At 50.7% G+C, this 57,671-nt stretch carries 48 protein-coding genes and 3 pseudogenes (1 of these 51 cut by a window edge); 5 read left to right on the top strand and 46 right to left on the bottom strand.

Features of this window, described 5'->3' with window-relative positions:
• Nucleotides 1-147: 147 nt before the first annotated feature.
• The 32 genes and pseudogenes from IPL71_RS11805 to IPL71_RS11670 form a co-directional block, all read right to left on the bottom strand.
• A complete protein-coding gene (locus IPL71_RS11805) occupies nucleotides 148-441 on the bottom strand; it encodes a hypothetical protein (RefSeq protein WP_345321793.1) in 294 nt (97 codons plus the stop codon).
• Nucleotides 442-447: 6 nt separating this feature from the next.
• Nucleotides 448-555 (bottom strand): annotated as a pseudogene (locus IPL71_RS25925) (hypothetical protein); the annotation flags it as partial.
• A gap of 211 nt (nucleotides 556-766) precedes the next feature.
• Nucleotides 767-1,183, bottom strand: a complete 417-nt coding sequence (locus tag IPL71_RS11800) for an FG-GAP repeat protein (protein ID WP_345321791.1) — start codon at nucleotides 1,181-1,183, stop codon at nucleotides 767-769.
• Between the two features lie 67 nt (nucleotides 1,184-1,250).
• Nucleotides 1,251-1,388: a hypothetical protein gene (locus IPL71_RS11795; RefSeq protein WP_345321790.1), complete on the bottom strand. Its 138-nt coding sequence runs from the start codon at nucleotides 1,386-1,388 to the stop codon at nucleotides 1,251-1,253.
• 248 nt (nucleotides 1,389-1,636) lie between these two features.
• The gene (locus tag IPL71_RS11790; protein WP_345321789.1) at nucleotides 1,637-1,726 is read right to left on the bottom strand and encodes a hypothetical protein; all 90 of its coding nucleotides are present in this window, start codon (nucleotides 1,724-1,726) and stop codon (nucleotides 1,637-1,639) included.
• A 93-nt stretch (nucleotides 1,727-1,819) separates the two neighbouring features.
• Nucleotides 1,820-1,903 (bottom strand): hypothetical protein, encoded by an 84-nt coding sequence (locus IPL71_RS25920; protein ID WP_514130775.1) that lies wholly within the window; start codon nucleotides 1,901-1,903, stop codon nucleotides 1,820-1,822.
• An 18-nt stretch (nucleotides 1,904-1,921) separates the two neighbouring features.
• The gene (locus IPL71_RS11785) at nucleotides 1,922-2,071 is read right to left on the bottom strand and encodes a hypothetical protein (RefSeq protein WP_345321787.1); all 150 of its coding nucleotides are present in this window, start codon (nucleotides 2,069-2,071) and stop codon (nucleotides 1,922-1,924) included.
• Nucleotides 2,061-2,144, bottom strand: a complete 84-nt coding sequence (locus tag IPL71_RS25915; RefSeq protein WP_514130774.1) for a hypothetical protein — start codon at nucleotides 2,142-2,144, stop codon at nucleotides 2,061-2,063. The genes IPL71_RS11785 and IPL71_RS25915 overlap by 11 nt, the downstream gene beginning before the upstream one ends.
• A gap of 570 nt (nucleotides 2,145-2,714) precedes the next feature.
• Nucleotides 2,715-4,499, bottom strand: a complete 1,785-nt coding sequence (locus IPL71_RS11780) for an S-layer homology domain-containing protein (RefSeq protein ID WP_345321785.1) — start codon at nucleotides 4,497-4,499, stop codon at nucleotides 2,715-2,717.
• 68 nt (nucleotides 4,500-4,567) lie between these two features.
• Entirely contained in the window at nucleotides 4,568-4,693 is a 126-nt protein-coding gene (locus tag IPL71_RS11775; RefSeq protein ID WP_345321784.1) for a hypothetical protein, read from the bottom strand.
• Nucleotides 4,694-4,804: 111 nt separating this feature from the next.
• Nucleotides 4,805-5,359: a CSLREA domain-containing protein gene (locus IPL71_RS11770; protein ID WP_345321782.1), complete on the bottom strand. Its 555-nt coding sequence runs from the start codon at nucleotides 5,357-5,359 to the stop codon at nucleotides 4,805-4,807.
• Complete coding sequence (locus IPL71_RS11765) at nucleotides 5,353-6,105, bottom strand: hypothetical protein (protein WP_345321780.1); 753 nt, start codon at nucleotides 6,103-6,105, stop codon at nucleotides 5,353-5,355. The genes IPL71_RS11770 and IPL71_RS11765 overlap by 7 nt, the downstream gene beginning before the upstream one ends.
• A gap of 538 nt (nucleotides 6,106-6,643) precedes the next feature.
• Complete coding sequence (locus tag IPL71_RS11760) at nucleotides 6,644-8,377, bottom strand: S-layer homology domain-containing protein (RefSeq protein WP_345321778.1); 1,734 nt, start codon at nucleotides 8,375-8,377, stop codon at nucleotides 6,644-6,646.
• A gap of 334 nt (nucleotides 8,378-8,711) precedes the next feature.
• Nucleotides 8,712-9,227: a hypothetical protein gene (locus IPL71_RS11755; RefSeq protein WP_345321776.1), complete on the bottom strand. Its 516-nt coding sequence runs from the start codon at nucleotides 9,225-9,227 to the stop codon at nucleotides 8,712-8,714.
• Between the two features lie 52 nt (nucleotides 9,228-9,279).
• Entirely contained in the window at nucleotides 9,280-9,690 is a 411-nt protein-coding gene (locus tag IPL71_RS11750; protein ID WP_345321774.1) for a response regulator, read from the bottom strand.
• Between the two features lie 151 nt (nucleotides 9,691-9,841).
• The gene (locus tag IPL71_RS25910; RefSeq protein WP_514130772.1) at nucleotides 9,842-10,066 is read right to left on the bottom strand and encodes a response regulator transcription factor; all 225 of its coding nucleotides are present in this window, start codon (nucleotides 10,064-10,066) and stop codon (nucleotides 9,842-9,844) included.
• The gene (locus IPL71_RS11745; protein WP_345321772.1) at nucleotides 9,960-10,490 is read right to left on the bottom strand and encodes a response regulator; all 531 of its coding nucleotides are present in this window, start codon (nucleotides 10,488-10,490) and stop codon (nucleotides 9,960-9,962) included. Before IPL71_RS11745 ends, IPL71_RS25910 begins: the two co-directional genes overlap by 107 nt.
• Nucleotides 10,487-10,825 carry a sensor histidine kinase gene (locus IPL71_RS11740; RefSeq protein ID WP_345321771.1) on the bottom strand — a complete coding sequence of 113 codons (339 nt, stop codon included), beginning with the start codon at nucleotides 10,823-10,825 and terminating at the stop codon, nucleotides 10,487-10,489. The genes IPL71_RS11745 and IPL71_RS11740 overlap by 4 nt, the downstream gene beginning before the upstream one ends.
• Nucleotides 10,826-10,834: 9 nt before the next feature.
• Complete coding sequence (locus IPL71_RS11735) at nucleotides 10,835-12,169, bottom strand: histidine kinase N-terminal 7TM domain-containing protein (RefSeq protein ID WP_345321769.1); 1,335 nt, start codon at nucleotides 12,167-12,169, stop codon at nucleotides 10,835-10,837.
• Between the two features lie 231 nt (nucleotides 12,170-12,400).
• A complete protein-coding gene (locus IPL71_RS11730; protein ID WP_345321767.1) occupies nucleotides 12,401-14,413 on the bottom strand; it encodes an S-layer homology domain-containing protein in 2,013 nt (670 codons plus the stop codon).
• A 1-nt stretch (nucleotide 14,414) separates the two neighbouring features.
• Nucleotides 14,415-15,056 (bottom strand): CSLREA domain-containing protein, encoded by a 642-nt coding sequence (locus tag IPL71_RS11725; RefSeq protein ID WP_345321765.1) that lies wholly within the window; start codon nucleotides 15,054-15,056, stop codon nucleotides 14,415-14,417.
• Nucleotides 15,057-15,499: 443 nt separating this feature from the next.
• On the bottom strand, nucleotides 15,500-17,077 hold the full coding sequence (locus tag IPL71_RS11720) for an S-layer homology domain-containing protein (protein WP_345321763.1): 1,578 nt from the start codon (nucleotides 17,075-17,077) through the stop codon (nucleotides 15,500-15,502).
• Between the two features lie 40 nt (nucleotides 17,078-17,117).
• A complete protein-coding gene (locus IPL71_RS11715; protein ID WP_345321761.1) occupies nucleotides 17,118-17,978 on the bottom strand; it encodes a CSLREA domain-containing protein in 861 nt (286 codons plus the stop codon).
• A 291-nt stretch (nucleotides 17,979-18,269) separates the two neighbouring features.
• The gene (locus IPL71_RS11710; protein WP_345321759.1) at nucleotides 18,270-20,528 is read right to left on the bottom strand and encodes an S-layer homology domain-containing protein; all 2,259 of its coding nucleotides are present in this window, start codon (nucleotides 20,526-20,528) and stop codon (nucleotides 18,270-18,272) included.
• 227 nt (nucleotides 20,529-20,755) lie between these two features.
• Nucleotides 20,756-22,282 (bottom strand): S-layer homology domain-containing protein, encoded by a 1,527-nt coding sequence (locus IPL71_RS11705; protein WP_345321757.1) that lies wholly within the window; start codon nucleotides 22,280-22,282, stop codon nucleotides 20,756-20,758.
• Entirely contained in the window at nucleotides 22,228-22,653 is a 426-nt protein-coding gene (locus IPL71_RS11700) for a hypothetical protein (RefSeq protein ID WP_345321755.1), read from the bottom strand. The genes IPL71_RS11705 and IPL71_RS11700 overlap by 55 nt, the downstream gene beginning before the upstream one ends.
• Before the next feature lie 277 nt (nucleotides 22,654-22,930).
• Nucleotides 22,931-25,057 carry an S-layer homology domain-containing protein gene (locus tag IPL71_RS11695; protein WP_345321753.1) on the bottom strand — a complete coding sequence of 709 codons (2,127 nt, stop codon included), beginning with the start codon at nucleotides 25,055-25,057 and terminating at the stop codon, nucleotides 22,931-22,933.
• A 268-nt stretch (nucleotides 25,058-25,325) separates the two neighbouring features.
• Nucleotides 25,326-26,237 carry an S-layer homology domain-containing protein gene (locus IPL71_RS11690; RefSeq protein WP_345321751.1) on the bottom strand — a complete coding sequence of 304 codons (912 nt, stop codon included), beginning with the start codon at nucleotides 26,235-26,237 and terminating at the stop codon, nucleotides 25,326-25,328.
• Nucleotides 26,194-28,113, bottom strand: a complete 1,920-nt coding sequence (locus IPL71_RS11685) for a beta strand repeat-containing protein (protein WP_345321749.1) — start codon at nucleotides 28,111-28,113, stop codon at nucleotides 26,194-26,196. Before IPL71_RS11685 ends, IPL71_RS11690 begins: the two co-directional genes overlap by 44 nt.
• Before the next feature lie 523 nt (nucleotides 28,114-28,636).
• Nucleotides 28,637-30,781, bottom strand: a complete 2,145-nt coding sequence (locus IPL71_RS11680) for an S-layer homology domain-containing protein (RefSeq protein ID WP_345321747.1) — start codon at nucleotides 30,779-30,781, stop codon at nucleotides 28,637-28,639.
• 201 nt (nucleotides 30,782-30,982) lie between these two features.
• The gene (locus IPL71_RS11675) at nucleotides 30,983-32,821 is read right to left on the bottom strand and encodes an S-layer homology domain-containing protein (protein ID WP_345321810.1); all 1,839 of its coding nucleotides are present in this window, start codon (nucleotides 32,819-32,821) and stop codon (nucleotides 30,983-30,985) included.
• The gene (locus IPL71_RS11670) at nucleotides 32,769-34,625 is read right to left on the bottom strand and encodes a kelch repeat domain-containing protein (protein WP_345321745.1); all 1,857 of its coding nucleotides are present in this window, start codon (nucleotides 34,623-34,625) and stop codon (nucleotides 32,769-32,771) included. Before IPL71_RS11670 ends, IPL71_RS11675 begins: the two co-directional genes overlap by 53 nt.
• A gap of 260 nt (nucleotides 34,626-34,885) precedes the next feature.
• Between IPL71_RS11670 and IPL71_RS11665 the strand changes: the two genes are divergently transcribed.
• Complete coding sequence (locus IPL71_RS11665; protein WP_345321743.1) at nucleotides 34,886-36,295, top strand: ATP-binding protein; 1,410 nt, start codon at nucleotides 34,886-34,888, stop codon at nucleotides 36,293-36,295.
• Nucleotides 36,292-37,233: a tetratricopeptide repeat protein gene (locus IPL71_RS11660; protein ID WP_345321741.1), complete on the top strand. Its 942-nt coding sequence runs from the start codon at nucleotides 36,292-36,294 to the stop codon at nucleotides 37,231-37,233. The genes IPL71_RS11665 and IPL71_RS11660 overlap by 4 nt, the downstream gene beginning before the upstream one ends.
• Before the next feature lie 68 nt (nucleotides 37,234-37,301).
• Here the strand turns inward: IPL71_RS11660 and IPL71_RS11655 are convergent, their stop codons facing one another.
• From IPL71_RS11655 to IPL71_RS11635, 5 genes are all read right to left on the bottom strand, one after another.
• A complete protein-coding gene (locus IPL71_RS11655; RefSeq protein WP_345321739.1) occupies nucleotides 37,302-38,582 on the bottom strand; it encodes an S-layer homology domain-containing protein in 1,281 nt (426 codons plus the stop codon).
• A gap of 17 nt (nucleotides 38,583-38,599) precedes the next feature.
• Complete coding sequence (locus tag IPL71_RS11650) at nucleotides 38,600-39,175, bottom strand: hypothetical protein (RefSeq protein WP_345321737.1); 576 nt, start codon at nucleotides 39,173-39,175, stop codon at nucleotides 38,600-38,602.
• Nucleotides 39,163-39,825: a hypothetical protein gene (locus tag IPL71_RS11645; RefSeq protein WP_345321736.1), complete on the bottom strand. Its 663-nt coding sequence runs from the start codon at nucleotides 39,823-39,825 to the stop codon at nucleotides 39,163-39,165. Before IPL71_RS11645 ends, IPL71_RS11650 begins: the two co-directional genes overlap by 13 nt.
• Nucleotides 39,735-40,175 (bottom strand): hypothetical protein, encoded by a 441-nt coding sequence (locus IPL71_RS11640; protein WP_345321734.1) that lies wholly within the window; start codon nucleotides 40,173-40,175, stop codon nucleotides 39,735-39,737. The genes IPL71_RS11645 and IPL71_RS11640 overlap by 91 nt, the downstream gene beginning before the upstream one ends.
• Before the next feature lie 173 nt (nucleotides 40,176-40,348).
• A complete protein-coding gene (locus IPL71_RS11635) occupies nucleotides 40,349-40,621 on the bottom strand; it encodes a hypothetical protein (RefSeq protein WP_345321732.1) in 273 nt (90 codons plus the stop codon).
• Between the two features lie 138 nt (nucleotides 40,622-40,759).
• Here IPL71_RS11635 and IPL71_RS11630 point away from each other — a divergent pair, with 138 nt between their 5' ends.
• The gene (locus tag IPL71_RS11630; protein WP_345321731.1) at nucleotides 40,760-41,263 is read left to right on the top strand and encodes a helix-turn-helix domain-containing protein; all 504 of its coding nucleotides are present in this window, start codon (nucleotides 40,760-40,762) and stop codon (nucleotides 41,261-41,263) included.
• Nucleotides 41,264-41,294: 31 nt separating this feature from the next.
• Here the strand turns inward: IPL71_RS11630 and IPL71_RS11625 are convergent, their stop codons facing one another.
• The 9 genes and pseudogenes from IPL71_RS11625 to IPL71_RS11590 form a co-directional block, all read right to left on the bottom strand.
• Complete coding sequence (locus IPL71_RS11625) at nucleotides 41,295-44,165, bottom strand: S-layer homology domain-containing protein (RefSeq protein ID WP_345321729.1); 2,871 nt, start codon at nucleotides 44,163-44,165, stop codon at nucleotides 41,295-41,297.
• A 265-nt stretch (nucleotides 44,166-44,430) separates the two neighbouring features.
• Nucleotides 44,431-46,668: an SBBP repeat-containing protein gene (locus tag IPL71_RS11620; protein ID WP_345321727.1), complete on the bottom strand. Its 2,238-nt coding sequence runs from the start codon at nucleotides 46,666-46,668 to the stop codon at nucleotides 44,431-44,433.
• A gap of 387 nt (nucleotides 46,669-47,055) precedes the next feature.
• Entirely contained in the window at nucleotides 47,056-47,166 is a 111-nt protein-coding gene (locus IPL71_RS25905) for a hypothetical protein (RefSeq protein WP_514130771.1), read from the bottom strand.
• A 128-nt stretch (nucleotides 47,167-47,294) separates the two neighbouring features.
• A pseudogene (locus IPL71_RS11615) lies at nucleotides 47,295-48,830 on the bottom strand (S-layer homology domain-containing protein); the annotation flags it as partial.
• A gap of 885 nt (nucleotides 48,831-49,715) precedes the next feature.
• Nucleotides 49,716-52,073: a histidine kinase N-terminal 7TM domain-containing protein gene (locus IPL71_RS11610; RefSeq protein ID WP_345321723.1), complete on the bottom strand. Its 2,358-nt coding sequence runs from the start codon at nucleotides 52,071-52,073 to the stop codon at nucleotides 49,716-49,718.
• A gap of 445 nt (nucleotides 52,074-52,518) precedes the next feature.
• Complete coding sequence (locus IPL71_RS11605; RefSeq protein ID WP_345321722.1) at nucleotides 52,519-53,433, bottom strand: S-layer homology domain-containing protein; 915 nt, start codon at nucleotides 53,431-53,433, stop codon at nucleotides 52,519-52,521.
• A gap of 33 nt (nucleotides 53,434-53,466) precedes the next feature.
• Nucleotides 53,467-53,562: pseudogene (locus IPL71_RS11600) on the bottom strand (hypothetical protein); the annotation flags it as partial.
• Between the two features lie 196 nt (nucleotides 53,563-53,758).
• Nucleotides 53,759-54,871, bottom strand: a complete 1,113-nt coding sequence (locus tag IPL71_RS11595; RefSeq protein WP_345321721.1) for a CSLREA domain-containing protein — start codon at nucleotides 54,869-54,871, stop codon at nucleotides 53,759-53,761.
• A gap of 229 nt (nucleotides 54,872-55,100) precedes the next feature.
• Nucleotides 55,101-55,343, bottom strand: a complete 243-nt coding sequence (locus IPL71_RS11590) for a hypothetical protein (protein WP_345321719.1) — start codon at nucleotides 55,341-55,343, stop codon at nucleotides 55,101-55,103.
• A gap of 239 nt (nucleotides 55,344-55,582) precedes the next feature.
• On the opposite strand from IPL71_RS11590, the gene IPL71_RS11585 reads away from it, so the two are divergent.
• Both IPL71_RS11585 and IPL71_RS11580 read left to right on the top strand, forming a co-directional pair.
• The gene (locus tag IPL71_RS11585; protein ID WP_345321717.1) at nucleotides 55,583-56,521 is read left to right on the top strand and encodes a bacterial transcriptional activator domain-containing protein; all 939 of its coding nucleotides are present in this window, start codon (nucleotides 55,583-55,585) and stop codon (nucleotides 56,519-56,521) included.
• Nucleotides 56,522-56,721: 200 nt separating this feature from the next.
• Nucleotides 56,722-57,671, top strand: partial view of an ATP-binding protein gene (locus IPL71_RS11580; RefSeq protein ID WP_345321808.1) — the 5' portion only. Its footprint extends 787 nt past the window's final position; the window shows 950 of its 1,737 coding nt (coding positions 1-950); the start codon lies at nucleotides 56,722-56,724; its stop codon lies beyond the right edge, outside the window.

Raw genomic sequence — 57,671 nt, 5'->3', positions numbered from 1 at the left:
GAATACTCCTATTTAATTCCAACGTGACTTCAGCAAGGGCTTGATAAGAAATTAGTTATCCAAGGAGGTCACTAAAGTTAGTTTCTCAGAGACCTGCATGCCAAAAATGATGGACATAATGATTTCAAAGCATGCGCGTCATATAAACTACGAAACAAAAGCCAAATAACCGGGATTATCTGGCTTTTGTTTTACATATTTTACTGAGTTAAGGCAGATTAAATGCCTTGACGAGGAAGACCGCCATCTGAGCGCGGGTGACGGAGTCGCCGGGACAGTAGTTGCCGCCGCCAGATCCGGCAGTGATGCCATCGGCCACGAGCCGTTAATGAAAGCCGCGCCAAAGGCATCAGTGGCGACATCCGCGAAGCCGGTGCTGACTCCCACCGCGGGCGGAGTATAGCCCGAGCCGTTCCTGGCCTTCAAAAGGAAGATCGCCATTTGGGCGCGGGTGACGACACTGTCAGGGCAGTAATTTCCATTACCACATCCGCTAGTGACGCCTTCGGCAGCGAGTTGTTTGATCCAGGCTGCGGCCCAGTAATCGGTGTCGATATCGCCAAAGCTGGTGCTGACCCCACCGCAGGCGGGTGTAAGCTTGAACCGTGGATAACCTTCAATAGAAAGACGGCCATCTGCGCACGGGTAACGGTGCTATCGGGGCAGTAATGCCCGTGCCGCAGCCGCCGGTTACGCCGGCTTTAGCGAGGCGCTCTACAAAGTTATTGGCCCAGTAATCAAATGGCACGTCGTCAAAACAGGGCAACTAAAGACATACGCAGCGCGAACTACTTCGTGCAGAATTATCGGCCTGATCCCTGGGTTCCGGCCGGTGGCATGCTATCTCTCCATATGGTGCGCCAACTGCCACGGTGTTGCCTGAGTGCGAGTGGGAATAGCCAAAGTAGTCACTTGCTTCAGTGTTGGAGGCTTTCAAGTAGGAGTGTTGATACCAGTTCGTGCCCGTGCGGGTGAAGATATAAGCAGCGCCAGAGTAGAGTGCTGAATTATTCGCCTGATCTCCATTGACACCGGTTGCATTGCTGCTTTCATCTGGCGCCCCAACCGCAAGGATATCGCCTGAGAGTGACACGTCCGTACCAAAGTAATCATACTCTTCGGTGTTAGAGGCTTTGATATACGCCTGCTGACTCCAGGTGCTGCCCGTGCGGGTGAAGAGCATACACTGCGCCGGATTCGACGGCCGAAGTATCCGCCTGATTCCTGTTTACACCGGTGGCGTGCTGTCTTCATACGAAGCCCCAACCGCCAGAGTATCGCCTGGAGAGTGACATACTGGGATGCACCAAAGTAACTTCTGTTTCGGTATTGGAAGCCTTGATATATGCCTGCTGACCCGGGTAGCCGCCCAAAAGCGTAAAATACATACACCGCGCCAGAGTAAGGTGCAGAATTATCAGCTTGATTGCCATTCACACTGGTAGCGCTGCTGGATCCATACGAAGCTCCAACCGCAAGAGTACCGCCTGAGAGCCATGGCAAGAATCAGCAAAGTAATCATGCTTCGGAATTGGAGGCTTTGACATACGCCTGCCGGACTCCAGGTGAACTGCTGCTGCGCGTGAAGACATACACCGCGCCAGATCTTCGGCAGAATTATCAGCCTGATTTCCGTTTATTCTGTGGCATTGCTGTCTTCATAATAAGCCGCAACTGAGATGGTGTCGCCGGAAATATTCACGAGCCTGCCAAAGTAGTCATCCATTTCGGTATTAGATGCTTTGAGATATGCCTGCTGGCTCCAGGTAGTTCCAGTACGTGTGAAGACATACGTTGTACCGTAGATCCGCTGGCGGAATTATCGTTGATTTCCGCTTACACCTATGGCATTACTATCTTCATTAGGCGCACCAAACACGATGGTGTCACTTGAAATATCCACAGACAAACCAAAGGTCACCTATATTCGCTGGGTTGCTTTGGAGATATGCCTGCTGACTCCACACCCTCCGCTGCGGATGAAAACATAGACCGCGCCAGAACCACCGGCTGAATTATCCGCCTGATTCCCATTCACGCCCACGGCGTTGCTGTCTTCATTAGGCTCCAATTACGAGCGTATCCCCAGAAAGCGCCATGGGATAACCAAAGGAATCAATCGCCCCGGTGTTGGAGGCTTCCAAATAAGCTTGCTGGTGTCGGGGAGAATGGATGCTTCCAGTGATGGAGCGAGTGTATAGATCTGCGCCCAATCTTCCGCGCTCAGGTTAATCGTTTCAGAAGTGGCGGCCACTGCTTTATGCGGGCAAGGGCGCCGGTCAATAGGAACGTTACGATCAAAAAGATGGAACCGATCTTGGCAATTGTTTTTCCACTAAACATATTGTCTCCTTTTGGGTGGGTTGATCTGGACAAAGTTTACCTGGTATTATTTTTTTATTGTAGCACTATTGTTTTTAAATGATCACCGTCAGAATTCATCCTAATACTTGTCCAATTATCACATAATTAATCCAAGTTGCGACCTTGAAGAATTTGCACAAGACTTAACGCAAAGACGCAGAGTCGCAAAGAAAAAAACATTAAATCTTGGCGACTTTGCATTAAGAAATTCAGATCAAAAGCGGTTCAAAAGACAAAGGTAGCAATTTGCGTTAATTAAGTGATGGATGAATCAAATAGAGCCATGAGAAAAATCTCATGGCTCTATTTGATCTACTTTATAACTTGATAATCAATTTCTTCGACATACCCTACGGCAGATTAAATGCCCTGACCAGGAAGACCGCCATTTGGGCGCGAGTGACCGAGTCGTTGGGACAGTAGTTGCTGTTGCCACAACCGGCAGTGATGCCATCGGCCACCAGTTGTTTGATGAAGGCTGCGCCAAAGGCATCAGTGGCGACATCATTGAAGCCGGTGCTGACTCCCACGGCAGGCGGAGTATAGCCCGAGCCGTTCCTGGCTTTCAAAAGGAAGATCGCCATTTGGGCGCGGGTGACTACATTATCGGGACAGTAGTTACCGCCGCCACAGCCGCCAGTGATGCCTTCGGCTGCCAGTTGTTTGATCCAGGCTGCAGCCCAGTAATCGGTGGCAACATCGCCGAAGCCGGTGCTGACTCCTACGGCAGGCGGCGCATAGCTTGAGCCATGAATTCCTTTCAACAGGAAGATCGCCATTTGCGCGCGGGTGACCGAGTTATCGGGACAGTAGATGTCCGTGCCACAGCCGCCGGTGATGCCAGCGTTGAACAGGCGTTCGATGTAGCTGCTGGCCCAAGAAGTCAATGGGACATCGCAGAAGGTGGCAACTGCGGCTGCCTTGCTAACGGTATAGGTTTCACCACTGGTGAAACCTGCGAACAATGGATTACTAACTGCATCAATAATGCTGTTGTCATCAAGGACATTGAGGCGGATGGTACCGTTGCCGCTGCCGGTGTTGACTGTGACAGTGTAGACACTGCCTGAGCCGCTGAGTCCGCTGAGGGCGGGGGAGGATACGCCGGTTGTCGTCAGGGAGAAATCGCTTAAGTCTACTCCGATGACGGGTTCAGAGAATGTGACGGTGAAGTCTACGCTGGCGAGGTTGGTGGGGTTGGCGTTGGCGCGAACGCTTGATGAAACGATTGGAGCGTCTTTTTCAATGGTGTAGGTCTGCCCGGTGAGCAGGCCTGCGCCTAAGGGGTTGAGGGAATCATCTTTGATGGTGTCGTCATCTAACACATTCAAGCGGAGGGTGCCGCTGCCGCTGCCGGTGTTGACTGTGACAGTGTAGACACCGCCTGAGCCGCTGAGTCCGCTGACGGCGGCGGAAGATACGCCGCTTGTCGTCAGGGAGAAATCGCTTAAATCCACTCCGGTCACTGATTCTGAAAAGCTGACGGTGAAGTCTACACTGGCGGCGTTGGTGGGATTGGTGGATGCGCGGACTGAGGAAGTGACGACGGGAGCGGTTGTATCGCCTAGTTCATACGCGCCGATTTCACAATGAGTGCCAAACGGGCGGGTGACTCCATTTTGCGAAGTGTTATTCACGGGTGCGTTTGCACAGACGGTGTCGTCGCCGGTATCAATGGCAGAAGAACCTACATTCAATGGGAAGTAGGCCGGAGAACCAGTCAACGAGCCGAGGGCTGGGTCTACGCCGATGATGTTTCCATCCACGCCATTGGTTAATCCGCAGGCACCCACTCCAGTGGATTCGATCAGGTTGTTATTGCCTGTGAGCGTACCTGTGAGTAAACTACAGTCTACGCCATTGATCGTGTTTGCGATGATGGTATTGTACATGCGTAGAACACCGTCTTGGTTGACAAGCGCACTTGCTCCGCTAATGACTGGGGTGTTTCCAAAAAGAGTGCTGTTGGCAATTGTCATTCTGCCCTGATAGTTGTAAATGGCGGAGCCTGAGTCACCAGTAGAGGTATTGCCCGAGAAGGTACTGTTCGCGATGACCATATCGCCAGACAGGTTATCTACAGCGCCAGAGCCGTATGCTGTGTTGGACAGGAAAGTACTATTTGTAATAACCACATACCCACTATTGTTGGCAAGACCACCGCCATAATTATTGCTGCCACCAGCATTCCCCCAAGAGACGGTCAGACCGTCGATCTTAAGATATCTTTTTCGCCTACAACAAACATGCTGTAGGCATTGTCGCCATCGACGGTGATATCGCCGCCTCCAAGAATGGTTAAGCCATAGGTTTTGGAAAGTCCTTGCAAATTTGCATTCAGCAGGATGCTGGTTGTGCCGAGGCTGTTATGAAAGATGATGATATCGGGACCGCTGGCATTGCCAACGGCGCAGGCATCTGTGGCAATGTTGAGTTCGGCTTATTGCATGGCTTCTCTCAAGGAGCAATCACCATCAACGTTTAACTCATCTGCATTCGTGTTGACGGTGATGGTTGTGCTGGCAGGTTCGAAGCGTGCGATGTAATCTGAATTTGTGTTACCAGCCCAGTCGGTGAAAACACCACCGGCGTAGATACTCTCTCCACCCGGACTGATGGCGATGGCATCAACCTGTCCTGAGCCTGCTATGGCGCCCAAAGCAGACCAGGTGCCGCCGCTGAATTTGGCGAGATGCTTGATATCTGCATTGCCATCAACAGCCGGAAAATATCCACCTACAAATACATCTCCATCGATCAGCGCAATATCCCTGATGTAACTAAATGGCAATCCACTGCCCAGAGGAGACCAGCTCCCGCCGCTGAATTTGGCAATTCCGGATGTGTCTGCAACCCCGCCTGCGCTGGAAAAATCCCCACCTGCGTACACATTCGCGCCATTTACTGCAACCACATAAACAGTATTATCCATTCCTGTACCCAAAGCGGACCAGGTGGCGCCATCCCATTTGGCGATCCTGGATGTATCTACCACCCGCCTGCACTGGTAAATTGCCCGCTAACGTACACATCTGTCCCGCTGAAGGCAATGGAATAAATATTTCCGTTCGTGCCTGTCCCCAAAGCAGACCAGGTTCCTACTCCGCCAGTAAGTTTTGCAATGTAATCTGCATTTGCGTCTCCGCTTGCATTGGTGAAATTCCCACCCACGTATATGTCTGTCCCACTTATGGCAATGGCATAAACATCACCAATCAATGCCGGACCTACAGCAGACCAGTTTGTACCATCCCATTTGGCGAAGCGATCTGCTTCGTCTATGCCTCCTGCATTGTTGAAATCGCCAGCGACGTATAAATCAGTTCCGTTGGTGGCTAAGGTGAATACATAACTATTTAATGGTATGGTTCCCAAGGCCGACCAGGCAGTACCATCCCATTTGGCGAGGTAATCTGCTTCGGCTACGCCGCCCGCATCGGTGAATTCTCCAGCGGCGTATAAATCTTTTCCAACCATTACCATTCTGTTGACGCGTCCATTTAACCCTGCGGCTGCTGAATCCCAGGTGTTTGGCGTGGCCAGCGGACGAAAGACGGGGTCACGGCTTATGTCAAATTCTGAGATGGTAAGTTCTGGGTTCAAATCCAGTATGCTATTTGCATTATCTGGCTGGTTACTTTCCGCGCGCGCGGGCGTGGTAAAGGCTGCCGTGCCAAACAATGAAGTCAAGAGGGTGGAGAGGATCAACAGATTGAATAAAAACTTTAAATGAAGTCTCATATAATATTTCTCCTTAATTGGGCGAATGTGGAGATATTGTATGGGGATTATCTTGAATCTGCAATCAAACTTGTGTACTGAAATCCGGCACAAAAAACATGGCTTACCCGTGAAATATTAATTTCAGAGTGAGTCATGTTTGCGATAAGATGGAGGTCATTAAAAGAAAAAGCTTTGAGACTTTGCGGGTAACGTCAATAATGTATAAGGAATATTCACCGCAAAGGCGCAGAGTCCGCAGAGTTTTTAAAAGGTTTTCTCAGCCTTCTCCGCGACTTATTACCCTGCGGGCTGCGGTCAAAAATTGCCGATTTAACCATAACCTTAGCCTATCCATTATTCACGTTGGTTAAATTTTCAGACACTTTCTAAAGGTCTTTTTTTGTTAATCAGGCTTTTACGAAAGCGAAGCAGACTTTTTAAGGTTTGTGTATACGATATAGAAAGATAAAACAAAAAGCCAGATAATCTCAATTATCTGGCTTTTTGTTTTACTTGTACAAATGAATTAAGAGTTTGTAGACACTCCGGTCATAAACTATGGCAGATTAAACGCTCTGACGAGGAAGACCGCCATCTGGGCACGGGTGACTGAGTCGTTGGGACAGTAGTTGCTGTTGCCGCAACCGGCGGTGATGCCGTCTGCCACGAGTTGTTTGATGTAGGCTGCGCCAAAGGCATCAGTAGCGACATCATTGAAGCCGGTGCTGGCTCCCACAGCGGGCGGAGTATAGCTCGAACCGTTTTTGGCTTTCAAAAGGAAAATCGCCATTTGCGTGCGGGTGACGGTGGTATCAGGGCAGTAATTTCCAGCGCCACAGCCGCTGGTGATGCCTTCGGCGGCCAGTTGTTTGATCCAGGCTGCGGCCCAGTAATCGGTAGCGACATCGCCGAAGCCGGTGCTGACTCCCACGGCGGGCGGTGCATAGCTTGAGCCATACATACCCTTCAAAAGGAAGACGGCCATCTGAGCACGGGTAACAGTGCTATCGGGGCAGTAACTCCCCGCTCCACAGCCGCTGGTGATGCCGGCGTTGGACAGGCGTTCGATATAGTTAGCGGCCCAATAGGTCAATGGAACATCGGTAAAGGTTGGTGTTGAGAGAGTCCACTGGGCGTAAAGGGTGACATCAGCAGTGAAGGCATAACTCGCGCCATTGGCATAAGCAGTACCAGAGCCATTAGCAGCTGTATTCCAACCCGCGAAGGTGTAGCCGCTGCGGGTGAAGGTGTTGGAAGTGAGCGCAGCAGGTGCATTGCTTACCTGAGGCGACATGCTCCCCGAACCGCCATTGGCATTGAAGGTGACGGTATGGGATGGAGCAGCGGAGGTGGTAAAGTAGGACGGCGCGTTGGTAGCAATGCTATAGGAGGCAGGCGTACCAACCACTGCGCGGACACCCCAGGCGTAATTGGTGCTGGAGGACAAACCTGAAAGATCTACATAAGTAGCTCCGCCGGTCGAAATCCAGTTCGGTCCGGAAAGGTTCGATCCGGTGCAATTCGCAAGTAATGGTTGGACACAATACTCGTAATCGGTCGCGCCGGTGCTGGCGTTCCAGGATAGGGTTGGGGAGGTGGAAACATCGGTTGCATTATTTGCAGGCGCGATGTGTGTAAAATCTTCCGGCGTGCCATACACAACCAGTTCAGCGCCATAGGAGGTGTCAGTGGCATTGGTGGCGAAGGCGCGCACGTAGTACTTGGTGCCGGCTGTCAAACTCATTTCGCTGAGACCAATGGTGTAGGCACCGGTAGAGGTTTTAGCGCCTTTATCCACTTTGCTGTCGCTGATGGTGGGGGTGCCAGTGGTGTTGTACACCACGCCATAGGCGCTGACGGAGGCGGGGGTACCCAAATTGCTAAGGGTCGCATTCACCTGACGGTTATTAAGCGTCTCAATGGAATCGGTGCTGACGGTGGGAGCTGAGAGAACGCCATGATATAACAACAGAGATTGGTCATCTCCTATCACTGTAACGCCTTGTCCGGCAGCGTAAACATCGTTTGCACTGGAACCCCAAACCGTATTTAGATAACCATTATCTACTCCGGCGGGAAGAGCGGGGCTGGCATCACTCCACCCGCTGCCGTCATTATGATAGAGTAAGGGAGAATTAACATCTGATTGGATATTATCGTATCCATTTCCGACAGCATAGATATCGCTTGCTCCCGAGCCCCAAATGCTTTTTAATCTTCCTTCTTCCAATCCGCTGGGCAGGACTGGGTTATCTGTGTACCATTGAGTCCCATCGTAAGATAGGATCATGGGCAATGTTTTTCCAGTGACGGTGTCGTAACCATGTCCTACAACATAGACATTGGTCGAGCTCGAGCCCCACACTTCATAAAGGGATCCGGATTCCCAGTTTTGCGGTACCCCTGGGGAAATGTCGGTCCAACTGTTCCCATCGAAGTGGGAGACCACGGGGTACGTAACACCGTCAAAATCTTGCCCCCATCCAGCAGCAAAGATGTCAGTCGCGCTTGAGCCCCAAATGCTCTCGATCTGACCCGTATACACAAAGCCAGGCAAAGCCGGAGAGACATCCGTCCAATTGGTTCCATTCCAGTGGAAGAGCAGGAGGATTTGATCCGGGTCATCATAAGCATACCCACCAATATAGACATCGCTCGCGCTTGATCCCCAGACTGCATTGTATTGAACGTAGGTCCAACTGCCGGGCAGAGGGAGAGTCTGAACGCTCCATGCGGTCCCATTGTTGTGGTACAGCAAAGGTAAAGACGCCCCCCGGATTCGGACTATTACTATCATAACCCAACCCCACGGCATAGATATCACTTGTCCCTGAGCCCCAAACACTTCTCAGTTGACCAGAAGTATATCCACTAGGCAGGGCCAGCGGGGAGTCGTCAAACCAGGTGCTCCCGTCCGAATACATGATTAGAGGGGCGGTTTCGCCGGCGTTTTTGCCATACCCGACGGCATAGACATTGTTCGCGTCTGCGCCCCACATTGCGGTGAATTGACCCCTATTGTCAACCCATCCGGCGGGGAATCCCACAGGAACATCGGTGAAGGGGACCAGCGCAAACGCCGGGGTGACCATGAGCAGCAGCAACAGGGTCAAAGAAAAAATTTTAATAGCTTGTTTCATTTTGTATTATTCTCCTTTTGTTTGATTTTGATCTTGTGTATAACTTGTATGATCATGAGCGAGGATGTTTATTTATGTCTTGTACGCTCCTTTTCGTCATCATCGTTCGCAGGGCGTGTAATAATTCCGCGCGTGGCGCCGTCTTGGCGAGCACGGCATCCGCGCCATATGCCAATGCGTCTTCTTCCTGCCCGGGGACTTCGCTGGTGGTCAGCGCCACAAAGACCGGGTCGGGAAAGCGTTCGTGCAGTTCCCGCATCATCTCCAGATCCTCTTCCCCCGGATTACCAATGGCGAACAGGATGATCTGCGGATGCAAGGACGCGACGATCTGCAGCGTATCACCAGCATCTGAGGCGATGGCGGCAATGGTCAGGTCGGATTCATCCGCGATGGCACTGACAATCGCTGCGCGCATCAGCGGGTGTTTCTCAATGACTAGGACCGTGGCTGGGGTTTGCATATCCCCTACGATACCCGCCCGTGTTGTAATTGTCATCAACGTGGTGTTTAACTTTTGTGGAAGTTTGTTTAAGTTAAACTTAAACAGAGCTTAAACAAAAAAATTGGCAGCCGCAAGCGACTGCCAATGGATAATGCCAGGTTCCTATCTTTTATTTTTTTTGTTGATTGGCAAATACCACCGCCTGTGTACGCGTCTCCACACCCAGACGCTGCAAAATATGATGAATGTGCGAGCGCACGGTCGCTTCGGAGAGATGCAGGATTTTGCTAATCTGTGCATCTGTTTTTCCTTCTCCCAACAACGCCAGAATCTCCTCCTGCCGCCCGGTCAAAGAAGCCTCCACTACACTCTGTGTCGATGGATCGGTTTTCATCTTCCGCACTCCGTTCATCAATTTTTGCGTAATGCCAGACGGTAAATAAGGCGCCCCATCCGCCACTCTGCGGATCCCTTCCATTAAAAACGAACGCGGAGCGGTCTTGGGGAAAAGAGCCCAAGGCTCCGGCTTGAACCGCGGCAATCACTTTGTCTTCATCTTCAAGGCTGGTTACCACCATGATATGAGCCTGCGGATCCTTTTCCAAAATTTTCCGGATCGCCTCCAGCCCGTCCATTTCCGCCATCAATAAGTCCATCAGAATCACATCAGGGCAGTGTTCCCCAGCCATTACCACTGCATCCGCCCCGTTCGAGGCTTCGCAGCAAATCAGCATATCGGGTTCATCTTCCAGCGCGGTTCGAAGTGCTTCGCGCATCATGGGGTGGTCGTCTGTGATCATTACCTTTATTTTTTTCATGAGGCTTCCTTTTTCTCCACGCGCACAATCACACAGGTTCCCGCTTGCAACGCTGAGCGAATCTCCAATGTCCCGCCGAGCAGTCTGGCCCGTTCATGCATGGAGCGCAGACCCATTCCGCCGCTTCGCACGCGATGCGGGTCAAACCCAATGCCATCGTCGGCGATCTCCACTTCCACTTTCGAGGCATCACAGCGCAGAGTAATCATTGCATTGCGCGCCTGAGCATGTTTGAGCGAATTGTTCAGCGCTTCAATGGTAATACCGACCAGATTTTTACGCCACACTTCCGGACATCCATCCGCATCCCCTTCCACAACCAGAGACGCTCGCACCCCAGACCTCTATTCAACGCTGGATAAACGCGCCTCAATTTCATCGATCAAGTTCATCTCCGCCTCATTCTCCGACGGTTGAAGCTGATACAGCATGAGACGTGTTTCCTTTAATGCCTGCCTTGCACTTTCCTGCAAACGTTCTGCCAATTGTTGAGTGCGATCCACATTTCCTTTGCCCAGAGCGGCGATCAACGTTTCGGAGAACAAGTTCAAACTATGCAAAGACTGGCTGACCGAATCATGCAGATCGCGCGCCAGACGCTGGCGTTCTTCGATGACAGCAAATGCGCGTTTTTGTTCACCCAATTTTTCTTGTGCAGCGTGGAGCTCGGTGTTATCGTGAAGCACTGCCAGATGCCCATATACCCGATCTTTGTGATCTGACAATGGAATTCGTTGAATGTTATAACTTTTGGGACTGATGATGATATCCTGTGAGGTTCTTCCCATCGGATCAGAGAGCAGAGCAACGATTTCAGGAAAGTTTTTCAGCGGCGTTTGCTGAAATGGTTTCCATAAATCCTGTTGACTCACCTTACAGATCGCCTGCGCCGCGGGGTTAAAATCGACCAAACGGCCATGATCATCCACGACCAAAACACCGTCATTCATGTGGTCGATCATGGCGTTGCGGGCAGTTGGAACGATCTCCATGAAGCGTGAGCCATATAATGCAATCAGGAATAGCACACCTGTGAGCGAAAACGTTACCGAAGACCAGTCCAAACCCGGGAAATTAAGGACCTTGAAGATGTAAAGCAGGTTGCTTGCAACGGGGACAGCCAGGGCGATAAGTATCAGGCGCGACTGCCTTCGCAACAGGCTGGACCCGGTCATGGCGACCTGTAAAAAGTTCAATGCGATGATGATCACCAAAAGATAACCGCTGAAAGACACCCAGAGAAATGCGGGGCCGTGCTTGAAATCAACAACATTGATTCCCTGGCCGCTGGGGATGAAATCTGTCCATAGCCATGTATGCAGTTCATTAGTCCATGCCAGCAGGATACCCAAGATGGGAATGAGGAACAGGAACGCGTTGACCGATGCTTTTTTGAGCCAATTTTCATACCCGGCATAAGTGATGGAAAATGCGGCCATAAGACTCAACGCCGGGAAATAAGTCGCGTATTCCAATTTTGCAAAGAATATTTTCAAGGGGACCGATGTTGCCGCATAATCCAGGCCGGATGCCATTGACCATAGAGCAAGAGCGATCATTGCAAGGGCAAAATAAATTCCGCCCCTGGTCTTTCGACGCTGCCAGGCAACATATGCGGTGAAGGTATTCACCATTGTGGCGAGAAAGATGAGAGCGCTAATACTGGTCAATGTGAACATGGGCGTTCCTAATGAGATATTGTAACCTTTTCCTGTAAAGAAAATCTTAAATGACTTTCCGTCTGGTTGGGTCTCTCTTGCTTTCCCATTTTATTTCATTTATCGTTTTAACATAATAGACCTCCGATTTAGCTATTTTCGCAAATTTAGCTTACATCAGAGGTCTATCTTTTCCACTCCTTATTTATTTAATTCGGAGTGTGTCATATTTTTTGTTGTATAAATTTACGCTTATGGCAGATTAAACGCTCTGACCAGGAAGACCGCCATCTGAGCGCGGGTGACTGAGTCGTTGGGACAGTAGTTGCTGTTGCCGCATCCGGCAGTGATGCCATCGGCCACCAGTTGTTTAATGAAGGCTGCGGCAAAGGCATCAGTGGCGACATCATTGAAGCCGGTGCTGACTCCCACGGCGGGCGGACTGTAACTGGAGCCGTTTTTGGCTTTCAAAAGGAAGACCGCCATTTGTGCGCGAGTGACTACGTTATCGGGGCAATAGTTGCCACCGCCACAACCGCTGGTGACACCTTCGGCGGCCAGTTGTTTGATCCAAGCCGCAGCCCAGTAATCAGTGGCGACATCGCCGAAGCCAGTGCTGACTCCCACGGCGGGTGGTGAATAGCTTGAACCGTGAATACCCTTCAATAGAAAGACTGCCATCTGTGCGCGGGTGACCGAGTTATCGGGACAGTAGATGCCCGTACCACAGCCGCCGGTGATGCCGGCATTGAATAGGCGTTCGATGTAACTGCTGGCCCAATAGGTTAGCGGGACATCGCTGAAAGTGGCTGATTTGAGGATGGTATAAGTCTCACCGCCAGTGAGACCGGCGGACAGCGGATTGCTGGCTATATCTATAATGCTGTTATCGTTGAGTACATTTAGGCGGATGGTGCCGTTGCCGCTGCCGGTGTTGACTGTGACAGTGTAGACACTGCCTGTGCCGCTGAGTCCACTGACGGCGGGGGAAGATACGCCGCTTGTCGTCAGGGAGAAATCGCTTAAGTCTACGCCTGTCACGGGTTCTGAAAAGGTGACGGTGAAGTCTACACTGGTAAGGTTGGTGGGGTTAGAGTTGGTGCGCACACTGGATGTGACGATTGGCGCAGTTTTATCAATGTCATAGGTTTCGCCTACAGTGAAGGGCAGTCCGACCATGGATAGCCCGGCATAGTCGCTGATGGAGGCGGTATTGGAAACAATAACTTTGATGGTTCCGTTGCCTGTGCCTGTATCGACCACGACTTCCCCTACTTCGTTTACATCTACGATACTTGCGCCGCTGATGGAGCCGGTAGTAACGAGGCTGAAATCAGAAATATCCAACCCAATAATATATTCTGAAAAAGCAGGCTGGAAATATACAAGGGGGGCGCTGGTGGGGTTGGCATCTCTGCGTGTAATAGCGGTGGTGAAGGGGGCGGTGTTGTCTACTTCATAGGCGCCCATATCGCAGAAGGAATTTTGTGGGCGTTGTACGAAACGTTGATCAATTGCGATGACAAAGGGAGGGACGCAATAGATGTTACTGGTGGGAATGGTGTTCATCGCTGGGCTTCCGACCGCCAGTGGATAATCAGCCGTCCCCAGTAGGTTTACCTGCAATGGGTCAAGCAAGGGGTCCGAGCCGACAATGTCGTTGTTGACAAAGCTGGTAAACCCGGTTGCGCCTTCTTCTACCAAATTGTACCCACCGGAGGTCACGATGTTTCCTTCAATAGCTGGGCCGTTATCTGCCAGGTTATTGGCGATGATGGAGTTGTATAGAGTTTGTGTTGTGCCTACCAACGAAACGGAATAGATTCCGCCGCCAAAACTGTTGGTACCTGCGCCGTTACCACCATCCCCATCATTGTAGGCAATGGTGGAATTGATGATGCTGACATTCCCTCTCATGTAAATGCCAGCGCCCGAATTGGAATCTGGCGTACCAGGTGTTCCATCGGCTGTCAGACGATTTTCTCCAATGGTGCTGCTGAAGAGGCTTAGCAACGATGTGGTTTCATCGGAGTAATAATCAATGCCACCGCCAAAAGCGGCGGCTTCGTTCTGGTCAATGCTGGAATAAGAAATAAACAAACGGGTTTTCTCTCTCACGGAGATACCGCCAGCCCCAAGGGTGGCAGTATTGCCTGTGATCCGGCTGGCTGCAATGCTCAAGTCTGGCGATGTGCTGCCAAATGAATCAATATAAATTCCGCCGCCATAACTAGCGGAACCAGCTGAAACCGTGGTGTAAGACATATCAAGATCGGCGCTTGTGATATATGTTCCCTCCTAATACACCAGAATTGTTGGTAAGCACACTGTGTTCAATGGTCAATGTTGGCATTGTTGGGGAGAAAGCGCCGCTCATGAAAATTCCGCCGCCATCCGATGTACCAGCTGTATTGTGGTCAATGTGCATATCATTCAACGTAAGCGGCGCATAGGATGCAATTGCGCCGCCATATTGAACGCCGCCTTCGAGGCTCGTGTTTCCGCCGGTGAGGGTTAAGCCAGACATACTTACACCGTCTACCGCAGATTGGGAGATGTAAAAAATGCGATGATTAAAATTCGCGTCAATGATCAGATTGGAACTGCCGGGACCATTGATCGTAATGGATTTGGAAATTTGATACCCTGATAACAGATTGTCCATGGTGATTGTCCCTGTAGCAGTAATGCTGACGGTATCGCCGTCATCTGCCAGAGCAATGGCTTCGCGCAGGGTGCAATCAATGACACATTCACCATCGCTTATCTCATCAGCCGTGGTGGTGACCGTATAGACCCAGCCGCCAGAAGAGTCTGCTTTGGCGTGACTGTTTGGTGTCGTCAAAATCAGCCCTGCGACCAGGCTGAAAAGAAAACACAGCCGAATTAAGAAATACTTTTTTTTCATTTTTATTTTCTCCTTTGGGTTTATTTGATCTCTTGCATAAGTGTTTAGGGAAACGCTAAAAAAATCTTCGAACTACAAAGATAACGAAGACCAAAAACCGGTGATGGTCAGCCTTTTATATATTTAACGTCAGAATGGCGGCGAGGGTGGGCGGTGGCGGCAGGGAATGCTGATAATGGTTCCGATAAAAGACAAAAGTATTTTCGTTTCCTTTTGGTTTTATGAATTGATGATTATATAAATTTCACAGTATTTTACCTGTTTCTACGGTCCGCTAGAGGCCCAAAAGTAATGCTGAATAACATAAAAACCGACCAGGAAATAATAAGTAGTACGTTGATAAAGAGTGGCGGGAGAAAAGAAAAAAGATTATGGCTTATAAAAAAACACCCCAGTGAAATGAATCTCCGGGGTGTTGCATAAGTTATTGTTACCTGATATTTTTACGGCAGATTAAATGCCCTAACCAGGAAGACCGCCATCTGGGCGCGGGTGACTGAGTCGTTGGGACAGTAGTTGCTGTTGCCGCAACCAGCAGTAATGCCATCGGCCACCAGTTGTTTAATGAAGGCTGCGGCAAAGGCATCAGTGGCGACATCTGCGAAGCCAGTGCTGACTCCCACGGCGGGCGGACTGTAACTGGAGCCGTTTTTGGCTTTCAGTAAAAACACTGCCATCTGCGCGCGGGTGACTACGTTATCGGGGCAATAGTTACCGCCGCCACAACCGCCAGTGATACCTTCGGCGGCCAGTTGTTTGATCCAGGCCGCAGCCCAATACTCTACTGCGACATCGCCGAAGCCAGTGTTGGCTCCCACTGCAGGCGGCGTATAGCTTGACCCGTGAATTCCCTTCAATAGGAAGATCGCCATTTGTGCGCGAGTGACCGAGTTATCGGGACAGTAGATGCCCGTACCACAGCCGCCGGTGATGCCGGCATTGAATAGGCGTTCGATGTAACTGCTGGCCCAATAGGTTAGCGGGGCATCGCTGAAAGTGGCTGATTTGAGGATGGTATAAGTCTCACCGCCAGTGAGACCGGCGGACAGCGGATTGCTGGCTATATCTATAATGCTGTTATCGTTGAGTACATTTAGGCGGATGGTGCCGTTGCCGCTGCCAGTGTTGACTGTGACAGTGTATACACTGCCTGTGCCGCTGAGTCCGCTAACGGCGGTGGAAGATACGCCGCTTGTCGTCAGGGAGAAATCGCTTAAGTCTACGCCTGTCACGGGTTCTGAAAAGGTGACGGTGAAGTCTACGCTGGATGCGTTGGTGGGATTGGTGGATGCGCGGACTGAGGAAGTGACGGTGGGAGCGGTTATATCGCCTAGTTCATACGCGCCGATATCGCAATAATCACCAAACGGGCGGGTGATTCCGTTTTGCGAAGTGTTATTCACGGGTGCGTTTGTACAGATGTCATTATCGCCTGCGTCTATGGCGGGGGAACCGCCTGGCAGCGACATGGTTTGGGTTGTGCCGCCATTGCTGGCCAGCGCATTTACCACTGCAGAAGCAGCCAAAGCGCTGGTCACATCGTTAACGCCGGGGGTGCAGTCATTTACCAGATTTTGGAGCAGGTTGTGATTGTTGGTAACGATAGTGACAGAGTTGACGATGAGGCAGTTCTCGCCGCCGGTGCCAGTGGTGAGCGTATTGCCATACAAAATGGAATTTGAAAGAGTGATGGTCGAAACTTCATTACCGGCAGCGCGGGAGGCAACGATACCGCCGCCGCCAAAATTGTTTTTGGCGCTGTTGCCGACAATAGTTGAGTTAATGATGTTAACTGTAGCGATGTCGCTCGCCGTGTTCCCTGAGGCATGGTTAAAGATCGCGCCGCCTTTACCATTGGTACTGCGGTTACCGGTCAAGGTACTGTTGACAATGGTAATGGAACCCGTGCCAGTATTTCCAAAATTGAAAATACCACCTCCCTCACTGTTTCCGCCGCCGCTCACAATATTCCCCTTAATCGTAGAGGAATTAATGGTGATGGTTCCATCGTAGTTATACAACCCACCGCCATCCCCTGATGCGGAGTTATCTGCAATGGTGCTATTGGTGATCGTTACCGGGAGTTTGAATATGTAAATACCACCACCATCCTGCAGTGCTGTGTTGGAAGAAAATAGGCTGTTTTGAATCGTAACAGTCGGGGTTGTGTTGGGAGCGGAAATTTTTTAACCCGCCGCCCTCTGTACCACTGCCGCCAGACGCATCGTTGTTGGAAAAGGTTGAATTGGTGATGGTTACTGTTGAGAGCGCATTATTGATTTCCACCCCACCGCCATCTGCCTCAGTCGTTTGATTGTTGTCAATAGTGACATTATTCAGACTGATATTGCCGGTGTAGGAACTGAAATAAATACCGCCGCCGCCATAAACGGTGGAATTATTGCTGACTGTGCTGTTGGTGAGAGTCAGGCTGCCCTCGTTATCGAAGAAAAGAATGCCGCCCCCGCGTGGATACTCACACGCTCCCACACTGCTAGGCGCATGGTTATTTGTGATCACAACATCATTCATCGTCAGGAATGCCCAGCTGCGAATCGCCCCGCCGCCGCAAACAGTAAGCGGGTCGGCGTAGCCTTTGGTCATGGTCATGCCGGAGATGTTGATCGTATTGGTCGGGAATTCGTCGGACAAAAGGAATATCTGGAATTGATTATTGCCATCCAGGGTGAGTTGACCAGAGCCGGGACCGGTAATGGTCAGGTTTTTATCAACGGTTAATGCGGCGGTCAGGGTGATCGTGCCTGTGACGCTGAAGGTGATTGTGTCGTTATCAACAGCTGAGGCAATTGCGTCGCGCAACGAACAGTCACCATCGAGACAAGAGCCGTCATTTTCATCGGTTAGGGTATTCACCGTCAGGGTGGCGGCGTGGGCGGGGCTAGGCGGGGATGATAAAAACATTCCCGATAAAAAGGCCAATACTATTAATGTGTGTATTATTTTTTTAGCATTTCTGTTTCCTTATGGTTTTATGAGTTAATAACCCGGATAAATTCTATAGTATTTTATCTGATTCTGCGTTGTATCAAAGACCCAAAGGTAATGTTGAATAATATAAAAACGGCTAGAGATGAATGGGTAGTACGTAAATAATGAGCGGTGGGATAAAGAAAAATGATTATGGCTTATAAAACAAACGCCCTCCAGTAAAATTAATCTCTGGAGGGCGTAAGTTATTGTTACTTGATAATTTTACGGCAGATTAAATGCCCTAACCAGGAAGACTGCCATCTGGGCGCGGGTGACTGAGTCGTTGGGGCAGTAGTTGCTATTGCCGCATCCGGCGGTGATGCCATCGGCCACCAGTTGCTTGATGAAGGCCGCGGCAAAGGCATCGGTGGCGACATCCGCGAAGCCGGTACTGACTCCCACCGCGGGCGGAGTATAGCCCGAACCGTTCCTGGCTTTCAAAAGGAAGATCGCCATCTGCGCGCGGGTGACTACACTGTCAGGACAGTAGTTTCCATTGCCACATCCGCTGGTGACACCTTCAGCAGCGAGTTGCTTGATGAAGGCAGCAGCAAAAGCGTCGACAGGCACATCGCCGAAGCCGGTGCTGAGTCCCACTGCGGGCGGGGTGTAGCTTGAACCGTGGATACCCTTCAATAGAAAGACCGCCATTTGTGCGCGGGTGACGGTGGCGTCGGGGCAGTAGATGCCCGTGCCGCAGCCGCCGGTCACGCCGGCGCTGGCGAGGCGCTCAATATATTGCCATGCCCAATAGGATGTAGGTACATCAGTGAAGGTGGTGGTTCGCACCGTGTAAACCTGTCCACTGGTAAACCCTGCGCTTAGCGGATTAAGGTTTAAGTCTATGATGGTGTTGTCATCTAATACATCCAAACGGATCTTACCAGCGCCGGTGCCGGTGTTGACGCTGACAGTGTAGACACTGCCAGTGCCGCTGAGTCCGCTAACGGCGGTGGAAGATACGCCGCTTGTCGTCAGGGAGAAATCAGTTAAGTCCACGCCTGTCACCGATTCAGAAAATGTGACGGTGAAGTCTACACTGGCAGCGCTGGTTGGGTTGGCGGATACGCGGATGCTGGATAAAACAGCGGGTAAAGGATCGAATTCGTATGAGCCGATATCGCAGCGATTTCCCTGCGGGCGGACAATGCCATTTTGAGAAGTGTTATTTACTGGTGTGGCGGCACAGATGGCAGCGTCGCCCGCGTCAATGGCAGGGGAGCCGCTATTGAGTGGGAAGTGTGCGGGAGAGCCAGTCAGTGTGCCGAGGTTGGGGTCTGATCCGATGATATTGCCGTTCACGCCGTTGGTTTGGCTGCAGGCTGTTCCAGCGGATTCGAGCAGATTGTTGGTGGAGGCGACGTTCAGTGAAGAAGTAGAATCGTTTTTACAATCTCCGCTGGTGCCGCTGTTGGCGATTAGCGTGTTTTTCAGCGTTGGGCTACTGTTGCCGTTGTTGAACATTCCGCCGCCATTGGTTTTTCCGGCAATATTACCGCTGAAGGTTACGTTTATCAGAGTGGGGCTGCTGGTGTCGTTGGACATACCGCCGCCGAAGCCAGCGGTATTGGCGTTAAAGGTGGAGTTCGTTAAAGTGGGGTTGCTGGTGAATTCATTATTCATCCCACCGCCAGCGTTTACTGCCGAGTTGGTGCTGAAGGTCACGTTTGTCAGGGTTGGGCTGCTGCTGCTGTTATACATCCCGCCGCCGCGGATGGATGCAACGTTGGCGCTAAAGGTCACCTTTGTCAGGGTAGGGCTGCTGCTTTCATTGAACATTCCGGCGCCATTGGATGCGGAATTGGCACTAAAGTTTATGTTCGTTAGCGTTGAGTTGATGCCGCCATCGTTGAATATTCCGCCGCCAAAGCTGGATGCGGAATTGGAGTTAAAGTTTACACCCAATAATGTCAGAGTACCGCCACTATTGTATATTCCGCCACCGTTAGATGCAGAGTTGGCACTGAAAGTCACATTGGAAGCTGAGAGAGTTCCAGCATTATAGACGCCCCCGCCCCCTCCGCATGCTTCAAGACAAACCCCATTGCTTACGGTCAGTCCGCTGAGAGTGAGGATGCCGGCACCGCCCACTTCAAAGACACGATAGGTGACGGTATTCGCAGCCGCATTCGCTCGAACAATGGTGTTCGTCGCGCCGTTGCCTTTTATGCTAATGGTGGTGGTCACGAGTGGCAGTTGGGTGCCCAATGACAGGGTGATGGTGTAGTTATCAGCGAAGGCAATCGTATCTGTACCAGAACCGGAACCGGCCAAGCAGCCACCGTAAGCGGCATCCGTATTTGCAGCAATGATAGCTTCACGCAAAGAGCAGGATGCGCCAGTGTTATTCTCATCGGCGCTGGTGTCAACCGTGATGTTGGCCGCGTATGCAGGTGTAAAGGTCAGCGCGCTGCCAAGCAGGGAAAGCATCAGAGCAGAGAGCGTAAAAAGATTAAAGATGGATTTAAACCGAATCACCATGATAGATTTTCTCCCGAGTAGATGAAGAAATATCAAAACTGTGTTATCCCCGAGCGCAGAATATATACAGTTAAGTATTCCAGACAATACTTATCCATTATAGGGGATTATAGGGATATTGCAAGGTTGACTGATTGATGCATTCAAAATAAGACCCTAAAGGTTTATAACCTTTAGGGTCTATCTTCAAAACTAGTTATTGATTTGGATAGTCAGATTTAATAATGCTACGGCAGATTAAAGGTCTTGACGAGGAAGACCGCCATCTGGGCACGAGTGACTGAGTCGTTGGGACAGTAGTTGCTATTGCCGCATCCGGCAGTGATGCCATCGGACACGAGTTGTTTGATGAAGGCCGCAGCAAAGGCATCGGTGGCGACATCGTTGAAGCCGGTACTGACTCCTACGGCGGGCGGGGTATAGCCCGAGCCATTCTTGGCTTTCAAAAGGAAGACCGCCATTTGTGCGCGGGTGACTACGTTATCCGGACAGTAGTTGCCATTGCCGCATCCGCTGGTGACACCTTCGGCGGCCAATTGTTTGATCCAGGCTGCGGCCCAGTAATCAGTGGCGACATCGCCAAAGCCGGTGCTGACTCCCACGGCGGGCGGTGAATAGCTTGAACCGTGAATACCCTTCAATAGAAAGATCGCCATCTGCGCGCGGGTGACGCTGCTATCGGGGCAGTAATTCAATGGAACGGTTGAACAACCGCCGGTGATGCCCGCATCGTAGAGGCGTTCGATGTAGCTGCTGGCCCAATAGGTTAATGGGACATCGCTGAACGTGGCGGTAGGAACGTCGTTTTCATGAACAAAGATATCCAGTACCCCATTGCTATCCCCGCTGACCAGATTAGTGGAAGAGGAAGAGAAAGCCACATAAATCCCATCCGCCGAGATAGAGGGGTTATATGAGGTATTGTTCCCCTCTGTTCCACTCGAATCAACCGAAACGCGAGTGGTATCGCCCGTCTGACGGTCATGGATGAAAATATCTTGCCTCAAGTTACTATCCACTTCGCTGACCAGGTTAGTGTCTTCAGAAGCGAAAGTCACATAACGCCCATCGGCCGAGATGGCGGGATTATATGAATTGCCATTCCCCTCTACGCCGTTCGAATCAATCGAAACACGGCTAGTCTGGCCCGTCTGACGGTCACGGACGAAAATATCCCAAGAGTTGTTCGTATCCCCGCTGACCAGATTGCTGGCAATGGAATGGAAAGCCACATAGCGCCCATCTGCCGAGATGGAGGGATCGTATGAGTCGCTGTCTCCCTCTACTCCGCTCGAATCAACCGAGACGCGGCTGGTCTGGTTCGTCTGAAGGTCACGGACGAAAATATCCGAAGAGCTGTTCGTATCCCCGCTGACCAGGTTGCTGGCATAGGAATAGAAAACCACATAATGCCCATCTGCCGAGATGGATGCGGAATGTGAGTTGTTATCGCCCTGTATTCCACTCGAATCAACTGAAACGCGAATGGTCTGGTTTGTCTGACGGTCATGGACGAAAATATCGTTCAGGCCGTTCGTATCCCCGCTGACCAGGTTGGTGGCTTCGGACTCGAAAGTCACATAACGCCCATCTGTCGAGATGGATGGGTTGTATGAGTCGCTGTCTCCCTGTACTCCGCTCGAATCAACCGAAACGCGAGTGGTCTGACCCGTCTGACGGTCATGGACAAAAACATCGCTCAGGCCGTTCGTATCCCCGCTGACCAGGTTGGTGGCAGAAGAATGGAAAGCCACATAACGCCCACCGGCCGAGATGAAGTCAGCGTATGAGCCGCCATCTGCCTCTGTCCCACTCGAATCAACCGAGACGCGAGTGGTCTGGTTCGTCTGACGGTCACGGACGAAAATATCGCGCCGTTGTTTGTATCCCCAGCCACCAGGTTGCTGGCGTCGGATTCAAAAGCCACATAACGTCCATCGGCCGAGATGGAAGGGAAGTAAATGTATGAGTCGCCATCTGCCTGCGTCCCGCCGGTAGCAATCGAGACGCGAGTGGTATCACCGGACGAAGCCAGCGCTACGCCCGAAAAGCTGAGCAGCATGGCCACAAGCAGAAGCGCAGACAGCGCTCGCCCAAGATGATGAAAAATGTGTTTGGTTGTCATAGTGTTTTCTCCTTTGATGTTTGAGTCTTAAAAAATGTCCCGAAAGTTTTGTGGAATTCTCTACCGTACATCCAAACCCTAAAAGGTCTCTGTTCCTTTCGTGAATTCGAGATTTTCAAAAAAGACCTTTAGGGTTTTTTACGAGAGGATTGTACAGTAGCAAATGTGAAAAAAAAATTGGTCGTTTTGGATAACCTCCGATACGGTTTCAGTCAAAAAATCAACTGGCATACCGAACGCCATGCCAGCTGATTTTTTGGATAATTATTCGAAAGTTTTACGGCAGATTAAATGCCCTGACCAGGAAGACCGCCATCTGCGCGCGGGTAACCGAGTCGTTGGGACAGTAGTTGCTATTGCCGCATCCGGCAGTGATGCCATCGGACACGAGTTGTTTGATGAAGGCCGCGCCAAAGGCATCAGTGGCAACATCGTTGAAGCCGGTACTGACTCCCACGGCGGGCGGGGTGTAGCTTGAACCGTTCTTGGCTTTCAAAAGGAAGATCGCCATCTGTGCGCGGGTGACAACACTATCAGGACAATAGTTGCCATTGCCGCATCCGCTGGTGACGCCTTCAGCAGCCAGTTGTTTGATCCAGGCTGCGGCCCAATAATCGGTGGCGACATCGCCGAAGCCGGTGCTGACTCCCACGGCGGGCGGGGTGTAGCTTGAACCGTGGATACCCTTCAATAGGAAGATCGCCATTTGGGCGCGGGTGACGGTGGCATCGGGGCAATAATTCAACGGAACGGTTGAGCAACCGCCGGTGATGCCGGCATTGTACAGGCGTTCGATGTAGCTGCTGGCCCAATAGGTTAATGGGACATCGCTGAATGTGGCTGCTTTGCTGATGGTGTAGGTTTCACCGCCAGTGAAGCCATCGGATAAGGAATTAAGTGATACATCTTTAATAGTGCTGTCATTGAGCACATCCAGGCGGATGGTGCCATTGCCGCTGCCGGTGTTGACTGTGATAGTGTAGCTGCTGCCTGTACCGCTGAATCCACTAAGGGCGGGGGAAGATACGCCGGTTGTCGTCAGGATGAAATCGCTTAAGTCCACTCCGGTGACGGGTTCTGAGAAGCTGACGGTGAAGTCTACACTGGCGAGGTTGGTGGGGTTGGCAGATGCGCGGATAGAGGTAGTGACCGCGGGGATCGTCGCATCGGGGACTTCATACGAACCTAAATCGCTTATGGCTGTGTTATTTCCATCACCATCCTGCGGACGAGCGACTCCATTTTGTGAAGTGTTATACACAAGAGTATCATCGCCGGCGTCGATTGCGGGAGAGCCGGGTAGCAGCGCAAAGGTCTGAGTGGCGCCGCCGTTATTAGCAAGCGGACCAAGGTTCGGGTCGGAACTGAGCATGGGGGTTCCGCACATGTTTCCCGTGGCGCCGTTGGTTTCGATCAAGTTGTTGATATTCGTGGCAATTGTGTTTGCATTCGCAAAAGCATTATAGCAATCGCTTCCACTGTTATTAGCAAGAATACTGTTCGTTAAGTGGAGGACACCATTGATCTCATTGTAAACACCTCCGTTTGATGTACTGCCATTTCCTGAGATGGTACTGTGAATTACGGTTAAATTTGCCCCCGCCTTATTTATGATCGCGCCAACGCTGCTTCCACCCGCATTCCCTGATATGGTGGAGTTGTTTATAAAAAGAGTTGCTATATTATAAATTCCGCCGCCATCAAAATTTACCGCCTCATTGTTTAATACAGTTGTCTTAACTAATGAGACGGAACCGGCAGCATTGTAGATACCGCCCCCGGAATAAGCTTTTCCGCTGGCAATCTGGCTATTGGTTATTGTCATCGTCCCCCCATTGTTATAAATACTACCGCCACTCTGGGCGGTGCTGTTTGTCAGAAGGCTGTTGGTTATGGTCAGGGTGCCGCTATTGAGAATATTTCCGCCGGCATTGTTTACTGTAATATGGCAGGGATCAAAGCAGTTACCATGTTTTACGGTCAGGTTGTCGAGAGTTAAGCTGCCGGCAGCGCCTACTTCAAACACCCGATACTGATGCGGACAAAAGCCGCCGAGCGGGTCGCAGGCGTGCGCCATAATGATGGTATTTGCTATGCCATTACCAGTAATCAAGATGGGTGTCGTAACCGCCGGTAATTGACTAGTAAGTGTGATGGTATTATTGCCGGCAAATATAATTATGTCGGTGCCGGATCCCGCCGCGCAATCGGTGGAGCCGGATGTGCTGTCGTTGTTGGCATTTGTGATGGCTTCGCGCAGGGTACAGAATCCGTCACTTGCCAGGGTGTCGGCTGTGCTGTTGACAGTAATTCCACCCGCGTAGGCAGGTTTGGTACCTGCCAGGATAATCATCAAACTTAGGCTAAGAAACACATAAAACAATTTCACTAAAATGGATCGCATAAATTTCTCCTTGATTTATAAAGTGGAATATCACAATAAAGGGTTACTTAACTCGATATTCCAGAGTGTTTTACTCTACTTATTAGTGGCTTCTTTTTTTTAAATTGGGCTGTGAATAGTACTTTTGGCTTTTATTTAAATCCATATTTTTAGGCATAAAAACAAAACGCCGCCCCAGGTATATATACCTGGGGCGGGTGTGCTAATGCTTTTTTGAATATCAACCAAAAAAGCGAATTCCAACTTACGGTTTACTCAAAGTCTGTCATTACGGCAGATTAAACGCTCTGACCAGGAAGACTGCCATCTGGGCACGGGTGACTGAGTCGTTGGGACAGTAGTTGCTGTTGCCACAACCGGCGGTGATGCCGTCTGCCACCAGTTGTTTGATGAAAGCCGCGGCAAAGGCATCGGTGGCGACATCGTTGAAGCCGGTACTGACTCCCACCGCGGGCGGAGTATAGCCCGAGCCATTCTTGGCTTTCAAAAGGAAGATCGCCATCTGTGCGCGGGTAACTGTGTTATCAGGGCAGTAATTTCCGCCGCCACATCCGCTGGTGATGCCTTCGGCAGCGAGTTGCTTGATCCAGGCTGCGGCCCAATAATCTGTGGCGACATCGCCGAAGCCAGTGCTGACTCCCACGGCGGGCGGGGTGTAGCTTGAACCGTGGATACCCTTCAATAGAAAGATCGCCATCTGCGCCCGGGTAACGGTGGCGTCGGGGCAGTAATTCAACGGAACGGCTGAACAACCGCCGGTGATGCCTGCGCTGTACAGGCGCTCAATGTAGCTGCTGGCCCAATAGGTTAATGGGACATCGCTGAATGTGGCTGTAGGAGGAAGAACACTAAAAATAGTAACAATGTTATCGGCGGGACGCGCAACAATCAATTGATCGTTGACATAATCATACTCGGAGTACATTAAATAGCCGAAGTTGGCAGCCGTGCCAAGTACGCTATTATTGCTATTAATGACACCAGTGACCGGGGTTGCATCTGAAACAAGAGTGATGGCTCCGCTATCGGTTTGCGCGCTATCCCAATATGGGCTGGTCACCACATAACTACCATTCGTTAATGTATTAATGCCGTAATAACCAACCTGATCATCTACCGTGGAGCCGACCAGACTGTTAGCGGGCTGAGACCACTTCGCCAGAGATACCCGTTGTACCATTGCCCCAGGTGACGGCGCCTCTGTTTCCATTCCAGGTAGGGCTGTTGACCACGTAATTACCGTCCGTTAATGCCTCAATGCCGTAATAACCGACCTGATCGCCTGCGGAGGAGCCAACCAGACTGTTGATGGTTGTGACCACGCCAACAATACCGGTTGTGCCATTGCCCCAGGTGACGGCGCCTTTGGTACCATCCCAAGTGGAGCTGACCACCACATAATTGCCGTTCGTTAATGCCGCAGCGCCGTCATTGCCAACGTTGTCAGTTACGCTGGAGCCAACCAGACTGTTGGCAGCTGAAATCGTGCCAACAATTCCGGTTGTGCCATTACCCAAGGTGGCGGCGCCTTTTCCACCATCCCAATTGTAGCTGACCACCACATAGTTACCGTTCGTCAATGCCTCAATGCCGCCACGGCCAACGTTGTCAGTTACGCTAAAGCCTACCAGACTGTTGGCGGCTGAAATCGTGCCAACAATGCCGGTTGTGCCATTACCCAAGGTGGCGGCGCCTTTTCCACCATCCCAATTGGGGCTGCCAACCACATAGTTGCCATTCGTTAATACCTCAATGCCGTCATTGCCAACAAAGTCAGTTGTGCTGGAGCCAACCAAGCTGTTGGCGGCTGAAACCGCGCCAACGATGCCGGTCGTGCCGCTGCCCCAGGTGACGGCGCCTCTATTTCCATTCCAAGAGGAGCTAGCCACCAAATAATTGCCGTTCGTTAATTCCGCAACGCCGTCATAACCAACCTGATCACTTACATTGGAGCCAACCAAGCTGTTGGCGGCTGAAACCGCGCCAACGATGCCGGTCGTGCCATTGCCCCAGGTGACGGCGCCTTTGGTACCATCCCAAGAGGAGCTAGCCACCAAATAATTGCCGTTCGTTAATTCCGCAACGCCGTCATAACCAACCTGATCACTTACATTGGAGCCAACCAAGCTGTTGGCGGCTGAAACCGCGCCAACGATGCCGGTCGTGCCATTGCCCCAGGTGGCGGCGCCTCTATTTCCATTCCAATAGGGGCTGATCACCACATAACTGCCGTTCGTTAATACCGCAGCGCCGTAATAGCCAACCTGATCACCTGCAGAGGAACCAACCAGGCTGTTGGCGGCTGAAACCGCGCCAACAATGCCGGTCGTGCCATTGCCCCAAGTGGCGGCGCCTTTGGTACCATCCCAATCGCGGCTAATCACCACATAATTGCCGTTCTCCAATACTCTGACCGAGTTCCCAACATAGTCAGTTGCATTGGAGCCGACCAGACTGTTGAGAGTTGAGACTGCGCCAACAATGCCGGTTGTGCCATTGCCCCAGGTGGCGGCGCCTTTTTCGCCATCCCAATTGGGGCTTACTACTACATAATTACCGTTCGTTAATGTATAAATGCCAAAATCGCCCACTTTGTCGCCTGCTGTAGAGCCGACCAGACTATTGGCGGCTGAGACTACACCAGAGACGCCGGTCGTGCCGCTGCCCCAGGTAACGGCGCCTCTATTTCCATTCCAAGTGGAGCTAACCACCACAAAATTGCCGTTCTCCAATACTATGACATAGTCACCAACTTTGTCATTTGCGGTGGAACCGGTCAAGGTGCTGATCAATGCGTGAGTGGCACCATTGTAGAGATATACCGCGCCGACATCAGCAATGGGGCCTGGTGCGTCATATTCTTCATCTGCAACAACGAAGTTTCCATTTGGCAGGATATACACATCGCCAAATTTACCACTCCCCGCCGGGCCGATAATATCAAACTTGGCAGAGGCAGCCTGCGCGGGCGTGGCTGTCCATGCGCTGCCCAGCAAGGAAGCCAGCAGTGCCAGAAGGGAAAAAATATTATTAAAAATTTTAGCGCGGGATATCATAATGCATTGCTCCTGGGGTCGATCGATTTGGGATATCCCCTATATTATATGAGAATTGTCTTGATAATTTCATGGCATTTTCCTTAAACAAGAGTATTTGCAAAGTTGAATGCTTCCCCAAAAAGCAACTTCCAATAGACGAATAGAGTTTTGATAAAAAGAAGTCAGTGCTGCTTGATCTTTTATTACTGACGTCATAATATCAAAGGAGCCGTAAGAAAACCTCGTGGTGCTTTTGATATTAAATATTTTTTACGGTAACCCGAAAGTCTTCACTAAAAATATCGCCATCACCAACTAATATAATGAATACTCCCTATTAATTCCACTGACTTCAGCAAGGGCTTGATAAGAAATTAGTTATCCAGACAGGGTCACTAAAGTTAGTTTCTTTCAGAGGCCTCCATGCAATAAAAATGATGGACATAATGATTTCAAAGCAGGCACGTCATATAAAACCATGCAAAAACAAAAAGCCAAATAACCGGGATTATCTGGCTTTTGTTTTACAGATTCAAATGAGTTACGGCAGATTAAATGCCCTGACCAGGAAGACCGCCATCTGCGCACGGGTGACTGAGTCGTTGGGACAGTAGTTGCTGTTGCCACAACCGGCGGTGATGCCGTCTGCCACCAGTTGTTTGATGAAGGCCGCAGCAAAGGCATCGGTGGCGACATCGTTGAAGCCGGTGCTGACTCCCACGGCAGGCGGAGTATAGCCCGAGCCATTCTTGGCTTTCAAAAGGAAGATCGCCATCTGTGCGCGGGTGACTACACTATCAGGACAATAGTTGCCATTACCACATCCGCTGGTGACACCTTCAGCAGCCAGTTGTTTGATCCAGGCTGCGGCCCAATAATCGGTGGCGACATCGCCGAAACCGGTGCTGACTCCCACGGCAGGCGGGGTGTAGCTTGAACCGTGGATACCCTTCAATAGAAAGACCGCCATCTGCGCACGGGTAACGGTGCTATCCGGGCAGTAGATATCCACACCGCAGCCGCCGGTCACACCTGCTTTAGCGAGACGCTCAACGAAGTTGTTGGCCCAATAACTAAACGGTACGTCATCAAAAACGGGGGCAATCGTAAAGACATACGCAGCGCCAGAACTACCTGCAGAATTATCGGCCTGATTCCCGTTCAGGCCGGTGGCATTGCTGTCTTCACCATAAGCGCCGACCGCCACCGTATTGCCAGAAAGCGTAATAGCAGAGCCAAAGTAGTCATTTGATTCAGCGTTGGAGGCTTTCAAGTAGGAATGCTGATACCAGTTCGTGCCTGTGCGGGTGAAGATATAAGCAGCGCCAGAGTAAGGTGCTGAGTTATCAGCCTGATTGCCATTCACGCCGATGGCATTGCTGTCTTCATACGGCGCACTAACCGCGAGGATATCACCCGAGAGTGACACTTCTGTACCAAAGTAATCATTTGCTTCGGTGTTGGAGGCTTTGATATACGCCTGCTGACTCCAGGCGCTGCCCGTGCGGGTGAAGACATACACCGCGCCGGATTCGATGGCTGAAGTATCCGCCTGATTCCCGTTTACACCGGTGGCGTTACTGTCTTCATACGAAGCCGCGACCGCCAGAGTATCGCCCGAGAGCGACATACTGGGATAACCAAAGTAATCTTCTGTTTTGGTATTGGAAGCCTTGATATATGCCTGCTGACTCCAGGTGCTGCCCGTGCGGGTGAAGACATACACCGCGCCAGAGTAAGGTGCAGAATTATCGGCTTGATTGCCATTCACACCGGTGGCGCTGCTGGCTTCATACGGAGCTGCAACCGCGAGTGTATCGCCTGAGAGCGCCATGGCAAAATAACCAAAGTAATCCCCTGCTTCGGTATTGGAGGCTTTGACATACGCCTGCTGACTCCAGGTACTGCCCGTACGCGTGAAGACATACACCGCGCCAGATTCAGATGCTGAATTATCAGCCTGATTTCCGTTTATACCGGTGGCATTGCTGTCTTCATAATAAGCCGCAACTGAGATGGTGTCGCCGGAAATATTCACGAGCCTGCCAAAGTAGTCACCTGCTTCGGTATTGGATGCTTTGAGATATGCCTGCTGGCTCCAGGTAGTGCCGCTGCGCGTGAAAACATACGCTGCACCAGATCCGCTGGCGGAATTATCAAGCTGATTTCCGTTTACACCTGTGGCATTACTATCTTCACTAGGCGCGCCAACCACGATGGTGTCACCTGAAATATCCACAGACAAACCAAAGTTGTCAGTTCCATTCGGGTTGGATGCTTTGAGATATGCCTGTTGACTCCACACCCCTCCGCTGCGGATGAAAACGTAGACCGCGCCAGAACTACCGGCTGAATTATCCGCCTGGTTTCCATTCACGCCCACCGCGTTGCTGTCTTCATTATAGGCTCCAATGACGAGCGTATCCCCTGAAAGCGCCATAGCTTCATAACCAAAGGAATCAACCGCCCCGGTGTTGGAGGCTTTCAAATAAGCTTGCTGGGTATCGGGGGGAATGGATGCTTCCAGTGATGGAGCCAGTGTATAGATCTGCGCCCAATCTTCCGCGCTCAGGTTGATCGTTTCAGAAGTGGCAGCCGCCGCTTGAGCAGGCAGCGCGCCGGTTAACAGGAACATCACGATCAAAAAAACAGAACCGATCTTGGCAATTGATTTTCCACTAAACATAAAATCTCCTTTTTGGGGTCGGGTTGATTTGGATAAAGTTTACCCAGTATTGTTTTTATTTTAGCACTCTTGTTCCAAGGCACTTATTAACAAAATTCATCCTAAGTACTGTCTGTTGTTCCCTGCTAAAGAGTTAAGCATCAGAGCCATGAGAATCATCTCACAGCTCTGATCTTTTATAAATTAATTATCAGTCTCGCCCTAAGGCAGATTAAACGCTCTGACCAGGAAGACCGCCATTTGCGCACGGGTGACTGAGTCATTGGGACAGTAGTTGCTGTTGCCACAACCGGCAGTGATGCCATCGGCCACCAGTTGCTTGATGAAGGCCGCGCCAAAAGCATCAGTGGCGACATCGTTGAAGCCAGTGCTGACTCCCACGGCGGGCGGAGTGTAACTTGAACCGTTCCTGGCTTTCAAAAGGAAGATCGCCATCTGCGCGCGGGTGACGACACTGTCAGGACAGTAGTTGCCATTGCCACATCCACTGGTGACACCTTCGGCAGCCAGTTGTTTGATCCAGGCTGCGGCCCAGTAATCGGTAGCCACGTCGCCGAAGCCGGTGCTGACTCCCACGGCGGGCGGGGTGTAGCTTGAACCGTGCATACCCTTCAATAGAAAGACCGCCATTTGCGCACGGGTGACGGTGGCATCGGGGCAGTAGATGCCCGTGCCGCAGCCGCCGGTCACGCCGGCTTTGTATAAGCGCTCAATATAGCTATTTGCCCAATAATCAAATGGCACATCATCAAAGACCGGCGACTTGCTGACGGTATAGCTCTCACCCACGGTGAAGCCTCCCGCCAATGGATTACCGGCAGCATCTATGATGCTGTCATCGTCGAGCACATCCAAACGGAGGGTGCCGCTGCCGACACCGGTGTTCACTGCAACAGTGTAACTACTGCCCGAGCCGCTGATTCCGCTGACGGCGGCGGAGGATACGCCGGTTGTTGTCAACGAGAAGTCGGCTGTGTTAACTCCGGTCACTGATTCAGAAAATGTGACGGTGTAATTGACACTGCTTGCACTGGTGGAGTTTGTAGATGCACGCACAGAGGATGTGACGGTGGGCGCAGTTTTTTCGATCGTATAAACTTCGCCGCTGGTATGCCCGGCTGATAATGAATTGGTTCCCGCGTCTACAATGGTGTCGTTATCCAACACATCGAGGCGGATGGTGCCATTGCCGGTGCCGGTGTTAACACTGACCGTGTATGTAGTTTCAAATACATGGTCATTGAAAACTACAAGAGATGCACCAGTAACTCCACTGGTAATTAAATCAAAGTCGGTAGTATCTACACCGTTGACCGCCTCAGAAAAGGTGACAAGGAAGTCTACGCTGGATGCGCCTGTGGGATTGGCAGATGCGCGTGTTACAGAAGAAACTGTGGGTGGAAGATCCAACCCAAACACGGCTAATTTATCGGCAGCTTTTAACTGGGTGCCGTTGTTATTTACATCTAGAAAATCTCCGCCCACCCACAAGTCATTTTGAATGACAGCCAGAGCATATACAAATGAATTCAATGCGCCATTGCCGGCGCCGTTACTGCCAAGGGCCGACCAGCTTGAGCCGTTCCATTTGGCGACGTAATCTGCGGTGGGTATGGGAATGCCGCCATTTGATACGTTATATAAATAACCGCCGACATAAACATTCGCGCCATCTACGGCAATGGAATAAACAGTTGTGTTTATAGAATTATTACCCAAAGCAGACCAGGTTTGCGTGCCGCTGTTCCATGCCACGATGTTATTAGCGCCGGCAATACCATTGGCGCTGGAGAAATTGCCACCCGCGTATAAATTTCCACCGGCATATGTAAGCGCATAAACGGGGCCATCAAAGGCTGAGTTAGTGCCGGGAATTGCAGACCAGGCAAAACCATTCCATTGGGCAAGATATGGGGCGTTTACTTTTACGGCGTTGGATGTATCTTTAACCGAGGTGAATGCACCTCCAACATATACAGTGGTGCCATTAAGTGCAATGGCATTCACGGCGCCGCCAACCAATGCGCAACCCTGAGCCATTGCCGGCCAGCGCAGACCATGCGCTGCCGTTCCACATGGCAATATAATCTGCTTCAGGAATTGAGTTTGCATCTGTAAAACCTCCGCCGGCATATAGATTGTGACTTGAATCTACGGCAAGGACAAGTACACTACCCGTGGAGATGCCTGCTCCAAGCGCAGACCAGGTTTCGGTCAACGTGTCCCATTTGGCGATGCGGTTTGCAGAAACAGATACGCCTTCATTGTAGATAGTAGTAAAATAGCCGGCTACATATAGGTCGGTGCCATCGACTGCAATGGCAGTCACAGAATTATTGATTGAGCCATAGGTCTGAGCTACATTGCCGACCGGATTCCAGGCAGAACCATCCCAGCGGATCAAGTAGTCCATGCGGGGGTCACGATTTGCGTCTTGAAAACTCCCCGCCACATATACATCTGTGCCGATGGCCGCAATTGCATTGATCGAGCTGATTGATGAGAAAACGCCGTTGTCAATGCCGTATGCAGACCAGGCTTGGGTGGTGATATTCATGCTGGCAAAATAATCTGCATTGGGCTGTATGGCGCCGTTATCATTGAAACCGGTTTGATACCCACCCACGTACAACTCATCTACAGATAACGCAAGACTAAAAATCCCATCTGAAGAAGACATGATCAAAGGGCTGCCACTGGAACCATCATCATCCACAACATCCCATTCTCCGGTGACGGTGTTATATTTTGCCAAATGTTTACCTGCCGCCAGGCTTGGGTCTGACATACTGAATGCGCCGCCTACATATAGGATGCCTGATCTTAGTATCATGGTGCGTACACTGGGATTGGATATGCCCGAATTACCAAGCGCGCCATCTCCAGCATACTCACCCAGAGCCAACCAGGCGGAGCCATTCCATTTGGCAATTCGATCGGCTTCGGGGATTGCGTCTACATTTGTAAAAGAACCGCCCACGTATATTTCAGTGGATGAATTGACAAGAATGGAATCAACAAATCCGTTGGGAATACCGTTCGCCAATGCCAACCAGGCGGAACCATTCCATTTGGCAATTCTATCGGCATTTACATTACCATCTGCATCTGTAAAGAAGCCGCTAACATAAACATCGCCATTCGATGAATCCACCGCAAGACCATAAACAGTATTTTTTAATGAACCATCCCCTGCCCCATCATTATCCAGGCTTGACCAGGTGTTGGCGTTGGTGTTGTAACTAGCGACATAGTCTGCTTCTGCGATTCCATTCAGGTTGGTAAAATTACCGCCAACATAAATAAGATCATTATAGAAGGCAATTTCATAAACCGAATTGCCTCCCGTCAACGAGGTCAAACTCCCCACCGCCGACCAGGTAGCGCCATCCCATTTGGCAAGGTTGCCAGCGACAATCACATTAGACGTATTTTTTACGCCCAAGTAACTTCCTCCCATGTAAAGAATCCCATTTGAGAAAGCCAGGACATTAACCCCGTTGCCGCCTTCGATAGCACCATCACCAGCGCCGTTGCTGGAGAGCGCGTTCCATTGCGAACCATCCCAGCGCGCAACATAGTCGGCTTCGGGAATACTATCCAGATCGAGGAAAGCGCCGCCCACGTAAACATCTGAGCCATTTACAACCACACTGTAAACAACATCTGTGAATGCGCCGGCAGAGCCAACAGCGCTCCAGTTATCTTCTGCTGCTATGGGCGAAAAAACAGGCCCGTGCGCCGGGTCTAGCTGCACATCCCAGCCTTCGATGTCGAAAGAACCGCTGAAATTTTTATCCAGATTTAAAGGTACCATCCGGGTTGAGATAGGATTCAGGCGCAAGACCTTTGCTGGTGACAGTCTGTGCGGGTGTTTGGCAAAGACCGGCTACTGCGCCGGCGTTACCGCCAAAACACCTGCGATAAGACTTAACAACACAACTAATCGTAAAAAAGTATTCATTGTTTTCATTTTTAATTTTTTTCCTTTTTAATAAATAAACCTAATGGATTAAATCTCCAACCGAATGAACAGTTTACATCCTTTCTTATTGAGTTTGTTGACAGTTTGTTGACAAAATAAAATCGTGTAGAATCAACTGCATGGCAAAACCACGCACCGCCCTTGAACCTGTCACCACGGCCAGCCTTGGCGAATTGTTACGTTATTTTCGCGAACGTGCCAACCTATCGCAGCGCGAACTGGCGCAAAAGGTCGGCTATCACTACAGCTATATCAGCCGACTTGAGAAAAACGAACGCGCCTTAAGTGAGTCTGCATTACGAAAGTTATTTATCCCTGCCTTAAAACTGGAACATGACCCCAAAGCCACAACACGGCTGCTCGAACTCGCAACCAGCATAAATCTATCAGCGGCGATCACTGACGCAGATTTGCAACCCGCTTCAAGCCCCGCCCGAAGCGCGGGGCTTCCAGTCAGCCTCACGCCGCTGCTGGGGCGCGAGGCTGAATCTGCAAGTCTATTCAATATCCTATTAAATGAAGGAACGCGCCTCGTAACGTTGATCGGAGCGCCCGGGGTTGGCAAAACCCGTCTGGCGCTGCATGTTGCCGAACAACTCGCATCAAATTTTTCTGACGGCGTAATTTTTGTAGACCTGATGCCAGTGCTTGAAACAGATCAGGTACTGCCCACCCTCGCAGCGGCATTAGACACACAAGAAAACAATTTACCCGCTATCTTAAGCCAGCGCAGCCAGCTGATCGTGATCGATAATTTTGAACAGGTATTGGAATCTGCCCCACAACTCCTGCCCCTGCTCAATGCCCCGAAGATAAAGATCCTCACCACCAGCCGTGAAGCGTTGCGTTTGCGCGGCGAACAAGAGTTTCCACTCGCGCCTCTGCCCGTGCCCGATGAAAAAACAAATCCATCCGCGCTGGATTTCGCCTCTGTGCAATTATTTCTGCAAAGGGCACAATCTGCCAAACCAGATTTTCAACTGGAAGGAGAAGACGTTTCACGCGCCGCCGAAATCTGCCGCCGTTTAGACGGTTTACCTTTGGCGATAGAATTAGCCGCTGCGCGCATCCGCAGCTTAAGCCTGACCGCCATGCTCAAACAATTTGACAGGCGCTTCGAGTGGCTCACACACGGCGGACGCGATCTGCCTGTATGGCGGCAAACGCTGTGGGGCGCAATCGAGTGGAGTTACACCCTGCTCAGCGGACAGGAACGCGCCCTGTTCACCCGCCTTTCTGTTTTCGCGGGCGGCTGGAACCTTGAAGCTGCCGAGGAAATTTGCAGTGACGAACTACTTTGTACCCCCTCAGATATTCTCAATCTGCTCATCCAGTTAATAGACAAATCACTGATCACAGTCGATGCGCAGACCGGGCGCTATCACTTCCTTGAAACCTTGCGTGAATTTGCATTTGAAAACTTAAAAGATGGCAACGACCTTGAGCCAATACGACAGCGACATGCCGTATATTACATAAAATCATACAGACTGCCGAACCCTACTAAAACAGGGCGGAGATCACAATGAACTGGTTGAATCAAATAGAAGCCGAACACAACAACCTGCGTGCAGCCCTAACATGGAGCATGGAATCTTCCACACGCACCGCCATCGCAGGAGATCTTGTTTTATCCCTCACCAATTTCTGGATGATGCGCAGTTATTTTACAGAAGCCCGGCGCTGGTTAAATAAGATCCTTATACTCGACCCCGCGCCAACAATAATCCGCGCCCGTTTGCTGCGCAGTGCAAGTGATTATTTCAGAATACAAGGTGACTATGAAAAAGCGGCCGCTCTTGAAGAAGAGGGATTCACGATCTCCAAAGCATTGAATTACGAAACCGGCATCTACGCAGCAATGGACGGGCTCGCCATATTGGCGGGCATCAAAAAAGAGTACGCGCGTACAGTTGAATTACTGGAACAAGTCCTCATCTATCGGCGGCAAACAAATGATGCGTTGCGCCTTACACCAACCTTAAACAATCTCGCCACCGCGCAGCGTAGAGCAGGCAATCTTGAACGTGCCAGGGAACTATACACCGAAGCGATTTCGATCAATCAGGCAAACGGAAACCTGATGTCACTTGGGCACGCTTTGAACGGCCTGTCTGAAGTCTATTTGGAATTAAAAGAATATACCCATGCCATTGAGTTACAACGCAGAAGTCTTGTCACCCGTTATCAACTTGGTGATATCAAAGGAGTCGCTTTTTCTCTGGGTGCGCTCGCTATTTCCAATTATCGGCTTGGTCATATTGTGCTGGCAGTACAATTGGAAAGCATCGGCCAGAAGATCCGCAAAGAGACGGGAGCAGGTATGTCTCCCGCGGCAAGTGTAGAGAATAAAGATTTTCGAAAACAGCTGCAAGCGAAACTTGGCATAGATGCTTTTGAAGAAGCCTGGTCCAGCGGGCAAAACCTTTCGGTCGAGCAGGCAGTGGAACTGGCTACAGAAAGTTAAAACAATCAGAGCCGTGAGAAAAATCTCACGGCTCTGATTTAACTTATAGACTGATCGTCAATTCATTTCTACGGCAGATTAAATGTCTTGACAAGAAAGACCGCCATCTGCGCGCGGGTCACATCTGAATCGGGGCAGTAGTTGCTATTGCCACAGCCGCTGGTGATGCCATCGGTGACCAATTGCTTGATGAACGGGGCTGCCCAATAATTGACAGCCACATCGTTGAAGCCGGTGCTGATTCCCACCGCGGGCGGAACATAACTGGAACCGTTTTTGGCTTTCAGCAAAAACACCGCCATTTGCGCACGGGTAACTGTACTATCGGGACAGTAGATTCCAGCACCGCATCCGCTGGTGATGCCTTCGGCGGCCAGTTGTTTGATCCATGCGGCAGCCCAATGAGTGGTGGCTACGTCACCGAAACCGGTGCTGGCTCCCACGGCAGGCGGACTAAAGCTTGAGCCGTGCATGCTCTTCAATAAGAAGACGGCCATTTGTGCGCGGGTGACGGTGCTGTCGGGGCAGTAATTCAACGGGACCGCTGAACAGCCGCCGGTGATGCCGGCTTTGGCGAGGCGCTCAATGTAACTATTTGCCCAATAGTCAAATGGGACATCCTCAAAGACCGGCGACTTGCTGACTATGTAGCTTTCACCCGTTGTAAAGCCGGCCGCCAATGGATTAAGGGCTGCATCTTTGATGCTGTCATCATCGAGCACATTTAAACGGATGGTGCCGCTGCCGACGCCGGTGTTGACACTCACAGTGTAGCTGCTGCCCGTGCCACTGACTCCGCTGACGGCGGCGGAAGTTACGCCGGTGGTCGTCAGCGAGAAATCGGTCTCATCCACGCCAGTTACTGATTCTGAAAAAGTGACGGTGAAATCTACGCTGACTGCTCCTGTAGGAGTGGCGGAGGCGCGTGTTACAGAAGAAACTGTGGGCGGAATATCCAAGCCAAAGACGGCGAGTTTATCGGCAGCTTTTAACCGCGTGCCGTTGTTATTTACATCTAGAAAATCTCCGCCCACCCACAAGTCATTTTGAATGACAGCCAGAGCAGATACAGTTGAATTCAACGCGCCATTGCCAGCGCCATTACTGCCGAGGGCCGACCAACTTGACCCGTTCCATTTGGCAACGTAATCAGCAGTGGGAATGCTCGCCGCATTCGTAAAAATGCCACCGGCATAAACATTTGCGCCGTCGACTGCAATGGAAGTAACATAAGAGCCAAAGGGGTTATTGCCCATGGCCGACCAGATTTGCGTGCCGCTGTTCCAGACTGCAATGACATTGGCTCCGACAACACCATTGGCGCTCGAGAAATTGCCGCCCGCGTACAAATTGCCGTCCGCGTATGTCAGCGCTCGGACAGTACTATTAAAGGGTGATGTAGTACCGGGAATCGCAGACCAAACCGAACCATTCCACTGGGCAAGGTACGCGTGACATTGGATATGGCTGTATCAGATGTATCTTTGACCGAGGTAAATACACCGCCAACATAGACCGTGGTGCCATTAAGCGCAATGGCATTCACAGCGCCATTCAATGCACCTGCTCCGGCGCCATTGCCCGCCAACGCAGACCAGGCGCTGCCGTTCCACTTGGCAATATAATCTGCTTCGGCGATTGCGTTTACATCTGTAAAATCTCCGCCGGCATATACATTATGACTTGAATCTACAGCAAGAGCATTTACGCTATTGTTGGGGATGCCCGCTCCAAGCGCAGACCAGGTGTTGGTCAATGTATCCCATTTGGCGATGCGGCTTGTGCCGGGAAGAACATCAACTACAGTAAAAATACCGCCTACATACAGGTCGGTACCATCCACAGCGAGGGCATACACACGATTGTAGATTGAGCCATTGGTTTGGTTTAGATTGCCGACTGGGTTCCAGTTAGCACCATCCCAGCGGATCAGGTAATCCATACGGGGTCGCGATTTGCATCTTGAAAATAGCCCGCCACATATACATCTGTACCGATCGCCGCGATCGCAGTGATCGGGTTCCTTTGGAAAACGCCATTGTCAATACCATATGCAGACCAAGCTTGAGTGGTGGTATTCATACTGGCAAAATAATCTGCATTAGGTTGTATAGTGCCATTGTCATTTACACTTATTATGTAACCGCCTATATATAATTCATTTACTGATAATGCAAGGCTAAGAATCCCCGCCGTGGAAGACATTGTTAAAGGGCTTCCACCGGAACCATCATCATCTACAACATCCCAGTCTCCCGTGCCGGTAGCGTATTGTGCCAAATATTTACCAGCCGCCAAACTGGGGTCTGACATATTGAATGCGCCGCCCACATACAAAGTACCCGAGTTGAGCAGCATGGAACGAACACCCGCACTGAATATGCCACTACCGTTAAGCGCGCCGTTTGCAGAATACGAACCCAAAGCCGACCAGGCGGAGCCATCCCATTTGGCGATGTAATCTGCTTCTGCGATTGCATTTACATTTGTAAAAGTACCGCCTACATATATTTCAGTGGATGAATTGACAAGAATGGAATATGCAGAGTTATTAATCCGTTTCCTAAGGCAGACCAGGCTGATCCATTCCATTTGGCAATTCGGTCTGCTTCGTTGATGCCATCTGCATCTGTAAAGAGACCGCCTACATAAAGATCACCATTCGACGAATCGACTGCAAGAGCAAAAACAAGGGAGTGTATAGAACCAACGCCCACACCATTATCGCCCAGGCTTGACCAGGTGGTGGTCGTGGTGTTGTAGCGAGCAATATAGTCTGCTTCGGCGATCCCATTTAAGTTGGTAAACCCGCCGCCAACATAAATAAGATCATTATAGAAGGCAATTTCATATACTGGGTTATTTCCTGCTAATGTGGTCAGTCCGCCTACCGCCGACCAGGCGTTTCCATCCCATTGGGCAAGGTTGACAGCGACACTCACGGCAGACGTATTCTTTACGGTTAAAAAAGTTCCGCCAACATAGAGGATGCCATTTGAGAAAGCCAGAGCATCAACCTGATTGCCAGCGAGAGCGCCATCGCCAGAGCCGTCACTGGAAAGCGCATTCCATTGCGTGCCATCCCAGCGCGCAATATGATCCCGCTTCGGGAATACTATCCAGATCGCGGAAACGCGCCCACGTACACATCTGGCGGCCCATGTGCCGGATCTAATTGCACATCCCAGCCTTCGATGTCGAAAGAACCGCTGAAATTTTTATCCAGATTTAAAGTGCCATCCGGGTTGAGGTAGGCTTCAGGCGAAACGCCTTTGCTGGTTACAGTCTGTGCGGGTGTTGCGGCGAGAGCCGGCTGGGTCGGCGTCACCGCTAATGCGCCCAAGACCAAGCTTAATAATACAACGAACCGCAATAAAATATTCATCATTTTCATTTTAAATTTTTCCTTTTTAATAAATAAACCTATTGGATCACACTCGCCCAATGAAAGGCCAAGTTTACATCCATTTTTATTAAGTTTGTTGCCAGTTTGTTGAAAAAATAAAATCGTGTAGGAATCAACTGCATGGCAAAACCACGCACCACTCTTGAACCTGTCATCACGGCCAGCCTTGGCGAAATGCTGCGTTATTTTCGCGAACGCGCCAACCTATTGCAACGCGAACTGGCGCAAAAAGTGGGCTACCACTACAGCTACATCAGCCGGCTTGAAAAAAACAAACTCGTATTAGCAGAAGTCTTTCCATCCGTCATCAACTTGGCGATGTCAAAGGCGTCGCTTCTTCCCTGGGCGCGCTTGCCATTTCCATGTATCATCTTGGTCATATTGCGCTCGCAGCACAACTGGAAAGCGCCAGCCAAAAAATCCGCGGCGAACTCAGGGCGATCTGCCATACGCGCAGAAAATGAAAATTTTCTTAACCAATTAAAAAATAAACTTGGCGCAGACGCTTTTAAAGAGGCCTGGTCAAGCGGGCAAGCTCTTTCAACAGAGCAGGCAGCGGAACTGGCTATCAAAAGTTTAAAAAAAAAATGCCGTGAGAATTTTACTCACGGCATTTTTGTTTAATAAGCGTATTAAAATCGCTTCTTACGGCAGACTAAAAGGTCTTAACGAGGAAGACCGCCATCTGTGCACGTGTCACATCCGAATCGGGACAGTAAACTCCTGAGCCGCAGCCGCTGGTGATGCTGTCGGCGACCAGTTGATTGATGAACGGAGCCGCCCAATAATTGACTGCCACATCATTGAAGCCGGTGCTGCCACCCACCGCGGGCGGAACATAACTGGATCCGTTCTTGGCTTTCAGCAAAAACACTGCCATTTGTGCGCGGGTAACTGTACTATGAGGACAGTAGATTCCGGCGCCGCATCCGCTGGTGATGCCTTCGGCGGCCAGTTGTTTGATCCATGCGGCAGCCCAGTAATCAGCGGCGACATCGTCGAAGCCGGTGTTGCCATTCACAGCAGGCGGCGTGTAGCTTGAACCATGAATCCCTTTCAACAGAAAGATCGCCATTTGTGCGCGGGTCACTGTGCTATCAGGGCAATAAGTAAGCGGTGTTACCAAACACCCACTCGTAATGGCGGCGCCATACAAGCGTTCAATATATCCGTAAGCCCAGTAACTTTCAGGCACATCTACAAATGTGGGACTATCTTTGAAGAGCGTAACCATATTATCCGCGGGACGGTTGACCAACAACTGAAGATTGACATCATCGTACCAAACATCCATACCAGGACCGCCCAAGGGATTGGTTCCAAGCACGCTATTGGCTGTCGTAATCAGGCCAACGGTCGGCGTGCCTGAATTCCTGCTTATAGTGATCGCCCCAGAATCTTTGACTGTGCCTTTATCCCAATAAGGACTTAAGACGACATAGTCATTGTCGGTGAGAGAAGCCGCGTAATACGCAAGCCCGGTATTTTCTCCGTTTTCATAAACCCCATCATAGCCAACGTAATCATCAACATGAGTACCCACCAGACTGTTGGATGCTGAAATTACACCAACAATCCCTGTGGAGCCATTGCCCCAGGTGGCGGCGCCGGCATTTTCCACTGCGCCGTTATCCCAGTCGGGGCTTAACACCACATAATTTCCGTTCGAGAGTGTTTCAATGTCGCTTCCGACCTGATCAGTAAGTGTAGAACCGACCAGACTATTCGCTGTTGAAACCACGCCGGTCACACCTGTTGTTCCACTACCCCAGGTGACAGAGCCAGCATCTACCACTGCGCCATTATCCCAATCAACACTCGTCACCACATAATTGCCGTTCGGTAGTACCACGACTTTACGACCAAGATAGTCATAATCTGTGGAGCCGACCAGGCTGTTAGCCGCTGAGACAATACCCGTTGTGCCGCTGACGCCATTTCCCAAAGTGACCGCACCAGCATCCACCGCAGCGCCATTATCCCAGACGTCACTGCCCACTACATAATTACCATTAGTCAACGCGTATACATAGTTCCCCACATAATCAGCTGACGTAGAACCGATCAAACTATTCCCCGCAGTAACTGTGCCCGATGTGCTGCCCGACCCATCAACCCAGGTGGCCGCCCCCACACCATTCCAATTGCCGCTCCTAACGACATAATTGCCATTGGTTAACGCAACTGCGCTGCCACCGACATAGTCATATGCCGAAGGGCCGATCAGACTATTGGATGCTGAGACAGCGCCAACGTTACCGGTGGAACCGTTGCCCCAAGTAGCCGCGCCGACGTTTACCAGCGCGCCATTATCCCACTGGGAGCTGGTCACTACATAATGATCATTGGTCAGCGCTTCGACTCTCTCTCCAACCCCATCCTCGGCAGTAGTGCCGTATAGACTGTTGGCTGTCGAAACGGGTCCTGTAATTCCTGATAGCCCATTACCCCAGGTGGCGGCTCCAGCATTTACGATTGCGCCGTTATCCCAATAACGGTTACCAACTACATAATTGCCGTTGTCCAGCGCCGTTACAACATCACCAATTCGATCATCCTCTGTCGAACCGACCAAACTATTGGCCGCGGATGTAAAACCGCTGACACCACTGGTGCCACTGCCCCAAGTAACCGCGCCGGCATCTACAATACTGCCGTTATCCCATATAGGGCTGGAGACCACATAGTTACTATTGGCGAGCTGCACGACACCGATAAAGCCAATCTGATCATTCGCAGTGGATCCCACCAGACTATTGACCGCTGAGACCGCTCCCACTGTACCGACTGAGCCATTGCCCCAAGTGACCGCTCCAACATTTATGGCTACGCCATCCCAACCGGGGCTTTTTACTATGTAATTACCATTTTCCAATGGCATGACTCCATAAGAGCCAACCTCATCATTTGCTGTAGAACCGATCAAACTGTTTGATGCAGACACCGCCCCACTCACGCCGCTAATGCCGCTGCCCCAGGTGACAGCCCCGGCACCGTTGTTCCAACAATTGCTTTGCACAACATAATTACCATTCGACAATCCTATAACCCCATTACAACCGACATAATCATTCGGTGAAGAACCAACCAGGCTATTGGCAGACGAGACTACGCCAGAGATTCCGGTCGCCTGGTTAAGCAAAGTAACGGCGCCAGCACCATTATTCCAATCTGAGCTGATCACCACATAATTGCCATTTTGCAAAACCACCAGACCATCAGATCCGACCCTATCATTTGCGATGGAACCGGTCAGGACACTGATCAATGCATGGGTAGTGCCGTTATATAAATAAACAGCCCCAGCATCCGCGATGGAACCGGGGGCATCATAGTGCGGATCTGTTACGACAAAGTTACCATTGGGTAAGGTGACCACATCATCGCCAAAATATCCGCTGTGTAAAGGACCGTCAATATCAATTTGAACAGTGGCCGCCTGCACAGTCTCTGCACCACCAAACAGGGAAACCAACAGCGCTAAAAGGGAAAAAATATTAAGAACGAGGCGGGTACGAGATTTCATAAATGTATTTCTCCTTGTTATTATTTTTGATATACAAAACCAAACACTCTCGAAAAAACCCCGCCCTTCTTGATTGTGGTATTTTACATCTAATTTATCTGATTTGCAGGCAAAATAAATTTGTATTTTTTGAAGCATTGTCCGTAAAGTCGTTTTTCGCAATCAAGTTTATATTTAGTTGCCAACGTCTATTGTTTTGGGTCTCAGGCAACAAAAAAAGACCCACAGATATTTTCTGTGAGTCTTTTTTGTGTAACTTTTCTTCCTACGGCAGATTGAAGGTCCTCACCAAAAAGATCGCCATTTGTGCGCGGGTCACATCTGAATCGGGGCAGTAGACACCTGCACCACAGCCGGAGGTAATGCCATCTGTAACCAACTGTTTGATAAAGGCGGCTGCCCAATAATCAATGGCGACATCGCTGAAGCCAGTGCTGGCTCCCACGGCGGGCGGACTATAGCTGGAGCCGTTCTTAGCTTTCAAAAGGAAGATTGCTATTTCCGCGCGGGTGACTGCGGCATCTGGGCAATAATTCCCGGCACCGCAACCGCTGGTGATGCCTTCGGCTGCCAGTTGTTTGATCCACGCGGCGGCCCAATGAGTGGCGGCCACGTCACCGAAGCCGGTGCTGGCTCCCACGGCGGGCGGAGTATAGCTTGCGCCGTGCATACCTTTCAATAAGAAGACAGCCATCTGATCACGGGTGACGGTATTATCGGGGCAGTAAATCCCTGCTCCACAGCCTGCTGTAATACCAGAGGCGAACAATTTCTCAATGTAGGAGAATGCCCAATGATTCGTGGGAACATCGCTAAATGTCGGACCTGTACTTGTCCACTTGGCGTAGAGGGTAACATCGGCATCAAAGGGATAGGTCGCGCCGTCGGCATAGGATGTGCCCGAGCCATTGGCAGCCGTGTTCCATCCGGCGAAGGTGTAGCTTGCCCGCGTGAAGGTATTGGCCGTCAGCGCAGTCGCGGAAATGGCTTCCTGAGGTGACATGCTGCCCGAGCCGCCATTGACGTCAAAAGTGGCTGTAAAGGCAGGCAGTAATTTGGAAACGAAGATGTCTCTTGCCCCCGAGGCAGAGGTCAGGTTGAGAGTTCCCACACCGGGGTCGAAGTCGACTGTATAGGAGAAGGAGCCTGTAGTGTAGACATACCCACTGCCATCCACAGCGATGCCTTTCCCCAAATCAAGGTCCGCTCCGCCTATGCTCTCAGCCCAAATGAAGTTTCCATTATTGTCCAACTTGGAGATGAAGATGTCGCCACCTCTCGAGGTGAGGTTGGTCGTCCCTGCGCCGGGATCGAAATCGGCTGTGTCTAGGAAAAACCCTGTGGTGTATACATTCCCGCTGCTATCCACGGCCATGTCGTACATAGGATCATTAGACGCCCCGCCCATGTTTTTTGCCCAGACGAAGCCCCCGTTGGAATCCAACTTGGAGACGAAGATGTCAGTCCCACCCGCCGAGGTTAGTTCGGCATTGCCCGCGCCGGGATCGAAATCGGCTGTGTCCCAGAATCCGCCCGCGGTATAGACATATCCGTTGCTATCCAAGGCAATGCCGTTCCCTCCATCTGAACCACTCCCGCCCATGTTTTTTGCCCAGACGAAGTTCCCGCTCGAATCCAGCTTGGAGACGAAGATGTCATTACTTCCCGCTGGGGTCAGGTCTGCAGTCCCTGCGCCGGGGTCGAAGTCTGCTGTGCCTCCGAAATACCCAGTGGTGTACACATTCCCACTACCGTCCACGGCGATGTCGCCCGCTACATCTGCACTACTCCCGCCCAAGCGTTTTGCCCAGACGAAGCTCCCGCTGGAATCCAGCTTGGAGACAAAGATATCATCTAGTCCGGCAGAGATCAGGTTGGTCGTCCCCGCCCCAGGGTCGAAGTCGACTGTGCCTCTGAAGCTCCCAGTGGTGTATACATTCCCGTCGCCATCCACGGCGATGCCGTACCCATAATCATAATCCGACCCGCCCATCCTTTTTGCCCAGACGAAGTCTCCATTGGCATCCAGCTTGGAGACAAAGATATCATCTAGTCCCGCAGAGATCAGGTTGGTCGTCCCCGCGCCGGGGTCGAAGTCGCCTGTGCCTCGGAGGCGTCCCGTGGTGTAAACATTCCCGCTACCGTCCACAGCGATGGCGTACCCATTATCAATATCTGACCCGCCCATCCTTTTTGCCCAGACAAAGTTTCCGCTCGAATCCAGCTTGGAGACGAAGGTGTCATTAGATCCCGCCGAGGTCAGGTCGGCAGTCCCTGCGCCGGGGTCAAAGTCTACTGTGCCTGTGAAACTCCCAGTGGTGTACACATTTCCACTACCGTCCACGGCGATGTCATCCCCTTCTTCAGTACTACTCGCGCCCATGCTTTTTGCCCAGACATTAATCGCACCTGACGCCTGAGCCGGGCGGATGCCCAGACTGCTGAAGGTCAGCGCGAGCAGAGCCACAAAAACAAACAATTTATTTTTGAATGAATGTTTCATTTTATTTTTTCCTTTTTGAATGTTTCAAATATTGAGTCTGTACAAATTAACCAAATAGAAACAACAGAAGTAGATTTGGGTCAAGTCACCTCACGAATACGAATGTTGATATTTCCGATATTCTATGGGCAAATACGAAATCTGTGACTGTCGTTCAACGACAGTCTGGCGATACCTGTCAAAAGTGCAATTTGATCTTGTCTGGACGACAAAAATAACAAAATCCGTGAGACCAGCGTCTCACGGATTTTGTTTATGAACTTACCACTGTATTCCCAAACCCTAAAGGTCTCATTTCCCTTCGTGATTTTGAACTTTTCAAAAAAGACCTTTAGGGTTTTTATAAGAAAAATGTACGGTAGGGAGTTATGAAATTACATTTTCTTTCTACGGCAAATTAGAGGCCTTGACGATAAAGATCGCCATCTGGGCGCGGGTTACATCAGAGTCGGGGCAGTAGTTACCGCCGCCACAGCCGGAGGTAATGCCATCGGCCACGAGCTGTTTGATGAAGGCGGCGGCCCAGTAATTAGTGGCCACATCGCTGAAGCCGGTGCTGGCTCCCACCGCGGGCGGACTATAGCTGAGCCGTTCTTAGCTTTTAAAAGGAAGATTGCTATTTGCGCACGGGTGACTGCGGCATCTGGGCAATAGTTTCCACCGCCACAGCCGCTGGTGATGCCTTCGGCTGCCAGTTGTTTGATCCACGCGGCGGCCCAATGAGTGGCGGCCACGTCACCGAAGCCGGTGCTGGCTCCCACGGCGGGCGGAGTATAGCCTGCGCCGTGCATACCTTTCAATAAGAAGACAGCCATCTGGTCACGAGTGACAGAATTATCAGGGCAGTAAATCCCTGCTCCACAGCCGCTAGTGATGCCAGAGGCGAACAATTTCCCAATGTAGGAAAATGCCCAGTGATTTGTGGGAACATCGCTAAATATCGGACCTGTAATCGTCCACTGGGCGTAGAGGATAACATCGGCATCAAAGGGATAGGTCGCGCCGTTGGCATAGGATGTGCCCGAGCCATTGGCAACCGTGTTCCAGCCGGCGAAGGTGTGACCGGTGCGCGTGAAGCCGTTGCTTGTCAGCGCTGTGGCGGAGTTGGCGCTCTGTGCGGCGGTGGAGCCGCCAGTGGAGTTATTGCCATTAAAGGTGACGGTGAAGCTCGCCGCCGGCGCTTCATACGAACCAATATCGCAGTGCGCTCCGTAGATATTATCGCCATCGATCGGGCGGACTACGCCATTTTGCGAGGTGTTTAATACGGGGGATGCTGCGCAAATGGCATTACTGCCGTTGTCAATTGCCACGCTGGGGCTGAGGAGCGGGAAATATGCCGGAGTGCCGGTGAGAGCGCCGAGATTGATCTCTGCGGCTGTTCTTACAACTATCCCCACGCAACTTGAATCGGTAGCCACGCTATCTGAGTTTGCGTTGATTGTGCCAGAGCCAGCGCAATTATTGATGGGCACTAGCGTATTGATGGGCACTAGCGTAGCAAGAATTGTGTTATAGAGTGTCACTGTAGATGTATTATCAGCATAGACGCTACTGCCACCAGTAGTTGCAGTATTGCCGCTGAAGGTGGTATTCGTCACTGTCAATGTGCCGTCGTTGATGATGCCGCCGCCATAGCTTGCTCCATTGCCGCTGAAGGTGCTGTTCGTCACCGTTAGGTTATTACCGGTCACGACGGAGATGCCGCCGCCGAAGGCTGCAGTATTACCGCTGAAGGTGCTGTTCGTCACCTGTGTGGTGGCGGCGCTAGCGTAGATCTGGATGCCCCCACCGGAGCCGGTGGTGCTATTGTCCTTGAAGGTGCTATTCGTAACTGTCAAAGTACCGCCATCGTTGTAGATGCCGCCGCCGTAGCCTGCAGTATTGTTCTGGACTGTGCTATTCGTCACGGTCAATGTGCCAGTGTTGTAGATGCCGCCACCGTTAGAATCAGCCGCATTGCCGTCGACGGTGCTATTCATTACGGTCAATGTGCCAGTGTTGTAGATGCCGCCGCCGAAGGTAGATGAATAGCCGGAGAGAACGGTGCTATTCGTCACGGTCAATGTGCCATCGTTGCGGATGATGCCACCATTAGCGCTGGAACCATCATAAATATAGAGATTATCAAGGAAGGCGGTTACACCGTTATTTACGGTCATTACCCGTACTACAGCATTGCCTTCAATGTCAACAACCTCAGCTGCGAGTTGGCCATTAATGGTTACATTTCTATCGATCACCAAAGGCGAGATAAGTGTAATGATTTGTCCGGCAAGCGCCTCACTGAAATTAATCGTTTCGCCTGGGCAAACATCCACGAGCGCCTGACGCAGAGAACCTGCGCCGCTGTCGTTATTGTTGGTCACGGTGATCGTTGCGCTGGCGCAGACGGGGGCGTCATACGCCGAGGCGGGCGTGACCTGTGCTAACATCAGCGCCAGCAGGGTGAGTAGCATAAAAACTGATTTCTTAAATGAAGATTGCACTTATTTTTTCCTTTTTGAATGTTTCAACTATTGAGTCTGTACAAATTAACCAAACAGAAACGGCAGAAGTAGATTTGGGTCGGGTCACCTCGTGAATATGAATGCTGATAATTCCGATATTCTATGGGCGAATACAGAATCTGTGACTGTCGTTCAACGACAGTCTGGTGATATCTGTCAAAAATGCAAGTTTTTAGAAGTACCCATTCATTTTTCTTCTTATACACACAGACCCAAGAAACTGTTTAATAAGTCTGTTTTTTTGACCACAACCACCAAGGTAATAAGGCACCAAGTCTCAACACTTGCACCGCGCTGCATTTGTTGCAGTGCAGGTGAGACTCAAAGGAAGAAAACTTAGTGGCTTAGTGGCTTCGTGCCTTTGTGCCTTGTGGTGAAGTTATTAAACAGGCTCTTAGGGTCTTGCCTCCCGAGTAGTTACGATCTTTTAGAAGTGGATTGGCGCAAAATTTATCTCCCCCATAAAACAGAATGACGCAGCCTATTTGGCTGCGTCATTCTACAATAGCAATCTACCCGATTTCTGAGTGTATCTTTCTACCCCAACCCCTGCCTGCGCGCCAGCATGATCGCTTCGCGGCTGTTTTGAACTTGCAGGGCATTAAGAATTTGTCCCATATGATAGCGGATGGTACGCTCGCTCAAATGCAGCAGTTGCCCGATTTCTTTATAGATCAAACCCTGCGCGGCATAATCCAAGACTTCATATTGCCGTTCGGTCAATTGTGGCAGCGGAGTGATTGGCGACTGATTTTCAACGGGGGTATTCTTAATCGGGTTCTTTTCAAACTCGGCCAGCACGCGCGCCGCCAGCCCGGGCGAAAGCACGCTTTCGCCGCGCATGATATTTTTAAGCAGGCGATAAAAATCCTTGTCATCCAAATTCTTGAGCAAATAGCCCGAAGCCCCAGCGCGTAAAGCGCCAAATAAAGTTTCGTCATCCGCAGAAACGGTCAGCATTACAATCCGCGCATCCGGGAACTCGGCTTTAATGCGGCGGGTCGCCTCCACGCCATTCAGCTGCGGCATATCCACATCCATCAAGATCAGGTCTGGCAGCAGGGCGCGGGTTTGTTCCAGCGCATCCAATCCATTTTCAGCAATGCCCACAATGTTAATACCGCGCACACTCAGCAAAGTCCGCAGCCCCTCGCGGAAAAGCGAATGATCGTCCACCAAAAGGACGCGCCACGCCGGAGCATTTTCAACACCGGATAAGATCCGCGGCACGACGACGGTTAGGCGGGTGCCGCTCCCAGGCTGACTCTCCGCTGTGAAAGTTCCACTGACACTCGCCGCCCGCTCACGCATGATCTGCAAACCAAAGTGAGCATCGCCCGCCACTGCCAGCGGGTCGAAGCCAGCCCCTTGATCTTCGATCACCACTTGAATATTTTCCGCCTGTGCTTCAATATAAATCCGCGCCAAATTTGTCCCCGCATATTTGCGCACATTGGTCAGCGCCTCTTGAATAATGCGCAGCAGCTGCAGCTCACTCAAAGGCGCCAGTTGCAAATCTGGCAGATCATCCGGCAGATACAGATCCGCTTCAAAGTTGTATTCAATAAATAAACTGTTGAGATAGTCGCTTAAGACGCTGACAAAATCGACGGCGGGCGGCGGCATTTCTGTCTGCTTTTCCACGCGCAGATCGAGAATATAACGGCGGACTGTGCTTTGGCCTTTTTGGGCAACGCTGATCAGCCGCGCCAATTCCACCTGAGCCTGACCGATCTTTTGCTGATCGAGCAGCGCAGAAACCGACTGCGTTTGCACATTAAAGAAGCCCAGCACCTGACCAATATCATCGTGCAGGTCGCGCCCGAGGCGCTCGCGTTCTTCCAGCGCGGCAAGTTTTCTCTTTTGGCTTTCGCTCTGCTTGCGCAAGGTCACGTCCTGAAAGAGCAGCAGCCAACCTGTATGTCTGCCATTTTTCTCATGCAAAAGAGAAACCCTTACAGCATAATCACGCACGGTTTCTTCTATATTTAATGTAATTTCTGTTTGAGATTGATCCTGCAATTGCAGTGAATTCTCGCCGGGGATGATGTTGGATAACGGCTGCCCAATCGCATCCTGCATCCCCGCCGGAAGAAGCGCGCGCGCCGCGGGATTTAAATCCACAACGCGTCCGCTTTTATCCACGATCAACATCGCATCGGTCATGCGTTCCAAAATGATGCTGTGCGCCACAGGTTTCAGGTCAAATAAATGCAGGCGCGATAATCCAAACCAATAGACGAAAGCCGCCGTTGCATTGGCAAGCGGCCCGATGTTGAATCCCGGCAGGGGAGAAAATCTCCAGAGGCTGGTCTGAATCGCCAGAAAAGGAATCGCAACCGCCAGTATCATGACCATAAATTCTTTGAGGTGAACATTTTTCGCGCGATACGCTGTAACCCACAACACGACCGTAGAAATCCCCATACCGTAGACCATGATCTGATGAAGATAGAAAAACGGCCCGTATGTCTGATCTGGTGAGGCAAGCGGGTTTGCAGTATTTAAAACATAATCGTAACGAAACAAGGTGTGATAGGGACTGGTGATTGCCAGAATGCCGGCAATGAGCGTGGCGCTCCACAAGAAACGAAAAACGCCCTGCCAGGCGGGCTTCATCTCTCCGGTATATTCCAGCCCAAACTTAAGCAGCAAAACGGGCAGCATACTATAAAGTGAGAATTTCAAGTTTAAAAACAGAACTTTTGTGTTCAGGTCTTTTGCCGAGATCTCAAAAAACTGAAACGCCAAAACTCCCACTTCCAACAGGATAATGCTGCTGAGGGTGTTAAGTGTCGGGATGCGGTTTTCGATCTGACGCAAATATAGCCAGAGTCCGGTCAGCAGCACGCTGCCGAGCATAAAGAGAATAACGTAGATTTGATAAAGGTCCAAGAGGGTCTGGTTTTCCGTTTAACTCAAAGGGATGTAATATGTTTGAATACAAATTATGCGTAAGATTGAGTTTACCTGATTTTGTAAAAGCACAAAGAGAGAAACCTGTAAAAAGAAACGGGTAATTTATCATACTCTGGCACACTCTTTAGAACAGAACGTACGCAAGACTAGGAATCCATCCCCTACTCCAAGCGAGTTTCCGCTAATTTCGGACCAACTCGCGGACAAAAAATCATCTTGAGCGAGCTGGCACAAAAAACATGATATATCCCGAATTTAATTTGGGACGCTGACGAGCGCGGATGGATACGAAACAGGACAAAAAATCCGCGTTTTCAGCGTTTCGCTTTGCGTGCGTCCCATTTGCTCTTAAAAAAACGAACTCACCCACGAAACCTTAATTTCGGGGTGAGTCATGTTACTCTACAAAATAAATTTATGCTTACGGTAGATTAAATGCTTTTACGAGAGAGACCGCCATCTGCGCGCGGGTGACTGAATCATTTGGGCAGTAGTTGCTGTTGCCACAACCAGCAGTAATGCCATCTGCTACCAACTGCTTGATGAAGGCCGCAGCAAAGGCATCGGTGGCGACATCGTTGAAGCCGGTACTGACTCCCACGGCGGGCGGACTGTAACTGGAGCCGTTCTTGGCTTTCAGTAAAAAGACTGCCATTTGTGCGCGGGTGACTACGTTATCCGGACAGTAGTTACCGCCGCCACAACCGCCAGTGATGCCTTCGGCGGCCAGTTGTTTGATCCATGCGGCTGCCCAATAATCGGTGGCGACATCACCGAAGCCGGTGCTGGCTCCCACAGCAGGCGGCGCATAGCTTGAGCCGTGAATTCCCTTCAATAGGAAGATTGCCATTTGCGCGCGAGTGACCGAGTTATCGGGACAGTAGATGCCCGTGCCACAGCCGCCGGTGATGCCTGCTGTATATAAACGTTCAATATAACTATTTGCCCAGTAGCTATATGGAACATCGGTAAAAATGGCTGTCTTGCTCACAGTGTAACTTTCACCAACAGTAAAGCCGGCGGACAGTGGATTAAGACCTGAGTCTAGAATGGAGTCATTATCCAATACATCCAGACGGATCGTGCCGCTGCCAACGCCGGTGTTGACGCCAACAGTGTAGACATTGCCTGAGCCGCTGAGTCCGCTAACGGCGGCGGTGGATACGCCGCTTGTCGTCAGGGCGAAATCGGTTAAGTCCACACCGGTCACAGGTTCTGAAAAAGTGACGGTGAAATTCACACTGGTGGAGCTGGTTGGGTTTGTAGATGCACGGGCAGAAGATGTGACTGTGGGGGCGGTAGTATCAGGCGCTTCATACGCGCCGATATCGCACACGGCTGTGTTATTTCCATCACCATCCTGCGGACGAGTAACTCCATTTTGCGAGGTGTTGTTGATGGGCGCGGCGATGCAGGTTGCGTCACTGGCTGTGTCGATGGCGGGGGAACCACTGTTGAGGGGCAGATATGCCGGAGAACCTGTCAGTATGCCGAGGTTTGGGTCTGAACCGATGACGTTGTTGGAACCTCCGTTGGTGAGTCCACAGGCTTCTGCTCCGGTGGATTTGAGCAGGTTATGACTCGAGCCTGTTCCAATGGAACTGCTGCCAGTGAGTATACAATCCCGCCGCTGCTATTTGCGATGATGGTATTTTTAAGAGTCAACGTATTGTTATAGATTTGAATGCCGCCGCCATTGCCGTCGGGGGCTGTATTCGCGAGAGTGTGACGTTGGTAAGGGATACACTGCCAAAGGAGAAGATCGCGCCGCCCCGGCTGCTGATTGTGCTGTTCTCGGAAAATGTACTGTTCGAAATATTCAAGGAGCCGCTGCCCGTAAAATAGATGGCGCCCGCGTCATTGACGGCTGAGTTATTTGAGAAAGTGCTGTTTGAAATTTCAGCATTGCCGTTGGACGCCATGATCGCCCCTGCAAAGTTGGCTTGATTGTCTATAAAGGTTGAGCCGCTAATGGTAAATGTGCCGCTGCCGACCTGATTGATAATGGCTCCAGCATTATCAAACGCGATATTTCCCGAAAAGACGCTGTCTGGAAACAATAAGGGTTGCACCGCTATTATTGATTGCGCCGCCGTTACCGCTGATGGCCATATTTCCAATAAATGTGGTGTTTGATATGGTGGCTGTGCTGCCGCCAGAGTTAAGAATGGCGCCCCCAAATATGCGGTTGTATTATCGGAGAAGGTGCTGTTGGTAATGGTTAGTACCGCAGAGCCAGTTTCAGAGGAAACAGCGCCGCCGCCGCTTGAAACGGCAGTTGTGGCGCTATCTGAAATGATGCTGTTATTAATTGTTAAGATGCCCTGATTTGTGACGGCGCCGCCGCTGCTAACGGAATTCATGCCTTTGGTCAATGTGATGTTTTGCAAAGTCAGGTTTCCGCCGTTAAATACAGAAAATATTTGCACATCTCCTGCGCCGGTCATATTTGTGTCGCCGCTGATCGTGATGGTATTTCCGCCGTCAATGGTCAGCGTGCCGTCGCTATATATCGTGGGCAAAATGGAAGAAAGATAGATCGTGCCGCTTACGCTAAAAGTGATAATGTCGTTTGATCCCACAAAGGTTGCAGCATTGATTGCTTCTCTTAAAGAACAATGCGTGCCATTACAGGTGCCATCATCCACGTCATTGAGTGAGTTGACAACAAACGCGCTCGCATACGCAGGTGTGACTGGCGCAACAGTGATGGCAGAGAGCGCCAGCGCAGCAGCCAGGAAAAAGATCGAAAAAGCTCGAATATTAATTTTCATTTGAAACCTCCAAACATAGATTTGAGTTGAATTAATTGAAGTAAAAATAAAACACAGTGGGATTACTAGCGGCCTGACAGTTTTAAAATTAGGACGCAGATGAACGCTGAAAACGCTGATAAAAACATTTTTTGCTCATGGTTTTTGGAAAATCTGCGTTCATCTGCGTTTCACTTCGCAAGCGTCCAAAAAAGCAAAGTGTCGGATGGCTAGTGGGATTATTGACCTGTCATTTTTCAACTCCTTCCCCAGCGGGGAATTTTTCATCCAGAAAGATCAAAAGTTTTTCCAGCGTTGGGAAGCCGAGCACTTCATGGGTATGGGGATTCTCAAGCTGCACGCGCCAGGGTGTAAGCTCATCCTCACGCCAAACCCGCAGGAGATATGCGTGATAATGACGAAGCGGAATCACAATATCAGTAGTTGACTGCGTGCTATAATCTGAATCTTGATCTGAATGAGTTGATTTCATGGATACCATTGGGTCGCAATAAAGATAGTGGATATTTAATGTCAACTATATTCATAAACCGCTTAGAAAACGCTCAGAGCCATGCCTCATAAACTCCAACTGACAGTATTAGGTGAAGTTTCAATTCAAAAAGAAGGCAAACGGGTCACCGGACTGCCTTCACGTGCCGCCGAGGCTTTGATCATTTACCTCGCATACAACCAACGCCCGGTTACGCGCGAAAAACTGGCCGAGCTTTTATGGGCAGATCGTCCGCTAGCCCAGGCACTTACCAACCTGCGCACCATCCTGACCTCTTTACGACGCGAAGTTGGGGATTTTTTATCATCACACGCGACACGCTGGCCTTCAACACAGAAAGCGATATCTGGCTCGATGCGGGGGAATTTGAACGTCAATTCAAAGATTTGGGATTATCCGGACGCAGTGAAATTCCCAATGATGCAGACTCTGCCGCAAAACTACAAGCCGCGCTGGATCTATATCAAGGGGATTTTCTGGATGGATTTCATTTACGGGATGGAATTGGATTTGAGGAATGGGCCATTCTCCAACGTGAACACTTAAGACAGACAGCCCGTGATGGATTCCGTTTTCTGACACACTATTACCGCAAAAAGAACAGCCATACCGAAGGGCTGCTCTCTGCTTCACGCTGGCAGCGCTTCGACCCTTATGATGAAGAAGCCTGCCGCACTTTAATGGGATTGTACATGCGCACCGGTCAACGCGCCGCTGCCTTGCAATGTTACCAAAACTTAAAACAAAAGCTGAACACAGATCTGCACATCAGCCCGGCATCGGCTTCAACTGATTTGTTTCGTAAATTTCAACAGATCGAATTTCCGCCCATGCTCAATCTGCCTGCCGCCGCCACACCATTTGTCGGACGTCAAAACGAGATCATTGAACTCGCACATCGGTTGACATCCACAGAAAATCGTTTGGTCACCATTACCGGCCCCGGCGGCATGGGCAAAATGAAACAGCGCGCTATCTGGCAGAGCGCACCCCCGGTCAATTTTTACATGGAATCAGTTTTGTTCCGCTCGCAACTGTGGATACGCCCGAAACCATATCCGCCCGCATTGCCGAAAGCATCGGATTTATATTTCACGGCGCGCAGTCTCCGCAAAAGGAAGTACTTGAATATCTGCGTGAACGGGAAGTATTGTTAATTCTGGATAACTTTGAACAGCTCGTGGATCAGGCCGGAAGCGGAATTACATTTCTGGTGGAAATTCTTCACCAGGCTTTGGGCGTGAAATTACTGGTCACCTCCCGCGAGCGGCTTAATTTATATGCAGAGACGATCTTCGACGCGCGCGGTCTGAACGTACCTGAAGCGGGTGCGGCGCAAGCGGAAGAATACAGCGCGATGACCCTGTTCCGCCAAAATGCACAACGTGTGAATCGCACCTTCCACTTTACTGATGAAGAGACCACCGCTGCAATACGCATCTGCCGTCTGGTCGAAGGTATGCCATTGGCAATTGAACTGGCATCAGCCTGGATCCCCCATTACACTTGCACACAGATCGCCGACCAAATTGAAAAAGACCTCGATTTTCTGGCAATCCCATATCACGATGCACCAACGAGTCATCGCAGTTTGCGGGCAGTGTTTGAACGCTCCTGGTCTTTGCTCTCTCCTGCAGAGCAAACAGCATTTGCCCAACTTTCCTTATTTAGCGGCGGGTTTAGCCTGGAAGCCGCATTGACTGTAATTGGAGTGGCACCATCCACCGACGAGTGGATGCCCGTCATCGATCTGACAGATAAATCACTTCTACAACGTCAGTCTGCTGAGCGTTACGATATTCACCCTTTGCTGCGCCAATATGCCGCCGAAAAACTGTCCGCTCTTCCTGAAGCAATGGAAGAGGCCGCATCCCGTCACACATCTTATTATCTTAATTTCCTAACGCAACTGGGCGACGGAGAATCTCCAGAGCAGCGCGCCTTGATCCGGCCAGAACGAGCCAACATCCGCATGGCCTGGGAGCGGGCATCAAAAACCGGAATGTTTCAGGAACTGGAAAATACCGCGGGCGTTCTACATAGTTTTTTCAGTGTGGAAAGCTGGTTTCAAGAAGGCATTACCCTCTTTCAAGATACACTTACCATTCTTAATGAAAAGGATCGAAATCAAACAACAGGCCTGCTCTGTGAATTACTCGGGCGCAAGGCGCGTATGCACATTCACATTGGACAATTGGAGTCAGCCCGCGCCGACTTGCAACAGGCATTAAATCATCTGGAAAATATGGATGACCCGTCCCGCCGCTCGCGGGTGTTTGATTCACTTGCGATCACAAATTACTACGC

The sequence above is a fragment of the Candidatus Villigracilis proximus genome (genome assembly GCF_016717045.1).
In the GTDB taxonomy this organism is placed as follows: Bacteria; Chloroflexota; Anaerolineae; order Anaerolineales; family Villigracilaceae; genus Villigracilis; species Villigracilis proximus.
Note: the sequence above shows the minus strand (reverse complement) of the source record. Positions and strands in the feature narration are given on the sequence as shown.

Excerpts from the sequence above, each read along its gene's own strand:
- IPL71_RS11805 (WP_345321793.1), bottom strand. The coding sequence starts at position 441 with ATGGCGATCTTCCTTTTGAAGGCCAGGAACGGCTCGGGCTATACTCCG.
- IPL71_RS11800 (WP_345321791.1), bottom strand. The coding sequence starts at position 1,183 with ATGCTCTTCACCCGCACGGGCAGCACCTGGAGTCAGCAGGCGTATATC.
- IPL71_RS11795 (WP_345321790.1), bottom strand. The coding sequence starts at position 1,388 with ATGTATTTTACGCTTTTGGGCGGCTACCCGGGTCAGCAGGCATATATC.
- IPL71_RS11790 (WP_345321789.1), bottom strand. The coding sequence starts at position 1,726 with ATGGATGACTACTTTGGCAGGCTCGTGAATATTTCCGGCGACACCATC.
- IPL71_RS11765 (WP_345321780.1), bottom strand. The coding sequence starts at position 6,105 with ATGAGACTTCATTTAAAGTTTTTATTCAATCTGTTGATCCTCTCCACC.
- IPL71_RS11760 (WP_345321778.1), bottom strand. The coding sequence starts at position 8,377 with ATGATCCTATCTTACGATGGGACTCAATGGTACACAGATAACCCAGTC.
- IPL71_RS11755 (WP_345321776.1), bottom strand. The coding sequence starts at position 9,227 with ATGAAACAAGCTATTAAAATTTTTTCTTTGACCCTGTTGCTGCTGCTC.
- IPL71_RS11750 (WP_345321774.1), bottom strand. The coding sequence starts at position 9,690 with ATGCAAACCCCAGCCACGGTCCTAGTCATTGAGAAACACCCGCTGATG.
- IPL71_RS25910 (WP_514130772.1), bottom strand. The coding sequence starts at position 10,066 with ATGAAAACCGATCCATCGACACAGAGTGTAGTGGAGGCTTCTTTGACC.
- IPL71_RS11745 (WP_345321772.1), bottom strand. The coding sequence starts at position 10,490 with ATGAAAAAAATAAAGGTAATGATCACAGACGACCACCCCATGATGCGC.
- IPL71_RS11735 (WP_345321769.1), bottom strand. The coding sequence starts at position 12,169 with ATGTTCACATTGACCAGTATTAGCGCTCTCATCTTTCTCGCCACAATG.
- IPL71_RS11730 (WP_345321767.1), bottom strand. The coding sequence starts at position 14,413 with ATGTCTTACACCACGGTTTCAGCTGGTTCCGCTAGTTATGGCGGCGGA.
- IPL71_RS11725 (WP_345321765.1), bottom strand. The coding sequence starts at position 15,056 with ATGAAAAAAAAGTATTTCTTAATTCGGCTGTGTTTTCTTTTCAGCCTG.
- IPL71_RS11715 (WP_345321761.1), bottom strand. The coding sequence starts at position 17,978 with ATGTTTTTATCATCCCCGCCTAGCCCCGCCCACGCCGCCACCCTGACG.
- IPL71_RS11710 (WP_345321759.1), bottom strand. The coding sequence starts at position 20,528 with ATGGTGATTCGGTTTAAATCCATCTTTAATCTTTTTACGCTCTCTGCT.
- IPL71_RS11700 (WP_345321755.1), bottom strand. The coding sequence starts at position 22,653 with ATGACAACCAAACACATTTTTCATCATCTTGGGCGAGCGCTGTCTGCG.
- IPL71_RS11695 (WP_345321753.1), bottom strand. The coding sequence starts at position 25,057 with ATGCGATCCATTTTAGTGAAATTGTTTTATGTGTTTCTTAGCCTAAGT.
- IPL71_RS11690 (WP_345321751.1), bottom strand. The coding sequence starts at position 26,237 with ATGGTACAACGGGTATCTCTGGCGAAGTGGTCTCAGCCCGCTAACAGT.
- IPL71_RS11685 (WP_345321749.1), bottom strand. The coding sequence starts at position 28,113 with ATGATATCCCGCGCTAAAATTTTTAATAATATTTTTTCCCTTCTGGCA.
- IPL71_RS11680 (WP_345321747.1), bottom strand. The coding sequence starts at position 30,781 with ATGTTTAGTGGAAAATCAATTGCCAAGATCGGTTCTGTTTTTTTGATC.
- IPL71_RS11675 (WP_345321810.1), bottom strand. The coding sequence starts at position 32,821 with ATGGCTCAGGGTTGCGCATTGGTTGGCGGCGCCGTGAATGCCATTGCA.
- IPL71_RS11665 (WP_345321743.1), top strand. The coding sequence starts at position 34,886 with ATGGCAAAACCACGCACCGCCCTTGAACCTGTCACCACGGCCAGCCTT.
- IPL71_RS11660 (WP_345321741.1), top strand. The coding sequence starts at position 36,292 with ATGAACTGGTTGAATCAAATAGAAGCCGAACACAACAACCTGCGTGCA.
- IPL71_RS11650 (WP_345321737.1), bottom strand. The coding sequence starts at position 39,175 with ATGGATTACCTGATCCGCTGGGATGGTGCTAACTGGAACCCAGTCGGC.
- IPL71_RS11645 (WP_345321736.1), bottom strand. The coding sequence starts at position 39,825 with ATGGAATGGATCAGCCTGGTCTGCCTTAGGAAACGGATTAATAACTCT.
- IPL71_RS11635 (WP_345321732.1), bottom strand. The coding sequence starts at position 40,621 with ATGATGAATATTTTATTGCGGTTCGTTGTATTATTAAGCTTGGTCTTG.
- IPL71_RS11630 (WP_345321731.1), top strand. The coding sequence starts at position 40,760 with ATGGCAAAACCACGCACCACTCTTGAACCTGTCATCACGGCCAGCCTT.
- IPL71_RS11625 (WP_345321729.1), bottom strand. The coding sequence starts at position 44,165 with ATGAAATCTCGTACCCGCCTCGTTCTTAATATTTTTTCCCTTTTAGCG.
- IPL71_RS11620 (WP_345321727.1), bottom strand. The coding sequence starts at position 46,668 with ATGAAACATTCATTCAAAAATAAATTGTTTGTTTTTGTGGCTCTGCTC.
- IPL71_RS11595 (WP_345321721.1), bottom strand. The coding sequence starts at position 54,871 with ATGAAAATTAATATTCGAGCTTTTTCGATCTTTTTCCTGGCTGCTGCG.
- IPL71_RS11590 (WP_345321719.1), bottom strand. The coding sequence starts at position 55,343 with ATGAAATCAACTCATTCAGATCAAGATTCAGATTATAGCACGCAGTCA.
- IPL71_RS11585 (WP_345321717.1), top strand. The coding sequence starts at position 55,583 with ATGGGCAGATCGTCCGCTAGCCCAGGCACTTACCAACCTGCGCACCAT.